Annotated in this window: 42 protein-coding genes (1 of these 42 cut by a window edge); 20 read left to right on the top strand and 22 right to left on the bottom strand. The window is 69.2% G+C overall.

The genetic code is table 11. The features are described 5' to 3' along the window. A protein-coding gene (locus tag IE302_RS38510; protein ID WP_191259383.1) for an EamA family transporter crosses the window boundary here: on the top strand, positions 1-317 show its end. The gene continues 589 nt to the left of window position 1, outside the view; only the last 317 of its 906 coding nucleotides appear in the window; its start codon lies beyond the left edge, outside the window; it ends in the stop codon at positions 315-317. Between the two features lie 23 nt (positions 318-340). Continuing rightward, complete coding sequence (locus tag IE302_RS38515) at positions 341-715, top strand: VOC family protein (protein WP_191259384.1); 375 nt, start codon at positions 341-343, stop codon at positions 713-715. On the opposite strand, the gene IE302_RS38520 is transcribed toward IE302_RS38515, so the two are convergent. Then, a complete protein-coding gene (locus tag IE302_RS38520; protein WP_191259385.1) occupies positions 712-1,299 on the bottom strand; it encodes a class I SAM-dependent methyltransferase in 588 nt (195 codons plus the stop codon). The two genes, IE302_RS38515 and IE302_RS38520, sit on opposite strands and share 4 nt — an antisense overlap. Positions 1,300-1,412: 113 nt before the next feature. Between IE302_RS38520 and lepA the strand changes: the two genes are divergently transcribed. Beyond that, entirely contained in the window at positions 1,413-3,254 is a 1,842-nt protein-coding gene (gene lepA, locus IE302_RS38525; RefSeq protein WP_191259386.1) for a translation elongation factor 4, read from the top strand. A gap of 51 nt (positions 3,255-3,305) precedes the next feature. Here the strand turns inward: lepA and IE302_RS38530 are convergent, their stop codons facing one another. After that, positions 3,306-3,752 (bottom strand): pyridoxamine 5'-phosphate oxidase family protein, encoded by a 447-nt coding sequence (locus IE302_RS38530; protein WP_191259387.1) that lies wholly within the window; start codon positions 3,750-3,752, stop codon positions 3,306-3,308. A gap of 56 nt (positions 3,753-3,808) precedes the next feature. Beyond that, on the bottom strand, positions 3,809-5,572 hold the full coding sequence (locus tag IE302_RS38535; RefSeq protein WP_191259388.1) for a beta-N-acetylhexosaminidase: 1,764 nt from the start codon (positions 5,570-5,572) through the stop codon (positions 3,809-3,811). Between the two features lie 151 nt (positions 5,573-5,723). On the opposite strand from IE302_RS38535, the gene IE302_RS38540 reads away from it, so the two are divergent. Beyond that, entirely contained in the window at positions 5,724-6,773 is a 1,050-nt protein-coding gene (locus tag IE302_RS38540) for an NAD(P)H-dependent flavin oxidoreductase (RefSeq protein ID WP_191259389.1), read from the top strand. On the opposite strand, the gene IE302_RS38545 is transcribed toward IE302_RS38540, so the two are convergent. The 3 genes from IE302_RS38545 to IE302_RS38555 all read right to left on the bottom strand — a co-directional run bounded on the left by IE302_RS38545 (position 6,748) and on the right by IE302_RS38555 (position 10,500). Further along, positions 6,748-8,226, bottom strand: a complete 1,479-nt coding sequence (locus IE302_RS38545; RefSeq protein WP_191259390.1) for an amino acid permease — start codon at positions 8,224-8,226, stop codon at positions 6,748-6,750. The two genes, IE302_RS38540 and IE302_RS38545, sit on opposite strands and share 26 nt — an antisense overlap. Positions 8,227-8,306: 80 nt before the next feature. Then, on the bottom strand, positions 8,307-9,350 hold the full coding sequence (locus tag IE302_RS38550) for an alpha/beta hydrolase (RefSeq protein WP_191259391.1): 1,044 nt from the start codon (positions 9,348-9,350) through the stop codon (positions 8,307-8,309). 184 nt (positions 9,351-9,534) lie between these two features. Further along, positions 9,535-10,500, bottom strand: coding sequence for a zinc-binding dehydrogenase (locus tag IE302_RS38555; protein ID WP_191259392.1), 966 nt, complete (start codon positions 10,498-10,500; stop codon positions 9,535-9,537). Between the two features lie 59 nt (positions 10,501-10,559). Between IE302_RS38555 and IE302_RS38560 the strand changes: the two genes are divergently transcribed. From IE302_RS38560 to IE302_RS38570, 3 genes are read left to right on the top strand one after another with little or no spacing between them, the layout of a single operon-like run. Further along, positions 10,560-10,763: a hypothetical protein gene (locus tag IE302_RS38560; RefSeq protein ID WP_191259393.1), complete on the top strand. Its 204-nt coding sequence runs from the start codon at positions 10,560-10,562 to the stop codon at positions 10,761-10,763. Between the two features lie 11 nt (positions 10,764-10,774). Next, complete coding sequence (locus IE302_RS38565) at positions 10,775-11,245, top strand: guanyl-specific ribonuclease (RefSeq protein ID WP_191259394.1); 471 nt, start codon at positions 10,775-10,777, stop codon at positions 11,243-11,245. Then, the gene (locus tag IE302_RS38570; RefSeq protein ID WP_191259395.1) at positions 11,242-11,598 is read left to right on the top strand and encodes a barstar family protein; all 357 of its coding nucleotides are present in this window, start codon (positions 11,242-11,244) and stop codon (positions 11,596-11,598) included. Before IE302_RS38565 ends, IE302_RS38570 begins: the two co-directional genes overlap by 4 nt. Here the strand turns inward: IE302_RS38570 and IE302_RS38575 are convergent. The 10 genes from IE302_RS38575 to IE302_RS38610 all read right to left on the bottom strand — a co-directional run bounded on the left by IE302_RS38575 (position 11,595) and on the right by IE302_RS38610 (position 19,572). After that, entirely contained in the window at positions 11,595-12,368 is a 774-nt protein-coding gene (locus tag IE302_RS38575; RefSeq protein ID WP_191259396.1) for an enoyl-CoA hydratase-related protein, read from the bottom strand. The genes IE302_RS38570 and IE302_RS38575 overlap by 4 nt on opposite strands. A 76-nt stretch (positions 12,369-12,444) precedes the next feature. After that, entirely contained in the window at positions 12,445-13,068 is a 624-nt protein-coding gene (locus tag IE302_RS38580; RefSeq protein ID WP_191259397.1) for a cyclase, read from the bottom strand. Positions 13,069-13,248: 180 nt separating this feature from the next. Next, on the bottom strand, positions 13,249-13,998 hold the full coding sequence (locus tag IE302_RS38585) for a sirohydrochlorin chelatase (RefSeq protein ID WP_191259398.1): 750 nt from the start codon (positions 13,996-13,998) through the stop codon (positions 13,249-13,251). Further along, positions 13,995-15,257, bottom strand: a complete 1,263-nt coding sequence (locus IE302_RS38590) for a sulfate adenylyltransferase subunit 1 (RefSeq protein WP_191259399.1) — start codon at positions 15,255-15,257, stop codon at positions 13,995-13,997. Before IE302_RS38590 ends, IE302_RS38585 begins: the two co-directional genes overlap by 4 nt. Next, entirely contained in the window at positions 15,257-16,177 is a 921-nt protein-coding gene (gene cysD, locus IE302_RS38595) for a sulfate adenylyltransferase subunit CysD (protein ID WP_016332422.1), read from the bottom strand. Before cysD ends, IE302_RS38590 begins: the two co-directional genes overlap by 1 nt. Positions 16,178-16,188: 11 nt before the next feature. Further along, entirely contained in the window at positions 16,189-16,884 is a 696-nt protein-coding gene (locus IE302_RS38600) for a phosphoadenylyl-sulfate reductase (RefSeq protein WP_191259400.1), read from the bottom strand. Continuing rightward, the gene (locus IE302_RS42945; protein WP_005158649.1) at positions 16,881-17,033 is read right to left on the bottom strand and encodes an eL43 family ribosomal protein; all 153 of its coding nucleotides are present in this window, start codon (positions 17,031-17,033) and stop codon (positions 16,881-16,883) included. The genes IE302_RS38600 and IE302_RS42945 overlap by 4 nt, the downstream gene beginning before the upstream one ends. Beyond that, entirely contained in the window at positions 17,030-18,724 is a 1,695-nt protein-coding gene (locus tag IE302_RS38605) for a nitrite/sulfite reductase (RefSeq protein WP_191259401.1), read from the bottom strand. The genes IE302_RS42945 and IE302_RS38605 overlap by 4 nt, the downstream gene beginning before the upstream one ends. 36 nt (positions 18,725-18,760) lie before the next feature. After that, positions 18,761-18,847, bottom strand: coding sequence for a putative leader peptide (locus IE302_RS43290; RefSeq protein ID WP_350573702.1), 87 nt, complete (start codon positions 18,845-18,847; stop codon positions 18,761-18,763). Between the two features lie 152 nt (positions 18,848-18,999). Beyond that, positions 19,000-19,572 carry a TetR/AcrR family transcriptional regulator gene (locus IE302_RS38610; protein ID WP_191259402.1) on the bottom strand — a complete coding sequence of 191 codons (573 nt, stop codon included), beginning with the start codon at positions 19,570-19,572 and terminating at the stop codon, positions 19,000-19,002. A gap of 82 nt (positions 19,573-19,654) precedes the next feature. Between IE302_RS38610 and IE302_RS38615 the strand changes: the two genes are divergently transcribed. From IE302_RS38615 to hemW, 3 genes are all read left to right on the top strand, one after another. Continuing rightward, complete coding sequence (locus IE302_RS38615) at positions 19,655-20,068, top strand: VOC family protein (protein WP_191259403.1); 414 nt, start codon at positions 19,655-19,657, stop codon at positions 20,066-20,068. Positions 20,069-20,153: 85 nt separating this feature from the next. Then, positions 20,154-20,510 carry a hypothetical protein gene (locus IE302_RS38620; protein ID WP_191259404.1) on the top strand — a complete coding sequence of 119 codons (357 nt, stop codon included), beginning with the start codon at positions 20,154-20,156 and terminating at the stop codon, positions 20,508-20,510. Positions 20,511-20,574: 64 nt separating this feature from the next. Continuing rightward, positions 20,575-21,789, top strand: coding sequence for a radical SAM family heme chaperone HemW (hemW, locus tag IE302_RS38625; RefSeq protein ID WP_191259405.1), 1,215 nt, complete (start codon positions 20,575-20,577; stop codon positions 21,787-21,789). Here the strand turns inward: hemW and IE302_RS38630 are convergent. Genes IE302_RS38630 through IE302_RS43200 form a run of 4 tightly spaced genes read right to left on the bottom strand, consistent with a single transcriptional unit; the run spans position 21,782 to position 27,806 of the window. Further along, a complete protein-coding gene (locus IE302_RS38630; RefSeq protein ID WP_191259406.1) occupies positions 21,782-22,474 on the bottom strand; it encodes a hypothetical protein in 693 nt (230 codons plus the stop codon). The two genes, hemW and IE302_RS38630, sit on opposite strands and share 8 nt — an antisense overlap. Next, positions 22,471-24,273 carry a carbamoyltransferase family protein gene (locus IE302_RS38635; RefSeq protein WP_191259407.1) on the bottom strand — a complete coding sequence of 601 codons (1,803 nt, stop codon included), beginning with the start codon at positions 24,271-24,273 and terminating at the stop codon, positions 22,471-22,473. The genes IE302_RS38630 and IE302_RS38635 overlap by 4 nt, the downstream gene beginning before the upstream one ends. A 21-nt stretch (positions 24,274-24,294) precedes the next feature. Further along, the gene (locus IE302_RS38640; protein WP_191259408.1) at positions 24,295-25,575 is read right to left on the bottom strand and encodes a hypothetical protein; all 1,281 of its coding nucleotides are present in this window, start codon (positions 25,573-25,575) and stop codon (positions 24,295-24,297) included. Further along, on the bottom strand, positions 25,572-27,806 hold the full coding sequence (locus IE302_RS43200; protein ID WP_191259409.1) for a glycosyltransferase: 2,235 nt from the start codon (positions 27,804-27,806) through the stop codon (positions 25,572-25,574). Before IE302_RS43200 ends, IE302_RS38640 begins: the two co-directional genes overlap by 4 nt. 273 nt (positions 27,807-28,079) lie before the next feature. Here IE302_RS43200 and IE302_RS38650 point away from each other — a divergent pair, with 273 nt between their 5' ends. Genes IE302_RS38650 through IE302_RS38670 form a run of 5 tightly spaced genes read left to right on the top strand, consistent with a single transcriptional unit; the run spans position 28,080 to position 33,043 of the window. Continuing rightward, positions 28,080-28,856 (top strand): hypothetical protein, encoded by a 777-nt coding sequence (locus IE302_RS38650; RefSeq protein ID WP_191259410.1) that lies wholly within the window; start codon positions 28,080-28,082, stop codon positions 28,854-28,856. Then, the gene (locus tag IE302_RS38655; RefSeq protein WP_191259411.1) at positions 28,853-29,890 is read left to right on the top strand and encodes a GNAT family N-acetyltransferase; all 1,038 of its coding nucleotides are present in this window, start codon (positions 28,853-28,855) and stop codon (positions 29,888-29,890) included. Before IE302_RS38650 ends, IE302_RS38655 begins: the two co-directional genes overlap by 4 nt. Then, positions 29,884-30,987 carry a hypothetical protein gene (locus IE302_RS38660; RefSeq protein ID WP_191259412.1) on the top strand — a complete coding sequence of 368 codons (1,104 nt, stop codon included), beginning with the start codon at positions 29,884-29,886 and terminating at the stop codon, positions 30,985-30,987. Before IE302_RS38655 ends, IE302_RS38660 begins: the two co-directional genes overlap by 7 nt. Next, positions 30,984-32,027 (top strand): GNAT family N-acetyltransferase, encoded by a 1,044-nt coding sequence (locus IE302_RS38665; RefSeq protein ID WP_191259413.1) that lies wholly within the window; start codon positions 30,984-30,986, stop codon positions 32,025-32,027. The genes IE302_RS38660 and IE302_RS38665 overlap by 4 nt, the downstream gene beginning before the upstream one ends. After that, entirely contained in the window at positions 32,021-33,043 is a 1,023-nt protein-coding gene (locus tag IE302_RS38670; RefSeq protein WP_191259414.1) for a GNAT family N-acetyltransferase, read from the top strand. Before IE302_RS38665 ends, IE302_RS38670 begins: the two co-directional genes overlap by 7 nt. A 19-nt stretch (positions 33,044-33,062) precedes the next feature. Here IE302_RS38670 and IE302_RS38675 read toward each other — a convergent pair whose 3' ends face one another. Continuing rightward, a complete protein-coding gene (locus IE302_RS38675) occupies positions 33,063-33,734 on the bottom strand; it encodes a TetR/AcrR family transcriptional regulator (RefSeq protein ID WP_191259415.1) in 672 nt (223 codons plus the stop codon). Positions 33,735-33,847: 113 nt separating this feature from the next. Between IE302_RS38675 and IE302_RS38680 the strand changes: the two genes are divergently transcribed. From IE302_RS38680 to IE302_RS38695, 4 genes are read left to right on the top strand one after another with little or no spacing between them, the layout of a single operon-like run. Further along, a complete protein-coding gene (locus IE302_RS38680) occupies positions 33,848-34,291 on the top strand; it encodes an SgcJ/EcaC family oxidoreductase (protein ID WP_191259416.1) in 444 nt (147 codons plus the stop codon). A 29-nt stretch (positions 34,292-34,320) separates the two neighbouring features. Continuing rightward, positions 34,321-35,121 carry a siderophore-interacting protein gene (locus IE302_RS38685; protein WP_191259417.1) on the top strand — a complete coding sequence of 267 codons (801 nt, stop codon included), beginning with the start codon at positions 34,321-34,323 and terminating at the stop codon, positions 35,119-35,121. Between the two features lie 10 nt (positions 35,122-35,131). Beyond that, the gene (locus IE302_RS38690; protein WP_191259418.1) at positions 35,132-36,367 is read left to right on the top strand and encodes a serine hydrolase domain-containing protein; all 1,236 of its coding nucleotides are present in this window, start codon (positions 35,132-35,134) and stop codon (positions 36,365-36,367) included. Positions 36,368-36,411: 44 nt separating this feature from the next. Then, complete coding sequence (locus IE302_RS38695) at positions 36,412-37,641, top strand: styrene monooxygenase/indole monooxygenase family protein (protein ID WP_191259419.1); 1,230 nt, start codon at positions 36,412-36,414, stop codon at positions 37,639-37,641. Here IE302_RS38695 and IE302_RS38700 read toward each other — a convergent pair. Continuing rightward, a complete protein-coding gene (locus IE302_RS38700) occupies positions 37,617-39,089 on the bottom strand; it encodes an alpha/beta hydrolase (RefSeq protein WP_191259420.1) in 1,473 nt (490 codons plus the stop codon). The two genes, IE302_RS38695 and IE302_RS38700, sit on opposite strands and share 25 nt — an antisense overlap. A 173-nt stretch (positions 39,090-39,262) precedes the next feature. On the opposite strand from IE302_RS38700, the gene IE302_RS38705 reads away from it, so the two are divergent. Then, a complete protein-coding gene (locus IE302_RS38705) occupies positions 39,263-40,759 on the top strand; it encodes an FAD-dependent monooxygenase (RefSeq protein WP_191259421.1) in 1,497 nt (498 codons plus the stop codon). Positions 40,760-41,110: the final 351 nt, after the last annotated feature.

The following is a 41,110-nucleotide window of genomic DNA, read 5'->3' on the forward strand; positions in this document are numbered from 1 at the left end:
ACTTCGGAACCGGCGCGATCGTGCAGAGCCTGCTCATGGCGCCGTACGCGCTGAAGGACCGTGAAGAGGTGTCGTGGCTCTGGCGTGAGCACAAGCGCGAAATCCTCATCGTCGGCTTGCTCTCGCCGATCGCCTACCTGCTGGTCCTCTACGCCCTCCAGATCGCCCCGGTGAGCCTCGTCGCACCCGCGCGGGAGCTGAGCATCGTGCTGGGCGGCCTGGCCGCCTGGCTGGTCCTGGGAGAGGCGAACGCCGTCCGCAGGCTGGCCGGCTCGGCGGTCGTGCTGGCGGGCATCACCGCGATTGCGATGGCCTGAACCCATCCGGTAGGGATTGAGCCATGGACGTGCTGAGCAGCAGGGTGCTGATCCACCCGAAAGACCTCGACGTGTCGACGGCGTTCTATCGGGACACCCTGGGCCTCGCGATCGACAAGGAGTTCCCCGGCGGGACGGTGTTCTTCGCCGGGAACGGGTCGATCGAGATCGTCGGGACCGGGGAGACCGGCCCGACCTCCGACGTCGCGTTGTGGCTCCAGGTCCGGGACCTGCCCGCGGCGCTCGAGGAGCTCGCCGCGAAGGGCTTGGATCCGGTCCGCGGAGCGCGCCGTGAACCCTGGGGCCTGGACGAAGCGTGGATCGCCGATCCGGACGGCACCAGGATCGTGCTGGTCGAGGTGCCGCGTGAGCATCCGTTGCGCACCGACCCGCGCTAGGTCGCGGGCTTGATCGCGCGCAACTGAGCGGCGAGGGAAGCACCGAAGCCCGGCGGTTCCCAGGTCCAGGTCTGCAGGTCGGTGAAGCCGGCGGCCGCCGCTTCGTCGGCCAGTTCGTGGCGGGAGACCGGCAGCCATTTCTCGTGCGACGACAGCAGCAGCCTGCCGCCGGGGCGCAGCACGCGGAACAGTTCGGCGAACCCGGCCGCCCGGTCCTCCCACAGCTGCACGTTGTTGACGGTCAGCACCACGTCGACGCTCTCGTCAGGCTCGCCCGTGGAGTCCGCGGTGCCGTCTCTGAGCTCCACCCGGCCGCCGCATCGGCGGCGGGCGCGAGCGAGCATCTCCGGGGACGGGTCGACGCCGATCGCGCGGCCCGCGGTCTCGGCCGCGGCCCGCAGGCCGACACCCGGGCCGGGACCCACGACCAGGACTGTTTCGCCCGACTCGATCGACGCCAGTTCGACGACGCGAAGTTCGGTGGCAGCGTTGCCGTGCGCCATCGCCAGGCCACCGAACCGGCCGAGCAGTCCCCTGGGATGGCCGAACGTGCGATCGAGCATTTGGGACAGTGAAGTACTCATGCTTCGAGGTCACCACAGCTCACCACGGGCCGCATCGGGGATGACCCCCACTCGCACCCGGAGCGGCATGGGACCATAGAGGTGGCACACCCCGACCTTCGCGAGGAAACCCGTTGACGACGTTCGCCGACACGACCTTCACGCCCCCGGAGCTCATCCGGAACTTCTGCATCATCGCGCACATCGACCACGGCAAGTCGACCCTGGCCGACCGGATGCTGCAGCTCACCGGCGTGGTCGAGGAGCGGGCCATGCGCGCTCAGTACCTCGACCGCATGGACATCGAACGGGAACGCGGGATCACCATCAAGGCGCAGAACGTGCGCCTGCCCTGGAAGGTCGACGGCCAGGACCACGTCCTGCACCTGATCGACACCCCGGGCCACGTGGACTTCACCTACGAGGTCTCCCGGGCCTTGGAGGCCTGTGAAGGGGCGATCCTGCTGGTCGACGCCGCGCAGGGGATCGAGGCGCAGACGCTGGCGAACCTCTACCTGGCGCTCGAGAAGAACCTCCACATCATCCCGGTGCTGAACAAGATCGACCTGCCGTCGGCCGACCCGGATAAGTACGCGGCCGAGCTGGCGCACATCATCGGTTGCGAGCCCTCGGACGTGCTCCGCGTGTCGGCGAAGACCGGCATGGGCGTGACCGACCTGCTGGACGAGTGCGTCAAGCAGGTCCCGCCGCCGGTCGGCGACCCGGACGCGCCCGCCCGCGCGATGATCTTCGACTCGGTGTACGACACCTACCGGGGAGTCGTGACCTACATCAGGGTCGTCGACGGCAAGATCACGCCGCGCGAGCGGATCAAGATGATGTCCACCGGTGCCACCCACGAACTCCTCGAGGTCGGGATCATCTCGCCGGAGCCCAAGCCCAGCAAGGGACTCGGGGTCGGTGAGGTGGGATACCTCATCACCGGTGTGAAGGACGTCCGTCAGTCGAAGGTCGGTGACACCGTCACCTCCGAGCGCAAGGGCGCCGAGGAGCCGCTCGCCGGCTACCGCGAGCCGAAGCCGATGGTCTACTCCGGCCTGTACCCCGTCGACGGTTCGGACTACCCCGAGCTGCGTGAGGCGCTGGACAAGCTCCAGCTCAACGACGCCGCGCTCGCCTACGAACCCGAGACCTCCGTGGCGCTCGGGTTCGGATTCCGTTGCGGCTTCCTCGGCCTGCTCCACCTGGAGATCACGCGGGACAGGCTCGAACGCGAATTCGGCCTCGACCTGATCTCCACCGCGCCGAACGTCATCTACAACGTCGTGCTCGAGGACAAGAGCGAGATCGTGGTGACGAACCCGTCGGACTGGCCGACCGGGATGAAGATCTCCGAGGTCCACGAACCGGTCTCCAAGGTGAGCATCCTGGCGCCTTCGGAGTTCGTCGGCACGATCATGGAGCTGTGCCAGGCCAAGCGCGGCACGCTGCTGGGGATGGACTACCTCTCCGAGGACCGCGTCGAACTGCGCTACAACATCCCGCTCGCGGAGATCATCTTCGACTTCTTCGACACGCTGAAGTCGCGTACCCGCGGCTACGCGTCTCTCGACTACGAAGAGGGCGGTGACCAGATCGCCGACCTGGTCAAGGTCGACATCCTGTTGCAGGGTGAAACCGTCGACGCGTTCTCGGCGATCGTGCACAAGGACGCCGCGTACGGTTACGGCAACCGGATGGCGACGCGGCTGCGAGAGCTGATTCCGCGGCAGCAGTTCGAGGTGCCGATCCAGGCGGCCGTCGGGTCCCGGATCATCGCCCGCGAGACCATCCGCGCGATCCGCAAGGACGTGCTCGCGAAGTGCTACGGCGGTGACATCTCGCGTAAGCGCAAGCTGCTGGAAAAGCAGAAGGAAGGCAAGAAGCGGATGAAGACCGTCGGCCGGGTCGAGGTGCCGCAGGAAGCCTTCGTCGCCGCACTGTCCACTGAGGACACCGGTAGCAAGAAGAAGTAGCCGTACTCACGAAAAGGCCGCCCGGATCCAGGTCCGGGGGGCCTTTTCGGCTCAGCGGTTCCCGCTGACGCGGTTCGCCGTGACGAAGACGGCGACGCGGCGCTCGGCGGCCATCACGCGGTCGTACTCGTCCCAGTCGTCGTGGGTCCCCGTCGCCGCGATGAAGACGTCGCGCAGCAACCGCGGGAGCCCGGCCGGGTCGAAGTCGGGGTCCGGGTCGTCCGGGCCGACGAGGTGGGTGTTTCCCTGGACCGCCGCCCATTCCCAGCCGCGCCGGAAGGTGATCGTGGCGTGGCCCGCCCGGCGGAACAGGTCGAGTTTCTTCACTCCGCCCATCGCGACGAAGGCGACTCCCGGTGCCTTGGTGACCGGGTCTTCGAAGACCCCGGCGTTGACCACCGAGGAGTGGACGGTGCCGTCCGCGCGAACCGTCGAGACGGTCGCGAGTCCGTTTTCACGCAAGGAAAGAGTGCGGACGAGTTCGAGGTCTGCGGCCATGGATCCACCGTAGCCCGCCCGGCCGGTGAAGGGGGCCGAGCGGGCGGACGGAGGGATCAGCAGGTGCCGTCGTCGCGCCAGACACCCCATTCACCGGTGGTGCCGGGCTCTTCGCCTCGCGTCCACCACTTCGCGTACCACTTGTGCCCGTTGTGGGAGACACTCGTGCCGCCGGTGTAGGCCGCGGCGCGATCCCAGGCCGGGAGCGAGCAGGTGCCCGGGTTGCCGGATCCGGTTTCCCAGGGCACCTGGCTCGACTTGTAGTAGCCGAGGCCCTGCGCCTGCCAGCGCGGGGCCTGCGCGCCGAGGCGCACCCGGAAGGTGTTCCAGTCGTGCGTCGACCACGGCGACCAGCCCAGTTCGGCGTGCGCCGGGAGCCGCGGGAAGGCGAGGTAGTCGATGTTCGCCGGGGTCACCACGGTTTCGGTCCACAGCGGGGATTCGACCCCGCGCACGGCGGATTCGGGCACCCCGGAGAGATAGGCGCCCGGGTTCCAGTTGTAGGCGTCCTGGACCTCGATGTAGCCCGCCCACGACAGCCCGATCGGCGTGCTGGAGTTGTACTTCATGTCCAGGTAGGCCTTGTTCGCCGGCGACATGATCACCTTGCTGCCGCGGGCGACGGCGTTCGCGACCTCCGTGCTGGACGTCGTCGTGCCCCAGAACTGCGGGGTCGCCGTGGCGGGCAGGGTGGCCTTGCCGATCTCGTGCCAGCCGACGACCTGCTTGCCCGCGGCGGCCACCATCGGCAGCACCCGGTTCATGAAGGTGCGGTAGTCCGCGTCGCTGGTGGCCTGGGCCTCGTCGCCGCCGAGGTGGAAGTACGGCCCGGGGGTCAGCGCCGCGATCTCCCGGATGACGTCGTTCACGAAGGTGTAGGTGATCTCCTTCGAGATGCAGAGCGAGCTGTAGCCGACAGCGGTGTCGGTGCGCAGCGGGGGAGCGGTGTTGTTGCAGTTCAGTTCCGCGTACGAGGCCTGCGCGGCGTTGGTGTGGCCGGGCATGTCGATCTCCGGGATGACCGTGATGAACCGCGAAGCCGCGTAGTTCACGATCTCCGAGTACTGCGCCTTGGTGTAGTAGCCACCGGCACCGCCACCGACCTGGGTGCTGCCGCCGTAGGTGGCCAGACGCGGCCAGCTGTCGATCTGGATGCGCCAGCCCTGGTCGTCGGCCAGGTGGAGGTGCAGGTTGTTGATCTTGTACTGCGCCAGCTGATCGATGTACCGCTTGACCGTGGCGACCGGGTGGAAGTGCCGGGCGACGTCGAGCATCGCGCCGCGGTAGCCGAAGCGCGGGTAGTCCAGGATGGCGGCGCCCGGGATTGTCCAGGGACCCTGCTGCACGGTGGGGCTTTCGATCTTGCCGGGCAGCAGCTGTCGCAGCGTCTGGACGCCGCCGAAGAGGCCTTGCGCCGTCGTCGCGCGCAGGATGACCGAAGCGGACGTCGAGTTCAGCTGATAGCCCTGGTCGCCGACGCGTGTGTCGGCGCCGGACAGCAGGAGCGAGATGCCGTCGGTGGGCGTGCCCGAGGGCGCGTCGGAGACCGGCAACGCGAAGCCGGTGGACGTGCGGAAGACGCCGGCGAGATAGTCGCCGACGGCTTTGGCCTGTGCCGAACCGGCCTGGGTGTAGATCTTGGTGTCGGCGGTCAGGGCGTAGTCGGAGCCGGTGACCGCTTGGACCGAGACCGGTACCGGGACGATCGCCTGCAGTGGCGGTGTGGCCGCGTCGGCGACGGGGGCGGCTGCGGTGGTGGCGCCGGCGAGCAGCGCCACCCCGACGAAGGCGCGGCCCAGCCGCGCTTTCAAGGTCTTCACCGGGGCCTCCAGAGGGCGGGGACGTGACCCACGTCACGACTGGTCAGATCGTCGCACCTCCGGCGGTAAAGGTCTAGACCATCAAGGAGGAACCTTGGAGTGACTCGAACGTCACATACCGTGTCGTCGAGAGGGGACTATCGTCGGAAACGTGTTCGAAGACCTGCGTTTCCCGGTGATAGCGGCTCCGATGGCGGGCGGGCCGACCACTCCCGAGCTGGTGGCCGCGGTGACCGCGGCGGGCGGATTCGGCTTCCTGGCAGGTGGCTATCTGAGCGCCGATGCCCTCCAGGAGCGGATCGCGAAGACCGCCGAGCTCACCGGTGAGCCTTTCGGCGTGAACCTCTTCGTCCCGGGTGGCGCCGGCGAGGCGGATCTCAGCGGCCATGTCGAGCGCTGGCGCGCGGAAGCCGAGCGCTACGGCGTCGAGCCCGGCGAGCCGGACTGGGATGACGACGCCTATGCCGCGAAGCTCGAGGTCGTGCTGGAGCGGGAGGTGCCGGTCGTCTCGTTCACCTTCGGTGCGCCCTCACGTGAGGACGTCGAGCGCCTGCACGCCAACGGAAGCAAGGTGGCCGTCACCGTCACCAGTCCGGCGGAGGCCGATCAGGCCGTGGCTGTCGGTGCGGACGCTCTCGTGGTCCAGGGATTCGAAGCTGGGGCGCATCGAGGGCTCTTCGCCGACGAGCCCGGAGCCGAAGGCGGGGGAGCGCAGTACGGCGCGCTCAGCCTGCTTCGCCTGGTCTCGGCGCGGACGGATCTGCCGCTGGTCGCGACCGGCGGGCTCGTGCACGGCGCCGATATCGCGGCGGTGCTGACGGCGGGAGCCGTCGCGGCCCAGCTGGGGACCGCGTTCCTTCGTGCGGACGAAGCCGGAACGCAGCCCGCGCACCGGCAGGCGCTCGCGGACGGCGGAAGGCCGACGGCGTTCACCAGGGCATTCAGCGGACGTCCCGCCCGGTCTCTGGTCAACCGCGCGGTCGCGGACTTCTCGGCCACCGCGCCGTCGGCGTATCCGCAGGTCAACAACCTGACCAAACCGATCCGTGCGGCGGCGGGAAAAGCGGGGGACCCAGAGGTGATGTCCCTCTACGCGGGACAGACCTACGAACTCGCGGGCTCCGGCCCGGCGGCGTCGATCGTCGAACGCCTCCAAGCCGAAGCCCGCGAAGCCGCTACGCGTTTGAGTCGTCTCCGCTGACCTGCTTCGCGTCGCCGTTGTTCGCGTTCATGACCGAGTGACGGCGGCTGTAGGCGAAGTAGATGATCAGGCCGATGGCGAACCAGGCCGCGAACCGCAGCCAGGTCTCCGGGTTCAGGAACGTGATCAGCCAGATCGAGAAGACGATCCCGATGATCGGCACGATCGGCATCCCCGGCGTCTTGAAGGACCGGGGCAGGTCCGGCTGCTTGTAGCGCAGCACGATCACCGCGACGCAGACGACGACGAACGCGAGCAGGATGCCGATGTTCGTCAGCTCGGCGGCCTCACCGATGGGCAGCAGCCCGGCGATGATCGCGGACGCGCCGCCGAGCACCCAGGTCATCCGGCTCGGCACCTTGCGCACCGGGTGGGTCTTGCCGAACCACTTGGGCAGCAGGCCGTCGCGGCTCATCGAGTAGCCGACGCGGCTCGCGCCCATGAGGAAGGTGAACAGCACCGTGGTGATACCGATGATCGCGCCGACCGCGATGATCAGGCCGAGCCACTTCATCCCGATACCGGCGAAGGCGCTTGAGAAGGCGGCTTCGCTGTCGATGTCCTTGTAGTTGACCATGCCGGTCAGGACCAGGCAGGCGAGGACGTAGAGCACCATCGAGATGGCGAGCGAGTAGATGATCGCCTTCGGCATGTGTTTCTGGGAGTCGGTCGACTCCTCGGCCGCCGTCGACATGGCGTCGTAGCCGAACACGGCGAAGAACACCGTCGCCGCGCCGGTGAACGCGCCGCTGAGGCCGAACGGGAAGAAGTTCGAGTAGTTGTCGGTGTTGATGTGGAAGACACCGACGACGATCACCAGCAGGACCAGGCCCACCTTCAGGTAGACCAGCAGCGTCTCGAACCGGGCGGCGTTCTTCATGCCCTGGTTGAGGATGAAGGCGATCAGCAGGCACAGCAGCACGGCGAACAGGTTGATCTTGTAGGACCCCGGTTCGACACCGGCCTTTTCCGTGCCTGGAGCGCCGAGCATCCACGTCGGGAGCTCGACGTTGAGATAGCCCAGCAGTTCGTTGAAGTAGCCGGAGATGCCGATCGCGACCACCGCCACGATCGCGGTGTACTCCAGCAGCAGGTCCCAGCCGATGAACCAGCCGACGATCTCGCCCAGCACGGTGTAGCCGTAGGTGTACGCGGATCCGGCACGGGGGATCAGCCCGGCGAACTCGGCGTAGGAGAACGCGGCGGCCGCGCTGGCGATACCCGCGATGAGGAACGAGATCAGCACGGCGGGTCCCGCCGTCTCGTTCGCGACCGCGCCGGCCAGGGAGAAGATCCCCGCGCCGATGATGCCGCCGACGCCGATCGCGGTCAGTTGACGCAACCCCAGCGTGCGCTGGAGCCCCCCTCCGCCGTCACTGAGCTCTTGGATCTGTTCGATCGGTTTGCGGCGGAATATCCCGGATCCCGAGCCCAGGCTGCGCTGTGCGGACATCGTCGTCTCCCAACAGGTTGTGCTTTTCGGACCGGGTCGACAGTCCGAAAGGCACCGTAGCGGGAGACGGGACTTCGCACCTATCCGGCGACGGTGTCCTCTCTCACTTCGGCGGCCACGCGAGCGGCGATCTTCGACGGCCTGGACGCGCCGGCGGAGAAGTACGTCAGCAGCTCCGAGATCTCGACGGGATCGTCCAGCTGCGGGCAGTGGCCCCAGTCCTCGCGCACCATCAGCCTGCTGTGCGGGACCAGTGCGTGCAGCTGCCGTCCGGAAGCGGCGCTGACCAGCTTGTCCTTGCCGCAGACGACCACCAGGAGCGGGACACGGACCTCTTCGAGCCGATACGCGTTCGCCAGCTCCTCGACGAGTTGCCTCGCCTGCTCGAGCCGGGTGGTGGTGGAGCGGTAGTCCGGGAACAGCGCCGTGAAGCGGCGCACCTGGTCGGCGTCCGCGGCGGCGGCGTCGGCGTACAGCAGCCGGGGAACGACCTGCTCGGCGACGGCGCGCACAAGGAAGCCGGGGATCGGCAGCGGCAGGGCCGAGTACATCCGCAGCGGCAGCGGATAGCGGGCCACGGTACGGATGAGCCAGCTGTCCACGAAACCGGGCGCGGCGATCGACACCACGCCCGCGACCGGCAGCCGGTGGTTCTCGGCGGCACGCAGGCTCATCGTGCCGCCGAGCGAGTTGCCGGCGAGCACCACCGTGCCGAGTACGGCCTGCTCCTTGATCACGGCCGCGGCGAAGGCGTCCAGCTGCGGGAGCATCGGGCCCGGCCGGAGTGGCTGAGCGTCACCGAACCCGGGCAGATCGACCGCGACCGCCGGGATACCGGCGGCCGCGAGCAGTTCCAGAACCGGGCGCCAGGTGTCGGCGCTGTCGCAGTAGCCGTGCAGCAGCACCAGCCTCGGTGCCGTCGGCTTGGCCTGTCCGCGCGCGGTGGCCCGCTTGCCGAGCACCCGCCGTGGCGTGCGGTCGACGGGTGCGGGTGGCTGCGGTCCGACTTCCAGCACTCTGGTGCGGACACCGGCATAGCGCCGGAAGGAGGCGCGGATCGGGTCGGCGTCGGTGGTGGTCCGGCCCCCCGGGTCCGCCGGTTCGGGCCGCTGCGATGCGGTCATGCTTCCAGGTTAACCGCGAGAGGTCGGATTTTGGTCGAACTTTGGTCGTGAGAATCTTGCTGAGTCATAACGTTCTTGACACTTGACAAGACGGCGAAATGACTGGTTGACCTGCGTGGAACGCGCGGACGTGCGCAAATGTGCGCGCTTGATCACGACTGCGGCAAGATCCGCACTCATCCGATCAATGCGCGAATACAACCTTTCCAGAGGTTTCCCCGTCGAGCATGTTCTTAAACCCGGTTTCGGCTTCCGAGAACGGCAATTCGGCGCCGATCTGCGGGCGGACCCCGGTGAGCTCGAGGTAGGCGAGGAGATCGGTCAGTTCGTCCCTGGTCCCCATGGTCGAACCCGCGATACGCAGTTGCAGAAAGAACACGCGCTGCAACTCCGCGTGAGCGTCCGGACCGCTGGTCGAGCCCGAAACGACGATGATCCCGCCCGGTTTGAGCGACTTCACCGAGTGGGACCAGGTCGCCTTCCCGACGGTTTCGAAGACCGCGTCGACCCGCTCCGGCAGCCGGGCCCCGGACTCAAAGGTCTGATGTGCGCCCAAATTCTCTGCCAGCGCACGCTTTTCTTCGCTACGCCCAGTCACCCAAACCCGGAATCCGGCCGCACGCCCGAGCTGCACGAGGGCGGTCGAGACGCCGCCGGAGGCGCCCTGGACGAGCATCGTCTGTCCGGGCCGCAGGCCGGACTTCACGAACAGCATCCGGTACGCGGTCAGCCAGGCCGTGCCCATGGTCGCGGCTTCGGCGAAGCTCAGGCTCGCCGGCTTCGGCACGACATTGCGCGCCGGGACCACGACCTGCTCGGCGAAGGTGCCCTGGTGCTTCTCGGTGAGCAGGGTGCGCTTCGGGTCGAGCGTGTCATCGCCCTGCCAGCCGGGGGCGTTGATCACCGAGTGGACGACGACCTCGGTGCCGTCGTCGAGGGTGCCCGCGCCGTCGCAGCCCAGGATCATCGGGAATTGCTCGGGTTTGATGCCGACCCCGCGCAGCGTCCACAGGTCGTGCATGTTGAGGCTGGCGGCCTTGATGTTGACCCGCACCCAGCCTTCGGGCACCTCGGGCTCGGGCCGCTCGCCGATCACGAGCGAGTCCAGCGGCTTTTCGGCGTTGGGTTCGGAAGCGTAAACGGCGAACATGTCAGCAACCTACATGGCCTGACCGGCGGAGGCAGTGGGTACGAGCGTAGGCTCACCACGTGTTCAACGGGCTTGCTGACTGGTGGGACGGCGTCGAGCTGTGGCTCGCGCAGGCCCCGTTTCCCGTGCAGTTCGTGCTGGTCATGGCGGTCGTGGTGCCGCTGTGCCTGGTCGCGGCCTGGCTGCTCGACGCGCTCTTCGGGAAGGTCGCCCGGCTCTTCGGCGCGGCCCGCGATGCGAACGACCCCGATCGCTCCTCCTAAGCTGGCGAACCATGTTCAACCGTAGGCGGATCACCGCCGCCCTGATCGGCCTGATCGTGCTGGTGCTCGCAGGCTGGTTCGTCAAGGACGGCATCAGCGGTGACGACACGAAGGGCGCTTCGGCTCCGGCGAGTTCGTCAGCTCAGGCCAAACCGTCGGGAGCGGCCAAGGGAAAGGTCGCCGGGGAGGATTCCGGTCTTCCGGTCAAACCCCTCACGGGACTGCCGTCGCAGGCGTCCGACACCTGGAAGCTCATCAAGGCGGGCGGTCCGTACCCGTATCCGCGCAATGACGACGTCACGTTCCAGAACCGGGAGAAGGTCCTGCCCGCCAAGGAATCCGGCTACTACCGGGAGTACACGGTCAAGACGCCGGGCAGCCCGGATCGCGGGGCCAGGCGGCTGGTGACCGGCACCGGCAAGGAGCTGTACTACACCGAAGACCACTACAAGTCCTTCGTCGTAGTGGACCCCAGCCGATGAGCGCGGGCAAGGACGCGGCGGACAAGGCGTTCGCCCGCGGTGCGCATCCGCATCTGATCGACGGTGCGCGGACGGCCGACAAGGCCTCGACGCTCGACGCGATCGCCGAGGCGCTGTCCTTCCCCGACTACTTCGGGAAGAACCTCGACGCGCTCTACGACTGCCTCACCGACCTGTCCTGGCTCCCGCCGGGTGAGCATGTGCTGATCTGGGCCGGTTCCTCGGTGCTCAAGGAGCACGACCCGAAGGCGTACCTGGCTGTCCGGAGCGTGCTTTCGGACGCACAGCGGGCGCTGGGCCCGTCCGGTGACCGGACGGACTCCCGGCGCCTCACCGTCGTCCTGCCTGATTAGACCTCGGGGACCCAGTTCGGCTTGCGCTTCTGCGCGAAAGCCGTGATGCCCTCCTGGCCCTCTTCGCTCGCGAAGAACCCGGCGGACAGCTTGTTCATGGCCTCGAAGCCTTCGACGGGTGTCGCCGGGCGAGGCTTGCTGAGCAGGTCCTTCGTCGCCGCGAGCGCTTTCGGCCCGCCGAGGGCGAGCGCCTTGACGTAGCGGGCGACCTCGCCGTCGAGCTCCTCGGCGGAGACGGACGAGTTCAGCAGGCCGATCTCGACGGCGCGTTTCGCGTCGAAGGTGTCGCCGGTCAGGAACAGCTCGTGCGCGGCACGGGCGTTGAGCCGCGGCAGCACGGTGAGCGAGATGACGGCGGGCACGACACCGATCCGCACCTCGGAGAAGGCGAAGGTCGCTTCGTGCACGGCGACGGCGATGTCGGTCGCGGCCACCATGCCGATGCCGCCCGCCCGCGCGGGTCCCGCCAGCTTCGCCACGACGGGCTTGGGACTGGTCCACAGCTGTTCGAGGATCTTCGGGAACTCGTTGACGCCCTGGTCGCCCGCGCCGGCGCCGCGGGCCTCCTTGAGGTCCATGCCCGCGCAGAACACCGGCCCGGTGTGAGTAAGCACGATGACCCGTACCGCGTCGTCGGCCTGCGCCTTGTCCAGTGACTCGCTCAGCTCACGCCGCAGCTGGGCGGAAAGCGCGTTGCGGTTGTGCGGGGAGTCCAAGGTGATCGTGGCGGTGCCGCCCACCACGTCGTAGTGCACCAGTTCGTCAGCCATGCCACACCTTCGCACAGCGCGGTGTGGCCGGGCAGTGGCCTGCGCCACCATGCTCCGATGGTGGCGCAGGCGCTGCTCAGCCGATCTTCGTCGTGGTGAAGGTCGGGCTCGGGTTGGGGAAGCAGGCAGTCGGCGCCGAGACGTCGAAGCCCGCGCTGACCACGGCGGTGAACGTCAGGCCCGGGTCGGCGTAGCTGGTGCCGCCCAGTTTCGTTTCGATGGTGCCGGACGAGCCCGCGGTGAGGTGCGCGGTCACGGTCGGCAGCTCGAACGTGGAGCCGCCCGCGATCGGGCCGGGGAAGCTCAGCGTCGCGACGTTGCCGGAGACCGTGATCTTCGGCGGGGTCGAGCCGATACCGGAGCCACCGGCGAGGTCGGCGCCGACCCAGGTCGAGTTCGCCGGGATCGGGATCTTCAGGGAGAAGTCCTTGATGTTCTTGACCTTGTACCCGCTCACCTCGGCCGGGACGGTGTTGGCGGCCGGGTCGATGACGACGTCGAGCGCGGCACCGGGCGCGACGGTGGCCGGCGCGGTGACGTCGGCGTCCTGGTTCAGCTTGAGGTACTTGTTGCCGACGAGCGGCGGCTTCGCCTCGCAGTCGAAAACGACGGTTGTCGCGGCCGAGGCCGGGGCGGCCGTACCGACCAGCGGGACGAGGACGGCCGAAGCGCAGACGAGGGCACGGATGGCAGCCTTCATGTTCCACCTACCAGGGGGTTCGATGGGGGAGAAAGGGAGCTGCGCAGCGTTTAGAGAGTTACCGGCAAGTTAAGTAACTCGTCAAGAAATCTCCGTTCCCATACGCGGGGCGTCACGGAACTGGGAACGGAACCCACCGAAAATCGGTATCAAGCGTCCAATGGGGACAAGGCTCTCTACTCAGGCGGCGAGCCGGGCGGCGGCGACGTCGTAGCGGTCCAGGACGAGCCCGGCGATCCGCGGATCCGGGCCCAGTGGCCCGGCGACGATCACCGACGGGTCGGCTTCGCGGGCCAGGCGCGCGATCCGGTCCGGCAGCAGGCCCGGTGCGAGGAACCAGCCCGCGACAGCGAGCCGCTGGGCGCCGTTGAGCCGCAGCCGCGCGATGGCGGCGGGCACGTCCGGCTGCGCGGCGCTGGCGAAAGCGGGTGTCGCGAGCAGTCCGCGACGCAGTTGCCAGCGGGTGGTGATCCCGGCGACCGCGTCGTTCGCCGCGACGTTCGACGAGCCGACACCGGCCAGCAGGACACCCAGGCCGGGATCGTCCAGGTCGGCGCCCGCCTCGGCGAGCCGGTCGAGCGCGACCGTCTCGATGAGCGGGTCGATGCCCAGCACTCCGGAAACCCGCACGTCGAGGCCGGGGCATTCCGCGGTCACCTCGGCGACGAGCGCGGGCAGGTCGACCCGGGCGTGGTAGGCGACGCCGAGCAGCAGCGGCACCACGACGACCTCGCGATGCCCCTCGGCGTACAGACCGCGCAAGGAATCGGTCAGCGACGGCTCCGAGAGGTCCAAAAAGGACTCGCGGATGTCGAGGTCCGGTGCCAGCCCGCGGGAGATGTCGAGCAGAGCCCGGATGGTCGACGCGGACCGCGGATCGCGGCTGCCGTGGGCGACGGCGACCAGTGGCGGAGTGAGGTGTGGGGTCATGCGAACCTTTCGCCGACGAGTCCGGCGGCGAGGGTGTCGCCGTCCTTCGGGTCGATGACCAGGAACGCGCCCGTCCGAGGGCTGACGCCGTAGTCGTCCACGCCGATCTCTTCGGCCAGCCTCAACGTCACCCTGCCGATGTCGTTGAGTTCCAAGGTAGCCGGATCGTCCACACTGGACAACGCTTGCTCGTCGAACCGGGCGTGGAGCTCGCCGACCATGGCCTGCACGGTCCGCGTGCCGTGCTTCACCAGCACCCGCGCGCCCGGTTTGAGCGCCTTGGCCGAGAGCCAGCACAGGGTCGCGGTGATCTCGTCGGTCACCGTCGGCTGCCGGTCGGCGGCGGCGATCAGGTCGCCCCGCGAGATGTCGAGATCGTCCGCGAGCAAGAGGGTCACCGAAGTGCCCGCGCCGGCCTCGGAGAGTGGCCCGTCGGCGGTGTCGATGCCCTTCACCCGGCTGCGGAGGCCTTGCGGGAGCACGACGATCTCGTCGCCCGGCCGGACGGTGCCCGCCGCGATCTGCCCCGCGTACCCGCGGTAGTCGGGGTGGTCGGCCGTGCGCGGCCGGATCACGTACTGCACCGGGAACCGGAACGCCGAATCGTGCGGATCCGGTGCCACGGGCACGGTTTCCAGATGTTCGAGCAGCGTCGGGCCGGAGTACCACGGGGTCTTGTCCGATTTTTCGGCCACGTTGTCGCCCACCAGCGCCGAAACCGGCACCGCGAGCACGGAACCCCGTTCGTAGCCCAGGGACGCGGCGTGCTCGGCGAACTCCTCGGCGATCACGGTGAACGTCGCCTCGTCGTAGCCGACGAGGTCGATCTTGTTCACCGCCAGCACCAGGTTCGGGACGCCCAGCAGGGCGAGCACCGCGGCGTGACGGCGGGTCTGCTCGATGACGCCCTTGCGCGCGTCGACCAGCAGCACGGCCAGTTGCGCGGTGGACGCCCCGGTCACCGTGTTCCGCGTGTACTGCACGTGGCCCGGGGTGTCCGCGAGGACGAAGCTGCGCTTCGGCGTCGCGAAATACCGGTATGCCACGTCGATCGTGATGCCCTGCTCGCGTTCCGAGCGCAGGCCGTCCACGAGCAGTGAAAGGTCCGGAGTGGACAGTCCTTTGTCGACACTGGCGCGGGTGACCGCGTCCAGCTGGTCGGCGAGGACGGACTTGGTGTCGTACAGGAGCCGCCCGACCAGGGTCGACTTCCCGTCGTCCACACTGCCCGCGGTCGCGAGCCTGAGGAGGCTGGACATCAGAAGTACCCTTCCCGCTTGCGGTCTTCCATCGCCGCCTCCGACATCCGGTCGTCGGCACGGGTGGCGCCGCGTTCGGTGAGCCGGGAGGCCGAGACCTCGGCGATGACCTCGTCCACCGTGGCGGCGGTCGATTCGATGGCGCCGGTGCACGAACCGTCGCCGACGGTCCGGTAGCGCACCGTCAGTTCCCGGACGACCTCGTCCGGCCGCGGCCCGCCCCACGGGCCCTCGGCCAGCCACATGCCGTCGCGCTGGTAGACCTCGCGCCGGTGCGCGTAGTAGATCGACGGCAGTTCGACCTTCTCCCGCGCGATGTAGTTCCAGACGTCCGCCTCGGTCCAGTTGGACAGCGGGAAGACGCGGACCTGCTCGCCGGGGCGGTGCCTGCCGTTGTAGAGATTCCACAGCTCTGGACGCTGACGTCGCGGCTCCCACTGGCCGAAAGCGTTGCGCAGGCTGAAGATCCGCTCCTTGGCGCGGGCGCGTTCCTCATCGCGCCGCCCGCCGCCGAAGACCGCGTCGAACTTGTTCTCGGCGATCGTGTCGAGCAGCGGAGTGGTCTGCAGCGGGTTGCGCATCCCGTCGGCGCGCTCTTCGAGCCTGCCGTCGTCGATCCAGTCCTGGACCTTCGCCACGACCAGCCGGAGCCCGTGCTGCTCGACCACGCGGTCGCGGAAGTCGATGACCTCGTCGAAGTTGTGCCCGGTGTCCACGTGCAGCAACGGGAACGGCACCGGCGCGGGCCAGAACGCCTTGATCGCCAGGTGCAGCAGGAGCGTCGAGTCCTTGCCGCCGGAGAACAGGATCACCGGCCGGTCGAACTCACCCGCCACCTCGCGGAAGATGTGGATGGCCTCGGATTCCAGCGCGGCCAGGTTGTCTTGGGCCGCATCTGTGGCCGGTTCGAGCGTGGTCATTTCGTCCCTTCTCACCCGTGCAGGCCGCATTCGGTCTTGCCCTGCCCGGCCCAGCGGCCGCTGCGCGGGTCCTGACCCGGAGCGACCTTGGCGGTGCACGGCGCGCAGCCGATCGACAGATAACCGATGGACACCAACGGGTTCTCGAGGATCCCGTGTTCGCTGATGTAGCCGTTGAACTCGTCGTCGGACCAGGGCGCGATCGGATTGATCTTCACCAGCCCGTTGCGGTCGTCCCAGGTGACGATCGGGGTGTTCGCGCGGGTCGGCGCGTCGACGCGGCGGACGCCGGTCACCCACGCCGAGTACTTCGCCAGGGTGTTCCGCAGCGGCACGACCTTGCGCAGGTGGCAGCACTGGTTCGGGTCACGCTCGTGCAGTTTCGGACCGTACTCGGCGTCCTGTTCGGCGACGCTCTGTTCGGCCTCGGCGTTGACGATCCGGACGCCGGGGTAGACCGCCTGCACCGCGTCACGGGTGCCGATGGTCTCCGGGAAGTGGTAGCCGGTCTGCAGGAACAGCACGTCGACGTCGGGTTTGACCTGGGTGGCCAGATCGATGAGGACGGCGTCCTGCATGTTCGACGCGACGATGAAGTCGTCGCCGAACGTGTCCGCGGTCCAGCGCAGGGCCTCGGCCGCGGTCGCCTCCGCGAGCTCCTTCGAGGCTCGTTCGGCGAGGGTCTTGTAGTCGGCAGTGGCGGTCATCCTGGTGACACCTCCGGAAAGGACAGTCCGAGGAACTTCACGGTGAAGACCCGGCGGCAGCCCGAGCACAGCCAGGAGCCGCCCTCTTCCGGCCGCAGGTCTTCATCGCCACAGAAAGGGCAGTAGTACGGCGTCGCCCGCTCGGTCATTGCAAAAGGCCTTCGTCGGCGCGCAGGACCCACTGGGGGAACCGTTCGCCGGGTTCGCGGCCGGCGACGTAGGCCCGCACGACCCGCTCGACGTACGCGGTCAGCTCCGACGCGGTCACCTTGTGGCCGCGCAGTTTCCGGCCGAATCCGGCGTCCAGGCCGAGGCCGCCGCCGAGATGCACCTGGAAGCCCTCGACTTGCTTGCCTTCGTCGTCGGTGACGATCTGGCCCTTGAGCCCGATGTCGGCGGTCTGGACGCGGGCGCAGGAGTTCGGGCAGCCGTTGAGGTGCACGGTCACCGGGTTCTCGATCTCGGCCTGGATGTCGGCGAGGCGTTTTTCCAGTTCGGTGACCAGTTCGATCGCGCGGGCCTTCGTCTCGACGATCGCGAGTTTGCAGAACTCCAGGCCGGTGCAGGCCATGATCCCGCGTCGCCACGGCGACGGCTCGGTCTGCAGGCCCAGGTCCGCCAGTTCGCCCTTCAGCCCGTCCACTTCGGCCTCGGGAACGTCGAGGACCACGAGTTTCTGGTGCGGGGTGAGGCGGACGCGGTTCGACCCGGCCCGCTCGGCGGCCTTGGCGACGGCCAGCAGGGTGGCCCCGGAGACGCGGCCCGCGACCGGCGCGGCGCCGACGTAGAACTTGCCGTCGACCTGCGGGTGCACGCCGACGTGGTCGATCTGGGCCGCGGGCACCTCGGGCGCGGGGCCGTCGGTCAGCTTGCGCTTGAGGTACTCGTCTTCCAGCACCTGGCGGAACTTCGCGGCACCCCAGTCCTTCACCAGGAACTTGATCCGGGCGCGGGCACGGAGCCGCCGGTAGCCGTAGTCGCGGAAGACGCTGATCACGCCTTCCCAGACGTCCGGGACCTCGTCGAGCGGGACCCAGGCGCCGAGGCGCTGGCCGATCATCGGGTTGGTGGACAGCCCGCCGCCGACCCAGAGGTCGAAGCCGGGGCCGTGTTCGGGGTGGTTCACGCCGACGAAGGCGATGTCGTTGATCTCATGCGCGACGTCCTGCTGTCCGGAGACCGCGGTCTTGAACTTGCGCGGCAGGTTCGAGTAGCGCGGGTCGCCGATGTAGCGGCGCTTGATCTCGTCGATCGCGGGCGTGCCGTCGATGATCTCGTCGGCGGAGATGCCGGCGACGGGGGAGCCGAGGATGACGCGCGGGCTGTCGCCGCACGCCTCCAACGTGGTCATCCCGGCCTTCTCCAGCTTCGCCCAGATCGTCGGGACGTCCTCGATCTGGATCCAGTGGTATTGGATGTTCTGCCGGTCGGTGATGTCGGCGGTGTCGCGCGCGTGGGTCTGCGAGATCTCGGCGAGCACGGCGAGCTGCTCGGTGGTCAGCGCGCCGCCGTCGAGCCGGACCCGCAGCATGAAGTAGCGGTCGTCGAGCTCCTCGGGTTCCAGCGTCGCGGTGCGGCCGCCGTCGATCCCCGGCTTGCGCTGGGTGTAGAGGCCGAACCAGCGGAACCGGCCGCGGAGGTCACCGGGGTCGATGGAATCGAACCCGCCGCGGGCGTAGATGTTCTCGATCCGCGCCCGGACGTTGAGCGGGTTGTCGTCCTTCTTGGACCGTTCGTTCGGGTTCAGCGGTTCGCGGTAACCCAGTGCCCACTGTCCCTCGCCCCGTTTCTGTTTGACCCGGGGCGTGCGGGCAGGGGTCTCGCGCGTGGGCGACGACATGGGAGTCCTCCGGCAGATCGTGGTGGTGGCGGGGAGTCAGCGGTTCGTCGCACAGAGCGCGCTCGCCACGCGACGGAGATCCACGTGGCGGCGTGCCACGAGGCTGATTCCGGCGCGGGTCATTCATTCAGCGTGCCACGCGCCCACTATGTGGTCTAGGCCGGTCCGAATACTGGGAACAAGGTCCGAATCCGGCTGTTTCCGCTGGTCAGGCACCTGTTCTGCAGGTCAAGCCCGGCTTCGCCGCCGCCACTGTGACGCAGAACGCGCACGGCTCAAGACGGCAGGACGCGGTCCACGAGGATGCGGATGACGTCTTCGTCGGCGACGTCCGCCAGTACCTCCGGCAGGGTGAGCCGTTCGACGGTGAGTCCGGTCAGCGCGAGGTACATCAGCAGCACCTCGGCGCGCCCGCCCGGCATCCCCGCCGCGACGTGCCAGTCGACACTCAGGTCGATGCCTTCGCGGATCGTCTTGGTCAGCTCGGCCGAAAGATCGGGGCGCCGGGTCGCTTCGAGCCGGAGTTCGAGCAAGGCGAGGTAGGGCTCGCGGTGACCGGTCAGCCGTCCCATGAGCTCGCCGAGCAGGACGCCGACCCGGTCGGGGGACGGCGTCTCGGCCTGCGGATTCGCCATGACGTCGGCCGGTGCCGACAGTCGTTCCTGTACGCGGACGCCGACCTCGCCGAGCAGCTGGTCCCGGTTGCGGAAGTAATTGGACGTCGTTCCCGGCGGGACGTCCGCCTGGACGTCCACGGCGCGGTAGGTGAGCCCGCGTGCGCCCTCGCGGGCGAGGACGGCGATGGCGGCGTCGGTGAGCGCGGTCCGGCGCTCCGGGTTCTGTCGCATCGGGACATTCTCCTTGCCTCGGTCAAACCACTGTGCTTATAGTACTACGCATCAAGTGGTTTGAGCTGGGAGGAAACACCAGATGCAACTCAACGGTTTCGGTGCCTGCGTGGTCGTCGAGGACATCGCCGAGACCACCGCCTGGTGGAAGCGGCACCTGCAGCTGACGGTGACGATCGAGCTGGACTGGTTCTCCAGCCTCAACGTCGGCGCGGAAGGCTATGAAATGAGCTTCGTAAAGCGCGGCCACAAGGCCACACCGGAGCCTTGGCGGGCGCAGGAGCCCGCCGGGTCGATGGTCGGGCTGATGGTCGCCGACGCGGCGGGCGAGTACGAACGCCTGCGCGGAGAGGGGGTCAAGATCGTGACGGAACTCGTGGACGAGGAGTTCGGCCAGCGGCACTTCTACATCGAAGACCTGAACGGCTTCCTGATCGACATCATCGAGCCGATCCCGCCGTCCGCGGAGTGGCTGGCCGCGAACGGGTTCGCCTAGTACCGCTTCGGGTGAGTGAGGCGGCGAGGGGCCGCTGTCGACGCTAGCTTCGGCCTCCGATCCACAGAGGACGGAGGAGTTGCGCATGCGCCGATGGGTGGTCGCCGCGATGGTGCTGGCGTCCCTGCTGATCCCGGGTACGGCTTCCGGGGCCCAGCAGGGGTGCAGGCTGGTTTCGCCCGAAGAGGGTGCGGTGCTGCACAAGGGCAGTTCGTACCGGTTCGAGGCGGTCGGCTGTTCGCCGAACGTCCGGGGGCATCTGTCCCACACGGTGCTGGTGGAGGTGGCCATGAGCCGTGACGCCGCGACGGACGACAACGGCGACTGGTCGCTCGACTACGTGGTCAACGACTACTCGATGAACCTGGAGACCCTCGTCTGGGTGCGGTTCGAGGACGGCACCCGCTCCACCTCGGTCAAGGTGTACGTCGCCGACAGATAGCGCGATCCGTGAAGGCCTCTTTCCCCGGGGAAGGAGGCCTTCACGGCGTGGGGGACACTGGGGTGTGCCCGCTCTGCTGCCCGAAACCACCACGCCCGTCGAGTCGGCGCTCCCCGAGAGCGCGCTGGAAGGGCTCGGCACCCGGCCGTTCGGCGTCTACGTGCACGTCCCCTTCTGCGCGACCCGCTGCGGCTACTGCGACTTCAACACCTACACCGCCGGAGAGCTGGACAGCGCCTCGTCGCCGCAGTCCTGGCTCGAAGGCCTCAAACGCGAGTTCGACCTCGCCGCGCGCGTGCTGGGGAAGCCGCCCGCGGTCGACACCGTCTTCGTCGGCGGAGGCACGCCGTCGCTCCTCGGCGCCGATGGGCTCCGAAGCGTCCTCGACGCCGTACGCGACACCTTCGGTCTCGCGCCGGACGCGGAGGTGACGACCGAGTCCAATCCGGAGTCCACCTCACCCGAGTTCTTCGCGGGCATCCGCGACGCCGGGTACAACCGGATCTCGCTCGGGATGCAGTCGGCCGCGCAGCACGTGCTGAAGATCCTCGACCGTGTGCACACCGCGGGCCGTCCGGTCGCGGCCGCCGAAGAAGCGCGCGCCGCCGGGTTCGAGCACGTCAACCTCGACGTCATCTACGGCACGCCGGGGGAGCGGATCGAAGACCTCCAGGCTTCGCTGGACGCGGTGCTCGCCGCCGGTGTGGACCACGTCTCGGCGTACGCGCTGATCGTCGAGGAGGGCACCGCGCTCGCCCGCCGCATCCGCCGCGGCGAACTGCCCGCGCCGGACGACGACGTGCTGGCCGCCGACTACGAGATGATCGACCGAGTCCTCGCTTCGGCGGGGCTGCGCTGGTACGAGGTGTCCAACTGGGCGACCTCTCGAGAGGCCCGCTGCCGGCACAACATCGGCTACTGGCGCGGCGGCGACTGGTGGGGCGCCGGACCCGGCGCGCACAGCCACGTCGGCGGCGTCCGCTGGTGGAATGTCAAGCATCCGGCACGGTACGCCGCCTCGCTCGCCGCCGGTGAGTCACCGGCCGCGGGCCGTGAACTGCTGACTGGGGAAGACCGGCATCTGGAGCGCGTGATGCTGGAACTCCGGCTGTCCGAAGGACTTCCGCTCGACGCCCTCGACGACGACGGCCGGGCCGAGGCCCGCGTCGCCGCCGCCGAGGGATTGCTGGATCAGTCCGCTTTGGACGGTCAGGGCCGCGCGGTGCTGACCGACCGGGGGCGGTTGCTGGCGGACGGGCTGGTGCGGCGGCTCACCTGAGCCCCAGGGCCCGGTCGACCCAGCGGCCGACCGGCAGCGCCACCACGATCGCCGCCAGTGCCAGGTGCACCAGCATGAACAGCACCGCGACCGGGACACTCGGCGGCCCGCCGAGGAACACGATCATGTGCGAGGCCCACTTCAGCTCGGTCGGTTTCGTCCCGGCGGACCAGACGTCGTTGAGCGCCCAGAACGTCAGGTCGTTCGCACCCGAGATCACCACCAGGATCGACGCGATCCCGGCCTTGAGCACGTTCGCCGTCCGGCCGCCGCCCAGCCGGTACGCCATCAGCCCGAACAGGACGATGAACGTCACGACGAGCAGCTCGAACTGATACACCGGCTGGAAGGCGTCCTCGTCGGTGGCGGCGTTCCTGGCGAACGCCTGGATCCGCATGACCAGCTCGGTGTCCAGATAGGACATGTAGACGAACACCGCGAGCACGATCAGCGCGGGACCCCAGCTGGTGCGCGGGAAGAGCGCCACCGTCGCGACCGCGAACACGAACGGGCACAGTTTGAACGCCCAGTCCACGACGTTGTCCAGTGTCTGGTCCGGCGGCAGCACCACCATGATCAGCAGCGCGGTCGCCACGGCCGGGACGGCGGCCACCAGCCACAGCCATTTGCGCCGCCGGTAGAGCGCGGGCACCCACCCGGCGGTGTCGGGCAGTGTGGCTGTCACAGGTCCTCCTTCTCGGCCCAGAACGGTCCGAGCGCCAGCGCGTCGACGTCGGTCTTCAGGTAACAGGCCACGGCGTCGGCCGGGCTGGCGACGATCGGCTCGTTGTTGTCGTTGAACGAGGTGTTGACCACCATCGGCACCCCGGTGAGCTTCTCGAACTCGCTGATCATCCGGTAGTACAGCGGGTTGTCCGCCTCGCTCACCGTCTGCACGCGGGCGGTCCCGTCGACGTGGGTGATGGCCGGGACCTCGTCACGTTTGTCCGGCAGGACGTCGAACACCAGCAGCATGACCGGCGACGGGTAGTCGCTGACGAACCAGTCGCCCGCGCGTTCCGCCAGGCACGACGGCGCGAACGGCCGGAACGCCTCGCGGTGCTTGACCTTCTCGTTCATCCGCGTCTTCGAATCGGGGTCGCGCGGGTCGGCCACCAGCGAGCGGTTGCCGAGCGCGCGCGGCCCGCATTCCATCCGGCCCTGCACCCAGCCGATGATCTTGCCTTCGGAGATCTTCTTCGCCGTGTGCGCGGCGATGTCGTCGACCTTGGCGTACCGGATCCCGGCGTCCTGCAGGGCCAGTTCCATCTCGGCTTCGGTGTAGTCCGGGCCGGTGTAGGTGTAGCCGTCGCGAGGACGCGGCTTGCCGTACTTCCCGACGGACACCTCCAGTGCCGAACCGATCGCGCAGCCGTCGTCGGCCGCGGCGGGCTGGGCGAAGAAGTCCTCGAACGGGGTCTCCAGCAGGATCCGCCCGTTCATCACACTGTTCAGCGCGACCCCGCCCGCGACGCACAGCCGCCGGGACCCGGTCTCCCGCTGCAGCCAGCGTGCCAGGTGCAGCCCGGCTTCCTCCAACGTGACCTGCAAGGCGTACGCGATGTCGCAGTAGTGCTGCGGCACCGGGTTCTCCGCGGTGACCCGGGTCTTGGGCCGCGCCGGGCCGAAGAGGTCGGTGAACTTCTTCGACATCACGTGCTTGCCGGTGCGGTGGTGGCCGAAGAAGCTCAGGTCCAGCTCGTATCCGCCGTCGTCGTCGAGATGGATCAGCTGCTTGAACGCGTCGACGTAGGTGTCGACGCCGAGTGGCGCCAGGCCCATGATCTTGCCTTCGTCGCGGGTCGGGTAGAAGCCGAGGTGGCCGGTGACGCCGGCGTACATCGCGCCGAGCGAGTGCGGGAACTTGATCCGCCGGATGTCGATGATCCGGTTTCCCTTGCCGTGCCCCAGATACGTCGCCGTCCCGTCACTGCCGATGCCGTCGAAGGTGAGCACCGCGGATTCTTCCCACGGCGAGATGAAATACCCGCTGGCGGCGTGCGCCTTGTGGTGGTCGACCAGATGCGTCTTGAACTTCGTCGGCCCGGTCCAGCCCACGGCCTCCTTCACGTCGCGTTCGAGGGTGAAGGACCGCTTGATGTGCGCGAGCACCGCACCGCCGACGTGATAGTCGTCGACGCCCTTGCCGCCACCGGTCTTGAACGTCTCCACCATGCCCGCCGAGGAGCCGCCCTCGTCGCCGTTCTGGTTGCGGAACACCTCCAGCGTCGCCGGGAAGTACTTCGCGAACACCTTCGCCGCGTGGACGCCCTCGCGCCAGCGCTGCCAGTAGTAGGCGACATGGTCGACGTCGGCGAGCGTGATCCCGCCGCGCTCCAGGCAGAACTTGATCGCCTCCGCGGGGAAGCCGCCGTCGTGCTTCACCCGGGTGAAGCGTTCCTCTTCGGCGAACGCGATGATCTCGCCGTCGCGCACGAGCGCGGCCGCCGAATCGTGGACCCTGCTGATACCCAGTACGTACATGTTCCTTCTCCAGTGCGACGTTCAGAGTTCGGGATGGTGGCGGCGCAGCAGCCGCCGGAGCACGGCGGCCCGCGTGCCGATGGCGAAGACGAGGGCGGCGAACCCGCCGACCGGTCCCATCGCCGGGACGAGCGCGGCGGCGGCCAGCGGAGTGGCGACCAGACCGGCGATCGAGGCCGACGCGGTGAGGGTGAGGACCTTGCTGTTGGTGTTCTCGATCAGGAAGCCCGCGTAGAGCCGGATGGCGAACAGCACCGTTTCGACCAGGACGAAGACACCGAGCACCACGTACCCACCGGTGGTGTCCTCGGCGGTCAGCACCGCGCGGGTCACCGGGATCGCGAGCGCGAACCCCACCAGGACGAGGAAGGCCAGAGTGCCCCGTTCGACCAGCTTGAGCAGTTCCGCCGCGCGGGCCCGGCCCGCCGCCGCCCCGCTGCCGCGCATCCGTGCCGAGATCGTGGGCTGATGCACCCTCAGCGGGTAGAACAGCAGCGAGCAGAACGCGCTGCCGGCCAGCAAAGCGACGTAGAACGGTCCACTGTCGACGGTCTGGCCGACCAGGGCGAGGACCCCGAACACCGTCGACGTCGCCAGCACGTCCAGCACCTCGGTCATCCCGAGCAGTACGGTGCTGCGGCCGAACGCCGGCCAGAGCCGGTGCCCGTCGATCCTTTCCGCGCGCAGCCATTCCTTCGGCAGCAACGCCGCGGACGCGCCCAGGATGAGCAGGATCCCGCCGAGAAGCAGGACGAGGTGGGTCAACGGCGACCAGCGCGCGAACCAGGTACCCACCGTCACGACGCCGACCACCAGTGCCCCCGCGGTGAAGGCCACAGCGTCCAAAGTGGACTTACCGCGCAGGCGGTGCAGCCCGGAGACGGTCATCAGCAGCCCGCCGGAGATCGCCCAGCCCGCGGCCGTCAGGTACAGCGCCGCGTCCGAACGCGGGGCGACGACCAGCGCGACCGCCATCGCCGCCAGGACCACCAGCACCGGCGCCACGGCGACCCGGATCGCCAGCGCCGCCACCGCGTTCCGGGTCACGCTCAGCCGGGGCAGGCATTTCAGCGCCGACTTCTCGGCCGCGGACGGGACGAAGTTCAGCCACGACATCATCCCGAGCGCGGTGGCGAACCGGCCGTAATCGTGCGCTCCCCAAGCCGTGACCAGCACCACCCCCATGGCCTGGATCGCCAGCCGGAAGGCGCCCCGGCCCGCGAGCAGCCGGAGCACCGTCGACGTCTTCGGCGCCGCGATCGACGCGGTGCCGGTGCCGTCGGTGAGCGAGGTTCCGGTCAAGGGAGCGGTACCGCCAGACCCTGTTCGTCCAGCAGAAACTTGAGGGTGCCGCGCAGTTCGTCCTCCGCCGCCAGTACTTCCGGGACGGTCGGCGCCGAAAGCACGGCGTAGCCCATCTTGTAACCGGCCTGCTCGTACGGTTTGACGAAGGAGTCCTGTTCCGCGAACAGTTCCAGGCCACTCACCGCGGGCATCGCGCGGACCTCGTCGGCGCCTTCGATCCGGATGATCCGGCCACCGCGGTCCGAGGCGAGGATGTGCACGAGCGTCGGTCGCGGGTCGCGCGGCGAGAGCACGACCTCGCCGCCGGTCGCGGCGGCGATCCCCGCGGCGATCAGGTCGACACCGGTGCTGAGCGCGATCGCCTCGGCCAGGCCGTTCCCGCCCATCCGGGCGCCCATTTCGATCAGGTAGAACTTCCCGTCGCGGCCGAGGACGGCGTCGAGGGTGAGCGGCCCGGTGCGGTAGCCGAGTTCGGCGCACAACGCGGTCAGCATCAACGGCAGCGCGCGATCGACCACCGGCGGCAGTCCGGCGGGCAGCAGATGCGACGCCGTCACGAAGAACGGCGGCGGGGTGAGCGTGCGCCGGGTGACCGCGTGGAACACGATCCGGCCGTCGACCACGAGTGCTTCGATCGTGTAGTGCGAGCCGTCGAGGTGCTCTTCGACGACGACCCGTCCCGACGGCGAGAACGCGAGCGATTCGGTGAACGCGGTGTCCAGGCCGCCGGGGCCAGCGCACGAGACGACACCGCGGCTCCCGGACGAATCGACCGGCTTCACCAGCGTGGGGAAGCGCAGCTGCTGCGCGGCGAGGGCGAGGTCCGGCCCGGGTTTGCCGCCGACACTGCGGTAGGTCGGCAGGCGCAGCCGGTCGCAGAGTTCGCGGAAGACGGACTTGTCGACGGAAGCGGCGACGGCGGCTTCGGGCAGCGGGTCCGGCAGGTCCCAGTGCCTGGTGAGCCACGCGAGCGTGGGCAGCCCGACGTCGCTGGCGGGGCAGAGCACCCCGGCGATGTCGTCCCGCCCGGCCAAGGCGGCCGCGATCTGTTCCGGCGCGCGGACACTGACCTGCACGAACTCGTCCGCCAGCGCCACCGCCGGCGCGCTCGCGCGGACGTCCACGCAGATGGTGCGGAACCCGAGTTCCCGGGCCCGGTGATACGTGCTGACCGAACCGTCGGCCCCGCCCAGGATCACCAGGCTCCGAGGCGCCGCCGTGTCTTCGGTGTTCTTCACTCCCGCTTGCCTTTCCCCAGGATGGATCTCGGCCATGGCCGAGGCGTAGAGCCGGTCGTCCTCGTCGACCGCGAAGTTGGCTTCCCTGATGTAGAACTGCCGTGGCCGCGGCTGCCCCGCGCCGACCACGACCAGGTAGCGGACGGTCAGCGAGAGCACGGTCAGCAGCACGGCGAACATGACGAACTCCAGCGCCGACGCCGCGTTCAGGCCGAGCAGCCCGGTGGCGGCCGCGATCCCGGCGAGTATCGAGATCCCGGCGGTCAGCACCGCCGCGCACGACGCCACCGTCGTCAGCCGCCGGGTGAAGCCGACGAACAGTTCGATGGCGTGCGAGGACAGGAAACCGAAGCCCACTTTGGACTCGCCGCGTTCCCTGGCCCGGTGTGCCACCGGGACCGTGGTGTAGCGGCTGGTCAATCTCGGCACGGTGGCGAGGAAGTACGGGGTGCCCAGCCGGAGGTCGACGATCTCGCGCGCGAGCTCCGTGCGTACCAGCCGGAAAGCGGTCGCACCGGGCGGGATCTCGATGCGCAGCACACGCCTGCCGAGGAAATGGAAGGCCGCGGTGCCCCAGCGCCGCAGTAAAGGATCTTGCCTATTGGTCCGGACGCCGAAAACGGCGTCGTACCCTTCTTCGGCCGCCATGATCAACTTCTCCGCTTCGGACGCGGGGAACTGCTGGTCGGCGTCGATATGCAAGATCCACGGTTTCCCCGCGTACCGATATCCCACGGAAAAAGCGGCTTCGAACCCGAAGTTGCGCGTGAAGGACACGTAGCGCACCCGGGGGTCGTTGTGCGCGAGCGCGCGGATGACGTCCAGTGTCCCGTCCGTACTCCCGTCGTCCACATAGAGCAGTTCGAGCGGGTGATTCCCCAGCTCGGCGATGATCTCCTCGTAGGAGGGCCCGACGTTGTCGACCTCGTTGAAGCACGGGACGACCACGGTGACTCCACTGTGCACAGGGCCGGGGATCGACAAGTTCATCTGCCGAGTCCCTGCGTTGAGTGCGCTATTGTGTTCGTAGCGTCACCTGTGCTGATTTCACATCTCATATGTCCCCTCGGCGCGGAACCGGCCGGCAGATCGTGCCGGCTCGAAAGGTCCCGGTGTTATAGGCAGGTTCGCTTTGCTTCCGCCAGCACATACCGAAAGTTGGTCCTTTCAGCTCAGTCGAAAAGGTGGGAAGTTCGCAGTAAAACGGATGAACCAGACATGGGGTGTTTCCAAACCGGGATCGATGACGCAAGCTTGCGCGCCATGTGGAAAGTGGGGGTGAGTGCTGCCTGGCGGGCCGCCTATCGGCGATCCGTCCGGTCGGCCTTCGCGACGGTGCCGTTCTACCGCGAGCGCTGGGCACTGGACGGCAGAACGGATCCCGTGCTGGTGCCCGGTCGCACCGGGACGGACTCCGGTGCGGCGCCGCTGGCCGAGGCGGTGCACAAGATCATCGACCTCGTGCCGCTCGCCGGTGGCACGCGACGGATCGAGCCGAACCGGGGGCTGGGTCCCGTGCTGCGCAAGGCTCGTTCGGTGACCGGGGACGCCCTGGTCGTCGTGCTCGGGGACGACTGGACACTCCCGCCGACGGACCTGCCGCGCGGGGTCCGGTGCTGTCTGGTGGATCCCGAAGCCCCGGTGCCGGGCGTCCTCGCGGAACTGGCCTCGGCGTTGCGCGGCGGCCGTCGCGTGGTCGCGGTCGGTGACGACAAGCAGCTGGCCGTCTTCGCCGACGTGCTACCCGAAGACCGGGCGTACCGGGTCGAATCCGTACCAAGACGTGAACTGGACACAATGGACAGCGGTCCGTACGGCGTGCTCCATGACCCGGCGCTGGGCTATCTGGGCGCCATCGAGGAGTGCGGCCGCTGGCACCTCGACTGGGCCCGCGTCTACGCGCGCACCACCCCGGGCGGGCTCGCGTTCACCTTGCTGCGCCAGGATTCCCCGCGGTTCGTGGACGTGCTCCCGGCGGGCGGGGTGCGCGGCGAGATCGTGCCGTGCCCGCGGCACGGAACCCCGGTCGTGCTCACGTGAAGATCGGTTTCCACGATCCCCGCACCGATCCCGTCCCGCCGGGCTGGCCGGAGTTCTCTGCCCTGGCGCGCCTGCATCCGGTGTGGGACTACGACGTGATGGGACTCGACGCCTGGATCGCGCGGAACCCGCCGGTGCTGGTCACCGTGACCGACGACGCCGGGATCGTCGCGGCGTTCTCCGTCCTGGTCTGTCGTCCCCGGGTGCGTTACCGCTTCGCGCCGGCGCCGGGACACCGATTGCTGCGCCCGTTCTGGGCCGAGGTGTGCCAGCCCTGGCTGAGCGGCTACCCCGGACTGGCGTTCGCGCCGCGGGTCCCGGCCGTCGAACGCTGTCCGCTGATCCGGGACTTCGAACGGGCGCTGCGCAGACGGCTCGGACCGGGACTGCTCGGCGTGCTGTACCGGGCGCTCGGCGAGGAATTCGCGAAGGACGTCCGAGGGCGGGGCAGGCTGGTGAAGCACGTGGATTCGGTCGCGGTACTGGACAACCGCTTCGGCTCGGAAGACGAATGGATCGCGTCGCTGACGAAGTCGCGGCGTGGCGGGCTCAGGCGGCAGCGGCGCAGGTTCGCGGCCGATCCGGGGCTGGTCGTCAAAGGCGGTCCGGGGCGGGAAGATCTGGACAGCGCCGAGATCGCGGCGCTCATCCAGGCGCATCGCGAACGGCATGGCAGGGTCGCGCTCGACGCCAGGACCATGCCGTCCGCCGCGTTCCTGCACCGGTTCCTCCGGCGGCCGGACGTGCACACGCTGACCTACACCGGCGTCGACGGCAGGTTGCTCGCGGTGAACACCCTGCTCGACCATCCGGACAGCCTGGTGAAACAGCACTGGGGCACCGTGCCGGTGGACGAGGGCGGCAGGCAGGGACTGCTGTTCGACTCCTACATCCACGCGATGAGCTACGCCACGCGGCGTGGCGTCAAGGAACTCACCGCCGGGCGCGGATTGCCCGAACTCAAGGCCACGCTGGGATTCCGGGCGCGCCCGGTGTATTCCGCCGCCGTGCCGAGACCGGTACTGGGATGGTGACGATGAAGGTGGCGGAGCGGAGCACCGCGTTCGAGGTCGAGGTGGTCGATCCGAGGAGCGCGGCCGAACCCGCGGGCTGGCGGGAATTCCTGTACCGGGCGAGGTTGCAGCCGGTCTGGGAGTACGAGATCCTGCGCCGGGAGGCCTGGCTGGCGAAGAACCCGGCGGTCCTCGCGGTGCTCCGCCGAGGCGGGCAGGTCGTCGGCGCGTTCACCGTGATGGTGTGCCGGAGCTGGCGGGCGGACGACTTCGCGCCGCTGTCCGTCCTCGGAGGACGGTTCCGTCCGCGCTGGGCCGAGGCCTATCTCTGGCAGCTCAGCGGCCATCCCGCCGTGGTCCTCGACGAACGACTGGATGAGACCGAGCGGCGGGAAGTGGTCCGCCGCTTCGAACGCGCACTGTGCGCGTACCTCGGGCCTGGGCTGCTGGGCGTGATCTACCGGGCGATGAACCCCGAACTCCTCCCGGCGCTGGACGGCAGGGGCCGGATGTCCCGGGAGATCGACCCGGTCGCCGTGCTGCCCAACGACTATTCCACTGTGGACGACTGGGAACGCGCTCTCGGCGACGAGACCCGGAAGACGCTGCGTGACCTGCGAGAGGACGGTGACCTGCGCACCGAGGCGGCTCCCGCCCGTGAGGACCTGGACTGTCACGAACTCGCCGTCCTGCTCAACGCCCACCGCGCCAGACAGGACGAACGGGCCTGGGCCGGTGGCCAGCGGTCGCGGTTCGGCGGGCTGCACATGGACACCCGGAGCCCGATCGCACCGTCCTATCTGGACGCGCTCGTGCGCCGCCCGGACGTCTTCACCCGCACCTATCGCGACGGATCCGGACGGCTGCTGGGATTCGGCACGCTGTTCGACGTCGTCGGTGAATGCGTGCTGCACCAGTGGGCCGCGCTGCCGGGCGCGCGCGGCGGCCGGAAGGGACTCTATGTCGACTTCTACGCCAGGGGAGTGGAGCACATGATCACGCGCGGGTGCCGTGAACTGACCGCGGGCCGGGCGATGCTGGGGAACAAGACCGCGCTCGGCTTCGGCACCAGGTCCCTGGTGTCGGTCGCCGTGCCGAGACCGGTGCTGGGCCGATGACCTGGGAAGTGCGGGTGCTCGACCCGCGTATCGATCCTGAACCCGAGGGCTGGGCCGCGTTTCTCGCCGCCCAGCAGGCGCCGGTTCCCTGGGACTACCACCTGATCCGGGTGGAGTCACGATTTTCGCGCAGCCCCAACGTGCTCACCGTGATCAGCGCCGGGGGCGAGATCGTCGCCGCGGTGCTGGCGATGCTGTGCGCCCCGGTGGCCCCGGAGCGACCTGGCGCGGTTCGCGGTGTGGCTCGGCTGGGGCCGCGCTGGGTCGAAGTGCAGCACGCGTGGCTTTCCGGTTATCCGCCGTGGTTGTTCGCGGACGGGGTCGACGCCGCCGACCGGAGGGAGATCATGCGCCGGTTCGAGCGGGCCGTCGGCCGCTTCACCGGGCCGGGCTGCCTCGGCGTCGTCTACCGCACCGTCCCGCCGGAGTCGCTCGACATGCTGACCGGACGGGGCAGGCCCGTTCGCGACACGATGCCGACGTCGGTGCTGGAGAACCGGTTCGTCGACGTCGAGGGCTGGCTGGCGTCCCTGCGCCGCAGCAGGCGGCTGAGCCTGCGCGGCCAGTCGAAGAAGATCGCCGCCGACCCGGACGTCGTGGTCCGCACCGAAGCCGCCCGCACCGACCTCGATGCGCTGGAGCTGGCGACCATGCTGCGGGAGCACCGCGAGCGGATGGGGCCGGTGAAGCTCGACCGGCGCGGTCCGGTCACGGCCGAATACCTCGGTGAACTCGTGCGCAGGCCGGATGTCATCACCTCGACCTACCACGACGGCGAAGGCAGGCTGCTCGCGTTCACCAACGTGCTCGACCACCCCGTCGCGCCGCTGCACCAGCATTGGGCCGCGCTCGCCCCGGAGGAGGGACGCCCGAAGCATCTCTACTTCGAGGCGGTGGTCCGGAACGTGCGTCACATGATCGAGGGCAACCGGAAGTCCCTGTCGATGGGCCGGGGGCTGACCGACCTCAAGGCGACGCTCGGTTTCCAGCCGGTCCCGCTGCTCGGGGTCATCGTGCCGAGACCGGTGACGCGATGGTGATCGAGATGCTGGACCCCCGCCGCGACCCGGAGCCCGCGTACTGGAAGTCGTTGCGGGGCAAGGCGGGGCTGCGCGCCGACTGGAGCTGGGAGGTGCTCACCGCCCAGGCGTGGGCGGCGCGCACCGAACAGCCGGTCACGGTCCTGCTCGAAGACGGCGAACCGCGTGGCGTGGTCAGTTCCGCGTGGGTCACCGGGCTCACCCGGCGGCACCGGTTCGCCCGCACGGCGGGACGGGGGCGGCTCGGCGGGCTCGACGTCCGCTCCCCGGGCTCGGGAGCGATGCCGGGCTGGTGGTTCGACGGTGAGGACGACGACGGCGGCGTCGGCAGGCTGCTGGACACCTTCGTCCCGGCCATGCGCGCGGAACTCGGGTTCGGCCTGCGCGCGCTGCTGGTGCGCCAGGTCGGCGAGTCTGGAGTGGACAGTGTCCGCGGCGGGCCGAAGATGGTGCGCCGCACGGAGGACGTCGCCGTCCTCGACCTCACGCCGTTCTCGAGCCGGGACGACTGGATGCACTCGCTGGCCAGGAAGCGCAAACAGAACCTGCGCAAGATCTTCCGCACCTTCGACGCCGATCCGTCGCTCGGGGTGCGCTTGCGGCCGGGCGCCGAGGCCGATCCGGTCGAGATCGCGGAACTGCTGCGGCACAACGAAACCAAACACCACGATGTGCCGATCGTGCCGCTACCGGCGTTCGTGGGCTACCTTGGCAGGCTGCTGCGGCAACCGGACGTGCACGTCATCGAATACCGCGAGACCGCCACCGGCCGGGCGGTCGCCGTCGCGACCCTGCTCGACCATCCGGCGCTGCCGGTCGCCCGGCACTGGGCGGCGCTGCCGCGGGAGCTCGGCGGACGGTCCGATCTGTACTTCCACCTCTACGGTGAAATCGTGCGCTGGGCGCTTGAAGCCGGGCGGCCCCAGGTGTTGTTCGGCAAGAAGATGTCCGAGATGAAGGCGTCGCTGGGAGCGAGTCTGGTGCCGCAGTACGCGGCCGCGGTGGCGCTGCTCTGAATCCGCGGGCTCGGGACACTCAGACGCCGGCCGCCAGACCGGTGAGGAACAGGTCGATGGCGAACTCGAACCGTTCCCGCGCGGTCTCCTCGGTGAAGTGCTCGCCCGCGCCCAGCAGGTTCGGGAACGTGCCGGGCGGGAACGACGTCATGTACTCGACCATCCGCTTGCCGCGTTCCGCCTGCTCGGCCAGGTCGATGTCGCCGTGCTGCCAGCTGGCGCCTTCGTAGGCGAAAGCCTTGGCGTAGAGCCATAACGCGTCGGCGGCGTACAGCGCCCGCTTGAGGTCGAGGCCGCCCGCGCGCAGCACCGCGAGCATGGCTTCGGCCTGCTGCAGGGCGTTCGCGCCGACCGGTACGGGGATGGCCCACGCGATCTTGGCGATCCCCGGGACCGACGTCAGCGCGCGCACGTTCTCCCGCAGGAGGTCCTTCGCCTGTTCGACCCACCGCTCGGGATCGGGTTCGGGGAACGGACCGAAGGCGAGGACGTGGTCGACCATCAGCTCGTGGAGCTCTTCCTTGTTCGCGACATGGGCGTAGAGCGACGCGGGGCCGGTCTCCAGCGCCTGGGCCACCCGCCGCATGCTCACCGCCTCCAGCCCCTCCGCGGTGAGGAGGTCCAGTGCCGTCTTCACCACGAGCTCCTGGGACAGCACGGGTTTCTCGGCGCGACGCCGGGGCCTGCTCACTTCGTTCGCCTCCTGGTCCGGGGTTCCGCCGGGAACTCTACTTGACGCGAACGCCGTTCGTCTGTAGAACGGTGTTCGTAACACGAACGCTGTTCGTCTAACTGGAGGACACCATGACCGATCGACAGAACGAAGTCCTGGCCGTGCTGGGCAAGCTCGCCGACGCGTGGAACGACGGGGACGCGGCCGCCTACGCGTCCCACTTCACCGAAGACGCCGACTACGTGACCTTCTTCGGGATGAACATGCCGGGCCGCGCGCTCATCGAAAGCTCGCACCGGTCCTTGCTCGAGGGGCCGATGAAGGGGTCGAAACTGGTGCCGGGCAGCGGTGAGCCCAAGGTGCGGTTCGTCCGGCCGGACGTCGCGATCGTCGTGTCCGGCGGCGGGTCGTCGCTGTCGGGTGGGGCCAAGCCCGAGCCGGGGCGGGAATCGACGCTGACCTACGTGCTCTTGGAGGAATCCGACGGCTGGCGCGTCGCGTCCTTCCAGAACACCCGGGTGAGTGATCCGGCGGCGGGCGCCCGGCCGGACGGCGAGAGGCGTACGCTCGGTTAGGTTCACCTAACCCAGGAAAGGAATCGTGGATGGCCGAGGCGCGGAGAGCGGTATCGGCGACCCGGTTGCGGGTGCTGCGCACCGAGCGGATCACCCCGCACATGGTCCGGATCGTCGCCGGGGGCGAAGAGATCTCTTCGTTCCGGCCCAACGAATTCACCGACGCCTATGTCAAGGTGCACTTCCGGGTGCCCGGCGTCGACTATCCCGAACCGTTCGACCTGGCGCGGGTCCGCGAGGAACTGCCGCGTGAGCAGTGGCCGCGGATGCGCTCCTACACCGTCCGGGCCTTCGACCGGGATCTCGGCGAACTGGTGCTCGACTTCGTCCACCACGGTGACGAGGGGGTCGCCGGGCCGTGGGCCGCCGCCGCGAAACCCGGCGACGAGCTGCTGATCTCCGGGCCCGGCGGGGCGTACGCGCCGGGCGAGGAGGCCGACTGGCATCTGCTCGCCGGCGACGAGAGCGCCCTGCCGGCGATCGCCGCGTCCCTCGAGGCGATGCCGGCGGGCGTTCCCGTGCACGCGGTCATCCTCGTGGAGGACGCGGCCGAAGAGCAGTCGCTGACCACCAAGGGCGACGCGCACATCACCTGGCTGCACCGGAGCCGGGGCGACGACCTCGCGGCCGCCGTCCGCGCGCTGGAGTGGCGCGAAGGTGTCGTGCAGGCGTTCGTCCACGGCGAGGCCGGGTTCGTCCGGGACCTGCGCCGCCACCTGCTGGACGACCGGGGGATGCGGCGCGACCTGCTGTCGATCTCCGGCTACTGGCGGATCGGGAAGACCGACGAGGCGTGGCGACTGGAGAAACAGGCCGAGCGGAACGCGTAGCCTCGATCCCATGATCGAGCTGAAGGTGGACGTCGATCCGGCCGAGGTCGGTTTCGACGCGGAGCGGCTGCGAAGGATCGACAAGCACTTCGACGGATACCTGGAGCGGAATCTGCTTCCCGGGTATCTGGCCGTGGTGACCAGGAACGGGAAGGTCGCGCATCTCGCTTCGAACGGGATGCGCGACATCGAGGCCGGGCTGCCGGTCGAGACCGACACGATCTGGCGTGTCTTCTCGATGACGAAACCGGTCACCTCGGTCGCCGCGATGATGCTCGTCGAAGCGGGGCTCATCGACCTCAAGGACCCGATTTCCCGCTGGTTGCCCGAATTCGCGGAACCGAGGGTCTTCACGGTGGGGTCGTCGGTCAAGATGATGACCGAGCCCGCGACCGAACCGATCCGCCTCTGGCATCTGCTCACCCACACCGCGGGGCTGACCTACGGGTTCCACCGCACGCATCCGGTCGACGCGTCCTACCGCGAGGCCGGGTTCGACTGGGGCACCCCGCCGGGGCTCGACCTGGCCGGGGTCTCCGAGGCGCTCGCGCGGCAGCCGTTGCTGTTCCAGCCCGGGACGGAATGGAACTATTCGGTCGCGACGGACATCCTCGGCAGGCTCGTCGAGGTCGTTTCCGGGCAATCCCTGGACGCCTTTTTCAGCGAACGGATCTTCGACCCGCTCGGCATGCACGACACGGCTTTCCAGACCGATCCCGGCGCGCTCGACAGGCTGGCCGCCCTCTACGTGCCCCACCCCGCGACGAAGGCGCCGTTCCGCCACGACGAGATGGGCAACGTCGGCCGGGCCACGCCCTCGTGCTTCTCGGGCGGCGGCGGCCTGGTCTCGACGGCGGGCGACTACCACCGCTTCACACAGATGCTGCTGCGCGGCGGCGAACTCGACGGTGTCCGGCTGCTCGGCCCGCGCACGATCCAGCACATGGCCACCAACCACCTGCCCGGCGGCGTGGACCTGGAGACCTACGGCCGTGGCGTGTTCTCCGAGGCGCCGTACGACGGTTTCGGCTTCGGGCTGGGCTTTTCCGTGCTCGACGACCCGGTGACGGCGAAAACCCTCGCCAGCGCCGGGGAATTCGCCTGGGGCGGCGCGGCGAGTACCGCGTTCTGGGTCGACCCGGACGAGGACGTCACGGTGCTGTTCTTCACCCAGCTGCTGCCGTCCACGACCTATCCGATCCGCGTCGAACTGCGCAACCTCGTCTACCAGGCCCTGGTCGGCTGACGGAAACCCGGCCACACTGGACGCAGCCGAGGGGGAGGGGCGTCATGCGCCGGATCGTGGTGGTCGGGGCCGGTCAAGCCGGCCTGGTCCTGGCCTTGGGCCTGCAGAAGCACGGATACGCCGTCACCGTGGTCACCGACCGCGACGCCGAAACGATCCGTGCGGGCAGGCTCATCTCCAACCAGTGCGTGTTCCACCCCGCCCTGACGCGGGAACGCGCGCTGGGCATCAACTTCTGGGACGGGACGGCCCCGGCGATGCTCGGCGCTTCGTTCGGGCTCGCCGGGGACTCCGCGGCACCGGCCATCGCCTGGCAGGCCCGCTTCGACCACCCCGCGCAGTCGGTCGACCAGCGGGTCAAGGTGTCCGAATGGCTGACCGCCTTCGCCGGGCGCGGCGGCGAGGTGCGGTTCGGCGAGGTGACGCCCGACGGGCTGGAGGAGTACGCCCGCGAGTTCGACCTCGTCCTGGTCGCGGCCGGGCGCGGGCCGCAGTTCGACGGTCTCTTCCCGCGTGACGACGCCCGCTCCCCATACCGCGAACCGCAGCGGACCATCGGGATCATGTACCTGGTCTCCGGAGACGACAAGCCGCTCCCGGTGTATCCGGGCCTGACGTTCGGGCTCTCCCCGGCCGGTGAGCTGTTCGGGCTGCCGATCCAGTCCGTGCGCGGGCCCGTCTTCGGGCTCGGGTTCTTCGGCGTGCCCGGCGGCCCGCTGGACGTCTGGGACGACGTCACCGATACCGACGCGCACTTCGAGCTCGCGATGACGTTGCTGCGCAAGCAGTTCCCGTGGGTCGAGGAGTCACTCGCCGGTGCCCTCCCGAGCGGACCGCTGGACGCCCTGCGCGGCCGGGTCCTGCCGATCGTGCGCGACCCGGTCGGGACGCTGCCGTCGGGGGCGAAGGTGCTGGCGATGGGCGACACCGCGGTGACGAACGACCCGATCGCCGGACAGGGCGCGAACATGGCGGCGCACGCGGCCGCGGTCTACGAACGGCGCATCCTCGACCACGGCGACCGCCCGTTCGACGAGGCGTTCCTACGCGGCACTTTCGCCGAATACTGGGAAAAGGCGCAGCACGCGACCCGGCTGAGCAACGATCTGCTCGCCCCGCCGCCGGATCACGTGCTGGCCACGCTGGAAGCCGCGCAGACGGCGCCCGAGGTGGCGCGCCGGTTCGCGAACATCTTCGCCGACCCCGCCGACTACGCCGGATGGCTCACCGACGAGGGAATCGCCCGCGCTTACCTGGCGTCGAACGGCGCGTGATCCGGAGCGCAGACGGTGCCGCGCGCGGGCAGACGGCCGTAGGTCAGGTAGGCGTCGAGGGCCGCGTCGACACATTCGCTGCGATTCGCGGCGCCGTGTCCCCAGGCGTCCAGCGTGAGGAGCCGGGCGTTGCCGAGAATGCGTTCGGTCCGCTTCGCCCCGGCGTACGGCGTTTCCGGGTCGCCTTTGCCGTTGGCCAGCAACAGGATCGGCGCGGTCGGCCGGTTCCACGGCCCCGTGTAGCGGGCCGGGTCGGAGACGGGCCAGAAAGCGCACGGCATCGAGAGATACGCGTCGTAGGAACCGAAACCGCGGCTTTCCCGGTCGGCGTCGCGGGCGGCGCGAGGCCAGGCCGCCGGGTCACGCGGGTTCGTGGTGTCCGCGCAGATCGTCCCGCCGCCGCCCAGCGCGGAGTCGAAGGGCGTCGCGATCGCCTTGGTGGCCGAGGACGGCTTCGTCACTGACTGGAGGAACTCCGCCAGCGCGGGGGAGTTGGCTTCGTCGGTCAGCGCGTTGTGGGTACGCCGGATGACCTCCTGATAGGTGATCGGGCCCGGCGTGGCTTCGAGCCGATCGAGGATCGCGTCGTACTTGGCCCGCAAGTCCTTGCCGGGCTCACGGAAGGCGCACCGGGTGTCGGCCGCGCAGGCGTCGAGGAACGCCTGCAACGCGCGGTCCGCGTCCCGGAAGCCGCCGAGCCTGACGCTGAACGGGATGTTCGCGTCCTCCGGACGGTGCCCGGTGGACCAGGCGATCGGGTCGTTGACGGCGTCCAAAGCCAGCGCGCCGACGAGGTGCGGGAACAGGTTGGCGTACACCTCGCCGAGATAGGTGCCGTACGAAAGGCCGTAGTAGCGCAGCCGGGGCTCGCCGGCGGCTTCGCGGAGCCGGTCGAGATCGCGGGCGACGTTCGTGGTCGACAGGTGGTTCAGCAGCGGCCCGGCATTGCGGCCGCACGAGGCGGCGACTTCGCGGACGTCGGCGGTGTGCCGGGTCTCCTGCTCGGTGGTGATCGGGAAGGTGCCCAGAACCCGTTTGAGCGGTTCGGTTTCCGCGTCGCTCGCGAAACAGCGGACCGGCGTGCTGGCGCCGACCCCTCGCGGGTCGAAGCCGACGATGTCGAACTGCCGGTGCAGCGACGGGGTCTGGAACTCGCTGAAGCGGCCCGGGTTCCCGGGGCCGCCGGGGTTGGTGAAGACGGTGCCGCGTTTGTGCTTCTGGTCCGTCGCCGGGAGACGGCCGAGCGCGAGGGTGATCCGCGGGCCGTCCGGGTCCTGATAGGACAGCGGGACTTCGATCTCGGCGCAGTCGTAACCCGGTGGCGAGCCCGTCGGGCAGGCACCCCAGGCGATGCCCTTCGGCGCGGCCGAGGCCACGGGCGCGATCGTGACGGCGGTGAGTGCGGTGAGCGTGAGCAGAACTGCGGTGCGGACTCCGATGGTGGTCACCGGCCCAGCGTCCCGCCTCGCGGGCGCGCGAACCCTGGGGCGCGTACCCGGAACCATGGTGGGGTGAACCCCTCCATGGTCAACATATAGCGCACCGGGGGGCTTGCGGCAAGACCCCGGTCCAGCCGCAGAATCCTCGGCTGTAGCGAGAACAGGCCGAACAGGAGTGAAACTTGACCGACGTCGACGTGATCATCGTGGGTGCCGGCCCGACCGGTCTGATGCTGGCCGCCGAACTGCGGCTGGCCGGTGCGCGCCCGCTGGTCCTGGAACGGCGGCCGGAACAGGGCAAGACACCGAAGGCCCACGGCCTCAGCGGGCAGATCCTGGACGTGCTGCACCATCGCGGCCTGCTGGACCGGGTGCGGGGACTCGTCACCGACCCCGTCCCGGCCCACCGCTTCCCGTTCGGTGGGGTGCACGTCGACCTCACGCGGTTCGAGGAGCCCCCGCTGAAGGCGCTCTCGGTGCGTCAGCCGCTGTTGGAGCGGCTGCTGGAGGAGCACGCCACCGAGCTCGGTGCGGAGGTTCGCCGCGGGCACGAGGTCGTCGGACTGTCCCAGGACGACACTTCCGTGACCGCCCGGGTCCGCGGGCCGGAGGGGGAGTACGAGCTGACCGCGCCGTACCTCGTGGGGTGCGACGGCGGGCGCAGCCCGATCCGGTCCATGGCCGGGATCGGGTTCCCCGGCACCACCTATCCCGAGGTTAACCGGATCGGGCAGGTCAAGATCCCCGAGGGGCTGACCGTGCACGACAACGGCGACATCGAGACGCCGGAACTGGGCCGGATCGCGGCGGGGTTCACGCGCACCGACACCGGGGTGTTCGCGCTCGGCTCGCTGACGCCGGGGATCGTGTTCATCCAGACCACCGAGGACGATCCCGGCGAGGTCGACGACGACGTGCCGATGACCCTGGCCGAGTTCGGGGAGAGCATCCGCCGCATCCTCGGCAAGGACGTCCCGTTGGGCGAGCCGGTCCGGCTCTCGCGTTACCAGTTCTCCGCCCGCCAGGCCGAGCGCTACCGGGAGGGAAGGGTCCTGCTGGCGGGTGACGCGGCCCATCTGCTGCCGTCCACCGGCACGGCGATCAACGTCGGCATGTCCGATTCGGTCAACCTCGCCTGGAAGCTGGCCGCCGAGATCCAGGGACGGGCTCCGGAAGGGCTGCTGGACACCTATCACGCCGAACGGCACGCCGCCGGTGCCCGTGCGCTCCTGCAGTCCCGGGCGCAGGTCGCGTTGCGGCGCGGGCACGACGAGGCCGCCGAGGCGCTCCGCGCTGTCTTCCAGGAACTGCTCGACGACGAGCAGGCCGCGCGACGGCTGTCCTCCCACGTCGCCGGGACCGACCTGCGCTACCCGGCGCCCGGGTCCACGCACGCGCTCGCCGGCACGTTCGTCCCGGATCTCGCGCTGGAAACCGACCAGGGCGCGACCAGCGTCGCCGAACTGCTGCGTCCGGCGCGGCCGGTCCTGCTCGACCTCGCCGGACGGCCGGAACTGCGTGAACTCGCCGAAGCGGCGGGCGTCGACGTCCACACCGCGAAGGCCGAGGATCGGCCCGCCGACGTCCTGCTGATCCGCCCGGACGGCTACCTCGCCTGGGCGGGGGACGACGACGCCGAGGGCCTTCGCGCAGCGCTAGCGACCTGGTTCGGCGCCTGACCCTCCACGCAATTCGTCCTCTGGATGCGGTAGTTGCGCGTGCAAGGACCGCATCCAGAGGACGAAACGCGGGAGCTAGCGGCGTACCGCCCTGGGCCGCACCGGCGCCGCTCGGTGTAGCGGCGTGGGGGCGCACCGGGGTTGTGAAAGCCACTTTCGCAACGTTGAAGGTTGCGAAAGTGGCTTTCACAACACCAGGGATCACCTCGGCCGCGCGTGAAGGCCCCCTTCCCTCGGCTCAGCGAAGGGGGTGGATTCCAGGGGTGGTTGCAACACGGGTGATCACTTGGTTTGGGTGAGGAGTGTAGTGAGGCGCTCGGCTGGGGTGTCCCAGTCGAGTGTTTTGCGTGG

Origin of the sequence: Amycolatopsis oliviviridis (genome assembly GCF_014654365.1) — a bacterium.
Taxonomy (GTDB): Bacteria; Actinomycetota; Actinomycetes; order Mycobacteriales; family Pseudonocardiaceae; genus Amycolatopsis; species Amycolatopsis oliviviridis.

What these genes read in the sequence shown, in the direction of transcription:
- IE302_RS38515 (WP_191259384.1), top strand. Translation starts at nt 341, where the DNA reads ATGGACGTGCTGAGCAGCAGGGTGCTGATCCACCCGAAAGACCTCGAC.
- IE302_RS38520 (WP_191259385.1), bottom strand. Translation starts at nt 1,299, where the DNA reads ATGAGTACTTCACTGTCCCAAATGCTCGATCGCACGTTCGGCCATCCC.
- IE302_RS38530 (WP_191259387.1), bottom strand. Translation starts at nt 3,752, where the DNA reads ATGGCCGCAGACCTCGAACTCGTCCGCACTCTTTCCTTGCGTGAAAAC.
- IE302_RS38545 (WP_191259390.1), bottom strand. Translation starts at nt 8,226, where the DNA reads ATGTCCGCACAGCGCAGCCTGGGCTCGGGATCCGGGATATTCCGCCGC.
- IE302_RS38550 (WP_191259391.1), bottom strand. Translation starts at nt 9,350, where the DNA reads ATGACCGCATCGCAGCGGCCCGAACCGGCGGACCCGGGGGGCCGGACC.
- IE302_RS38555 (WP_191259392.1), bottom strand. Translation starts at nt 10,500, where the DNA reads ATGTTCGCCGTTTACGCTTCCGAACCCAACGCCGAAAAGCCGCTGGAC.
- IE302_RS38565 (WP_191259394.1), top strand. Translation starts at nt 10,775, where the DNA reads ATGTTCAACCGTAGGCGGATCACCGCCGCCCTGATCGGCCTGATCGTG.
- IE302_RS38570 (WP_191259395.1), top strand. Translation starts at nt 11,242, where the DNA reads ATGAGCGCGGGCAAGGACGCGGCGGACAAGGCGTTCGCCCGCGGTGCG.
- IE302_RS38575 (WP_191259396.1), bottom strand. Translation starts at nt 12,368, where the DNA reads ATGGCTGACGAACTGGTGCACTACGACGTGGTGGGCGGCACCGCCACG.
- IE302_RS38580 (WP_191259397.1), bottom strand. Translation starts at nt 13,068, where the DNA reads ATGAAGGCTGCCATCCGTGCCCTCGTCTGCGCTTCGGCCGTCCTCGTC.
- IE302_RS38585 (WP_191259398.1), bottom strand. Translation starts at nt 13,998, where the DNA reads ATGACCCCACACCTCACTCCGCCACTGGTCGCCGTCGCCCACGGCAGC.
- IE302_RS38590 (WP_191259399.1), bottom strand. Translation starts at nt 15,257, where the DNA reads ATGTCCAGCCTCCTCAGGCTCGCGACCGCGGGCAGTGTGGACGACGGG.
- cysD (WP_016332422.1), bottom strand. Translation starts at nt 16,177, where the DNA reads ATGACCACGCTCGAACCGGCCACAGATGCGGCCCAAGACAACCTGGCC.
- IE302_RS38600 (WP_191259400.1), bottom strand. Translation starts at nt 16,884, where the DNA reads ATGACCGCCACTGCCGACTACAAGACCCTCGCCGAACGAGCCTCGAAG.
- IE302_RS42945 (WP_005158649.1), bottom strand. Translation starts at nt 17,033, where the DNA reads ATGACCGAGCGGGCGACGCCGTACTACTGCCCTTTCTGTGGCGATGAA.
- IE302_RS38605 (WP_191259401.1), bottom strand. Translation starts at nt 18,724, where the DNA reads ATGTCGTCGCCCACGCGCGAGACCCCTGCCCGCACGCCCCGGGTCAAA.
- IE302_RS43290 (WP_350573702.1), bottom strand. Translation starts at nt 18,847, where the DNA reads ATGACCCGCGCCGGAATCAGCCTCGTGGCACGCCGCCACGTGGATCTC.
- IE302_RS38610 (WP_191259402.1), bottom strand. Translation starts at nt 19,572, where the DNA reads ATGCGACAGAACCCGGAGCGCCGGACCGCGCTCACCGACGCCGCCATC.
- IE302_RS38615 (WP_191259403.1), top strand. Translation starts at nt 19,655, where the DNA reads ATGCAACTCAACGGTTTCGGTGCCTGCGTGGTCGTCGAGGACATCGCC.
- IE302_RS38620 (WP_191259404.1), top strand. Translation starts at nt 20,154, where the DNA reads ATGCGCCGATGGGTGGTCGCCGCGATGGTGCTGGCGTCCCTGCTGATC.
- IE302_RS38635 (WP_191259407.1), bottom strand. Translation starts at nt 24,273, where the DNA reads ATGTACGTACTGGGTATCAGCAGGGTCCACGATTCGGCGGCCGCGCTC.
- IE302_RS43200 (WP_191259409.1), bottom strand. Translation starts at nt 27,806, where the DNA reads ATGAACTTGTCGATCCCCGGCCCTGTGCACAGTGGAGTCACCGTGGTC.
- IE302_RS38650 (WP_191259410.1), top strand. Translation starts at nt 28,080, where the DNA reads ATGTGGAAAGTGGGGGTGAGTGCTGCCTGGCGGGCCGCCTATCGGCGA.
- IE302_RS38660 (WP_191259412.1), top strand. Translation starts at nt 29,884, where the DNA reads ATGGTGACGATGAAGGTGGCGGAGCGGAGCACCGCGTTCGAGGTCGAG.
- IE302_RS38665 (WP_191259413.1), top strand. Translation starts at nt 30,984, where the DNA reads ATGACCTGGGAAGTGCGGGTGCTCGACCCGCGTATCGATCCTGAACCC.
- IE302_RS38670 (WP_191259414.1), top strand. Translation starts at nt 32,021, where the DNA reads ATGGTGATCGAGATGCTGGACCCCCGCCGCGACCCGGAGCCCGCGTAC.
- IE302_RS38680 (WP_191259416.1), top strand. Translation starts at nt 33,848, where the DNA reads ATGACCGATCGACAGAACGAAGTCCTGGCCGTGCTGGGCAAGCTCGCC.
- IE302_RS38685 (WP_191259417.1), top strand. Translation starts at nt 34,321, where the DNA reads ATGGCCGAGGCGCGGAGAGCGGTATCGGCGACCCGGTTGCGGGTGCTG.
- IE302_RS38690 (WP_191259418.1), top strand. Translation starts at nt 35,132, where the DNA reads ATGATCGAGCTGAAGGTGGACGTCGATCCGGCCGAGGTCGGTTTCGAC.
- IE302_RS38695 (WP_191259419.1), top strand. Translation starts at nt 36,412, where the DNA reads ATGCGCCGGATCGTGGTGGTCGGGGCCGGTCAAGCCGGCCTGGTCCTG.